Origin of the sequence: Tardiphaga sp. 42S5 (assembly GCF_034044155.1) — a bacterium.
Lineage (GTDB): Bacteria > Pseudomonadota > Alphaproteobacteria > Rhizobiales > Xanthobacteraceae > Tardiphaga > Tardiphaga robiniae.
The window spans coordinates 2,000,179-2,055,783 of record NZ_CP139027.1 but is presented as its reverse complement, the minus strand read 5'-3'; the positions used below and the strand labels follow the sequence as shown (position 1 = coordinate 2,055,783).

The 55,605-nt window shown below is 60.8% G+C and carries 56 protein-coding genes (1 of these 56 only partly in view); 33 read left to right on the top strand and 23 right to left on the bottom strand.

Annotation, left to right across the window (positions count from 1 at the left end):
* Both SFY93_RS09555 and SFY93_RS09550 read right to left on the bottom strand, forming a co-directional pair.
* On the bottom strand, nucleotides 1-3,133 hold the 5' portion of the coding sequence (locus SFY93_RS09555) for an efflux RND transporter permease subunit (RefSeq protein ID WP_320446904.1). It extends 20 nt beyond the left edge of the window; the window shows 3,133 of its 3,153 coding nt (coding positions 1-3,133); the start codon lies at nucleotides 3,131-3,133; the stop codon falls past the left edge of the window.
* A 5-nt stretch (nucleotides 3,134-3,138) separates the two neighbouring features.
* Entirely contained in the window at nucleotides 3,139-4,347 is a 1,209-nt protein-coding gene (locus tag SFY93_RS09550; RefSeq protein ID WP_320446903.1) for an efflux RND transporter periplasmic adaptor subunit, read from the bottom strand.
* 199 nt (nucleotides 4,348-4,546) lie between these two features.
* Here SFY93_RS09550 and SFY93_RS09545 point away from each other — a divergent pair, with 199 nt between their 5' ends.
* Both SFY93_RS09545 and SFY93_RS09540 read left to right on the top strand, forming a co-directional pair.
* Nucleotides 4,547-5,227: a TetR/AcrR family transcriptional regulator gene (locus SFY93_RS09545; RefSeq protein ID WP_320446902.1), complete on the top strand. Its 681-nt coding sequence runs from the start codon at nucleotides 4,547-4,549 to the stop codon at nucleotides 5,225-5,227.
* A gap of 95 nt (nucleotides 5,228-5,322) precedes the next feature.
* On the top strand, nucleotides 5,323-5,745 hold the full coding sequence (locus tag SFY93_RS09540; RefSeq protein ID WP_320446901.1) for a hypothetical protein: 423 nt from the start codon (nucleotides 5,323-5,325) through the stop codon (nucleotides 5,743-5,745).
* A gap of 10 nt (nucleotides 5,746-5,755) precedes the next feature.
* Here the strand turns inward: SFY93_RS09540 and SFY93_RS09535 are convergent, their stop codons facing one another.
* Entirely contained in the window at nucleotides 5,756-6,967 is a 1,212-nt protein-coding gene (locus SFY93_RS09535) for a glycosyltransferase (protein WP_320446900.1), read from the bottom strand.
* Between the two features lie 264 nt (nucleotides 6,968-7,231).
* Between SFY93_RS09535 and SFY93_RS09530 the strand changes: the two genes are divergently transcribed.
* The 9 genes from SFY93_RS09530 to SFY93_RS09490 all read left to right on the top strand — a co-directional run bounded on the left by SFY93_RS09530 (nucleotide 7,232) and on the right by SFY93_RS09490 (nucleotide 16,899).
* Nucleotides 7,232-8,170, top strand: coding sequence for a LysR family transcriptional regulator (locus tag SFY93_RS09530; protein WP_320446899.1), 939 nt, complete (start codon nucleotides 7,232-7,234; stop codon nucleotides 8,168-8,170).
* Nucleotides 8,171-8,274: 104 nt separating this feature from the next.
* Nucleotides 8,275-9,165, top strand: coding sequence for a shikimate dehydrogenase (locus tag SFY93_RS09525; RefSeq protein WP_320446898.1), 891 nt, complete (start codon nucleotides 8,275-8,277; stop codon nucleotides 9,163-9,165).
* Nucleotides 9,166-9,225: 60 nt separating this feature from the next.
* On the top strand, nucleotides 9,226-10,368 hold the full coding sequence (locus SFY93_RS09520; RefSeq protein WP_089262041.1) for an ABC transporter substrate-binding protein: 1,143 nt from the start codon (nucleotides 9,226-9,228) through the stop codon (nucleotides 10,366-10,368).
* Nucleotides 10,369-10,564: 196 nt separating this feature from the next.
* The gene (locus tag SFY93_RS09515) at nucleotides 10,565-11,503 is read left to right on the top strand and encodes an IS110 family RNA-guided transposase (protein WP_320444434.1); all 939 of its coding nucleotides are present in this window, start codon (nucleotides 10,565-10,567) and stop codon (nucleotides 11,501-11,503) included.
* A 181-nt stretch (nucleotides 11,504-11,684) separates the two neighbouring features.
* Nucleotides 11,685-12,560, top strand: a complete 876-nt coding sequence (locus SFY93_RS09510) for a branched-chain amino acid ABC transporter permease (RefSeq protein ID WP_093759434.1) — start codon at nucleotides 11,685-11,687, stop codon at nucleotides 12,558-12,560.
* Nucleotides 12,557-13,552, top strand: a complete 996-nt coding sequence (locus tag SFY93_RS09505; protein WP_089262043.1) for a branched-chain amino acid ABC transporter permease — start codon at nucleotides 12,557-12,559, stop codon at nucleotides 13,550-13,552. The genes SFY93_RS09510 and SFY93_RS09505 overlap by 4 nt, the downstream gene beginning before the upstream one ends.
* Nucleotides 13,549-14,292, top strand: a complete 744-nt coding sequence (locus tag SFY93_RS09500) for an ABC transporter ATP-binding protein (RefSeq protein WP_089262045.1) — start codon at nucleotides 13,549-13,551, stop codon at nucleotides 14,290-14,292. The genes SFY93_RS09505 and SFY93_RS09500 overlap by 4 nt, the downstream gene beginning before the upstream one ends.
* 10 nt (nucleotides 14,293-14,302) lie before the next feature.
* Complete coding sequence (locus SFY93_RS09495) at nucleotides 14,303-15,043, top strand: ABC transporter ATP-binding protein (RefSeq protein ID WP_089262047.1); 741 nt, start codon at nucleotides 14,303-14,305, stop codon at nucleotides 15,041-15,043.
* Nucleotides 15,040-16,899, top strand: coding sequence for a bifunctional sugar phosphate isomerase/epimerase/4-hydroxyphenylpyruvate dioxygenase family protein (locus tag SFY93_RS09490; RefSeq protein ID WP_320446897.1), 1,860 nt, complete (start codon nucleotides 15,040-15,042; stop codon nucleotides 16,897-16,899). Before SFY93_RS09495 ends, SFY93_RS09490 begins: the two co-directional genes overlap by 4 nt.
* 15 nt (nucleotides 16,900-16,914) lie before the next feature.
* On the opposite strand, the gene SFY93_RS09485 is transcribed toward SFY93_RS09490, so the two are convergent.
* The 3 genes from SFY93_RS09485 to mnmA are packed head-to-tail and all read right to left on the bottom strand — an operon-like array spanning nucleotide 16,915 to nucleotide 19,180.
* On the bottom strand, nucleotides 16,915-17,277 hold the full coding sequence (locus SFY93_RS09485; protein ID WP_320446896.1) for a hypothetical protein: 363 nt from the start codon (nucleotides 17,275-17,277) through the stop codon (nucleotides 16,915-16,917).
* Between the two features lie 50 nt (nucleotides 17,278-17,327).
* Nucleotides 17,328-17,966: a class I SAM-dependent methyltransferase gene (locus tag SFY93_RS09480; protein WP_089262053.1), complete on the bottom strand. Its 639-nt coding sequence runs from the start codon at nucleotides 17,964-17,966 to the stop codon at nucleotides 17,328-17,330.
* Between the two features lie 17 nt (nucleotides 17,967-17,983).
* Nucleotides 17,984-19,180, bottom strand: coding sequence for a tRNA 2-thiouridine(34) synthase MnmA (mnmA, locus tag SFY93_RS09475; protein WP_320447734.1), 1,197 nt, complete (start codon nucleotides 19,178-19,180; stop codon nucleotides 17,984-17,986).
* Between the two features lie 319 nt (nucleotides 19,181-19,499).
* On the opposite strand from mnmA, the gene SFY93_RS09470 reads away from it, so the two are divergent.
* The 8 genes from SFY93_RS09470 (at nucleotide 19,500) to SFY93_RS09435 (ending at nucleotide 27,470) form a co-directional block, all read left to right on the top strand.
* Nucleotides 19,500-21,023, top strand: a complete 1,524-nt coding sequence (locus tag SFY93_RS09470) for a flagellar hook-length control protein FliK (RefSeq protein ID WP_320446895.1) — start codon at nucleotides 19,500-19,502, stop codon at nucleotides 21,021-21,023.
* 10 nt (nucleotides 21,024-21,033) lie between these two features.
* Complete coding sequence (locus SFY93_RS09465) at nucleotides 21,034-21,741, top strand: flagellar hook assembly protein FlgD (RefSeq protein WP_320446894.1); 708 nt, start codon at nucleotides 21,034-21,036, stop codon at nucleotides 21,739-21,741.
* A gap of 146 nt (nucleotides 21,742-21,887) precedes the next feature.
* Nucleotides 21,888-22,163, top strand: coding sequence for a CtrA inhibitor SciP (locus tag SFY93_RS09460; protein WP_002714638.1), 276 nt, complete (start codon nucleotides 21,888-21,890; stop codon nucleotides 22,161-22,163).
* A 171-nt stretch (nucleotides 22,164-22,334) separates the two neighbouring features.
* Nucleotides 22,335-23,948, top strand: a complete 1,614-nt coding sequence (gene fliF / locus SFY93_RS09455; RefSeq protein WP_089263612.1) for a flagellar basal-body MS-ring/collar protein FliF — start codon at nucleotides 22,335-22,337, stop codon at nucleotides 23,946-23,948.
* A gap of 5 nt (nucleotides 23,949-23,953) precedes the next feature.
* Complete coding sequence (gene fliG / locus SFY93_RS09450) at nucleotides 23,954-25,045, top strand: flagellar motor switch protein FliG (RefSeq protein WP_089262059.1); 1,092 nt, start codon at nucleotides 23,954-23,956, stop codon at nucleotides 25,043-25,045.
* Nucleotides 25,045-25,665, top strand: coding sequence for a FliH/SctL family protein (locus tag SFY93_RS09445; protein ID WP_320446893.1), 621 nt, complete (start codon nucleotides 25,045-25,047; stop codon nucleotides 25,663-25,665). The genes fliG and SFY93_RS09445 overlap by 1 nt, the downstream gene beginning before the upstream one ends.
* A 21-nt stretch (nucleotides 25,666-25,686) precedes the next feature.
* On the top strand, nucleotides 25,687-26,031 hold the full coding sequence (gene fliN / locus SFY93_RS09440; protein ID WP_320446892.1) for a flagellar motor switch protein FliN: 345 nt from the start codon (nucleotides 25,687-25,689) through the stop codon (nucleotides 26,029-26,031).
* A gap of 53 nt (nucleotides 26,032-26,084) precedes the next feature.
* On the top strand, nucleotides 26,085-27,470 hold the full coding sequence (locus tag SFY93_RS09435) for a sigma-54-dependent transcriptional regulator FlbD (RefSeq protein WP_320446891.1): 1,386 nt from the start codon (nucleotides 26,085-26,087) through the stop codon (nucleotides 27,468-27,470).
* On the opposite strand, the gene SFY93_RS09430 is transcribed toward SFY93_RS09435, so the two are convergent.
* Together SFY93_RS09430 and SFY93_RS09425 are read right to left on the bottom strand one after the other, a co-directional pair.
* Nucleotides 27,471-27,653 carry a hypothetical protein gene (locus tag SFY93_RS09430; RefSeq protein WP_320446890.1) on the bottom strand — a complete coding sequence of 61 codons (183 nt, stop codon included), beginning with the start codon at nucleotides 27,651-27,653 and terminating at the stop codon, nucleotides 27,471-27,473.
* A complete protein-coding gene (locus SFY93_RS09425) occupies nucleotides 27,650-28,036 on the bottom strand; it encodes a DUF4345 domain-containing protein (RefSeq protein WP_320446889.1) in 387 nt (128 codons plus the stop codon). Before SFY93_RS09425 ends, SFY93_RS09430 begins: the two co-directional genes overlap by 4 nt.
* A gap of 174 nt (nucleotides 28,037-28,210) precedes the next feature.
* Between SFY93_RS09425 and SFY93_RS09420 the strand changes: the two genes are divergently transcribed.
* Nucleotides 28,211-29,320, top strand: coding sequence for an ATP-dependent DNA helicase (locus tag SFY93_RS09420; protein WP_093759443.1), 1,110 nt, complete (start codon nucleotides 28,211-28,213; stop codon nucleotides 29,318-29,320).
* A 118-nt stretch (nucleotides 29,321-29,438) separates the two neighbouring features.
* Complete coding sequence (locus SFY93_RS09415; RefSeq protein ID WP_320446888.1) at nucleotides 29,439-29,831, top strand: BA14K family protein; 393 nt, start codon at nucleotides 29,439-29,441, stop codon at nucleotides 29,829-29,831.
* Nucleotides 29,832-29,899: 68 nt separating this feature from the next.
* Here SFY93_RS09415 and SFY93_RS09410 read toward each other — a convergent pair whose 3' ends face one another.
* Nucleotides 29,900-30,316 (bottom strand): hypothetical protein, encoded by a 417-nt coding sequence (locus tag SFY93_RS09410; RefSeq protein WP_320446887.1) that lies wholly within the window; start codon nucleotides 30,314-30,316, stop codon nucleotides 29,900-29,902.
* A gap of 28 nt (nucleotides 30,317-30,344) precedes the next feature.
* Nucleotides 30,345-31,676: an RNA-directed DNA polymerase gene (locus SFY93_RS09405; protein WP_320446886.1), complete on the bottom strand. Its 1,332-nt coding sequence runs from the start codon at nucleotides 31,674-31,676 to the stop codon at nucleotides 30,345-30,347.
* A gap of 315 nt (nucleotides 31,677-31,991) precedes the next feature.
* On the opposite strand from SFY93_RS09405, the gene msrA reads away from it, so the two are divergent.
* The 4 genes from msrA to SFY93_RS09385 all read left to right on the top strand — a co-directional run bounded on the left by msrA (nucleotide 31,992) and on the right by SFY93_RS09385 (nucleotide 34,225).
* Entirely contained in the window at nucleotides 31,992-32,708 is a 717-nt protein-coding gene (msrA, locus tag SFY93_RS09400; RefSeq protein ID WP_089262069.1) for a peptide-methionine (S)-S-oxide reductase MsrA, read from the top strand.
* A gap of 41 nt (nucleotides 32,709-32,749) precedes the next feature.
* Nucleotides 32,750-33,163, top strand: coding sequence for a peptide-methionine (R)-S-oxide reductase MsrB (gene msrB, locus SFY93_RS09395; protein ID WP_320446885.1), 414 nt, complete (start codon nucleotides 32,750-32,752; stop codon nucleotides 33,161-33,163).
* A 150-nt stretch (nucleotides 33,164-33,313) separates the two neighbouring features.
* A complete protein-coding gene (locus SFY93_RS09390; RefSeq protein WP_139285870.1) occupies nucleotides 33,314-33,694 on the top strand; it encodes a hypothetical protein in 381 nt (126 codons plus the stop codon).
* Between the two features lie 246 nt (nucleotides 33,695-33,940).
* Nucleotides 33,941-34,225 (top strand): hypothetical protein, encoded by a 285-nt coding sequence (locus SFY93_RS09385; protein ID WP_068733430.1) that lies wholly within the window; start codon nucleotides 33,941-33,943, stop codon nucleotides 34,223-34,225.
* Between the two features lie 38 nt (nucleotides 34,226-34,263).
* Here SFY93_RS09385 and SFY93_RS09380 read toward each other — a convergent pair whose 3' ends face one another.
* The 3 genes from SFY93_RS09380 to SFY93_RS09370 form a co-directional block, all read right to left on the bottom strand.
* On the bottom strand, nucleotides 34,264-34,782 hold the full coding sequence (locus SFY93_RS09380) for a DUF4112 domain-containing protein (RefSeq protein ID WP_374725705.1): 519 nt from the start codon (nucleotides 34,780-34,782) through the stop codon (nucleotides 34,264-34,266).
* 89 nt (nucleotides 34,783-34,871) lie between these two features.
* On the bottom strand, nucleotides 34,872-36,101 hold the full coding sequence (locus SFY93_RS09375; RefSeq protein WP_320446884.1) for a GGDEF domain-containing protein: 1,230 nt from the start codon (nucleotides 36,099-36,101) through the stop codon (nucleotides 34,872-34,874).
* A 273-nt stretch (nucleotides 36,102-36,374) separates the two neighbouring features.
* Nucleotides 36,375-37,202 (bottom strand): lytic murein transglycosylase, encoded by an 828-nt coding sequence (locus SFY93_RS09370; protein WP_320446883.1) that lies wholly within the window; start codon nucleotides 37,200-37,202, stop codon nucleotides 36,375-36,377.
* Between the two features lie 912 nt (nucleotides 37,203-38,114).
* On the opposite strand from SFY93_RS09370, the gene SFY93_RS09365 reads away from it, so the two are divergent.
* Complete coding sequence (locus SFY93_RS09365; protein WP_068733419.1) at nucleotides 38,115-38,351, top strand: hypothetical protein; 237 nt, start codon at nucleotides 38,115-38,117, stop codon at nucleotides 38,349-38,351.
* Between the two features lie 393 nt (nucleotides 38,352-38,744).
* On the opposite strand, the gene SFY93_RS09360 is transcribed toward SFY93_RS09365, so the two are convergent.
* From SFY93_RS09360 to SFY93_RS09345, 4 genes are all read right to left on the bottom strand, one after another.
* Nucleotides 38,745-40,838 (bottom strand): AAA family ATPase, encoded by a 2,094-nt coding sequence (locus SFY93_RS09360; RefSeq protein ID WP_320446882.1) that lies wholly within the window; start codon nucleotides 40,836-40,838, stop codon nucleotides 38,745-38,747.
* A gap of 166 nt (nucleotides 40,839-41,004) precedes the next feature.
* Entirely contained in the window at nucleotides 41,005-41,415 is a 411-nt protein-coding gene (locus SFY93_RS09355) for a DUF4345 domain-containing protein (RefSeq protein ID WP_320446881.1), read from the bottom strand.
* A 325-nt stretch (nucleotides 41,416-41,740) separates the two neighbouring features.
* Nucleotides 41,741-42,088, bottom strand: a complete 348-nt coding sequence (locus SFY93_RS09350) for a hypothetical protein (protein ID WP_089262085.1) — start codon at nucleotides 42,086-42,088, stop codon at nucleotides 41,741-41,743.
* Nucleotides 42,085-43,020: a non-homologous end joining protein Ku gene (locus SFY93_RS09345; RefSeq protein WP_320446880.1), complete on the bottom strand. Its 936-nt coding sequence runs from the start codon at nucleotides 43,018-43,020 to the stop codon at nucleotides 42,085-42,087. Before SFY93_RS09345 ends, SFY93_RS09350 begins: the two co-directional genes overlap by 4 nt.
* Before the next feature lie 126 nt (nucleotides 43,021-43,146).
* On the opposite strand from SFY93_RS09345, the gene SFY93_RS09340 reads away from it, so the two are divergent.
* Nucleotides 43,147-43,305: a hypothetical protein gene (locus SFY93_RS09340; protein ID WP_320446879.1), complete on the top strand. Its 159-nt coding sequence runs from the start codon at nucleotides 43,147-43,149 to the stop codon at nucleotides 43,303-43,305.
* A 95-nt stretch (nucleotides 43,306-43,400) separates the two neighbouring features.
* On the opposite strand, the gene rpoD is transcribed toward SFY93_RS09340, so the two are convergent.
* Nucleotides 43,401-45,530, bottom strand: a complete 2,130-nt coding sequence (gene rpoD, locus SFY93_RS09335; RefSeq protein ID WP_089262093.1) for an RNA polymerase sigma factor RpoD — start codon at nucleotides 45,528-45,530, stop codon at nucleotides 43,401-43,403.
* 280 nt (nucleotides 45,531-45,810) lie between these two features.
* Nucleotides 45,811-47,829 carry a DNA primase gene (dnaG, locus tag SFY93_RS09330; RefSeq protein WP_320446878.1) on the bottom strand — a complete coding sequence of 673 codons (2,019 nt, stop codon included), beginning with the start codon at nucleotides 47,827-47,829 and terminating at the stop codon, nucleotides 45,811-45,813.
* Nucleotides 47,830-48,211: 382 nt separating this feature from the next.
* Between dnaG and SFY93_RS09325 the strand changes: the two genes are divergently transcribed.
* From SFY93_RS09325 to SFY93_RS09310, 4 genes are all read left to right on the top strand, one after another.
* Nucleotides 48,212-48,766, top strand: a complete 555-nt coding sequence (locus SFY93_RS09325; protein WP_320446877.1) for a chlorite dismutase family protein — start codon at nucleotides 48,212-48,214, stop codon at nucleotides 48,764-48,766.
* 41 nt (nucleotides 48,767-48,807) lie between these two features.
* Nucleotides 48,808-49,167 (top strand): BrnT family toxin, encoded by a 360-nt coding sequence (locus tag SFY93_RS09320; protein ID WP_320446876.1) that lies wholly within the window; start codon nucleotides 48,808-48,810, stop codon nucleotides 49,165-49,167.
* Nucleotides 49,136-49,456 carry a BrnA antitoxin family protein gene (locus tag SFY93_RS09315; RefSeq protein ID WP_320446875.1) on the top strand — a complete coding sequence of 107 codons (321 nt, stop codon included), beginning with the start codon at nucleotides 49,136-49,138 and terminating at the stop codon, nucleotides 49,454-49,456. Before SFY93_RS09320 ends, SFY93_RS09315 begins: the two co-directional genes overlap by 32 nt.
* Nucleotides 49,457-49,612: 156 nt before the next feature.
* A complete protein-coding gene (locus SFY93_RS09310; protein ID WP_320446874.1) occupies nucleotides 49,613-50,830 on the top strand; it encodes an MFS transporter in 1,218 nt (405 codons plus the stop codon).
* Here the strand turns inward: SFY93_RS09310 and SFY93_RS09305 are convergent.
* Together SFY93_RS09305 and SFY93_RS09300 are read right to left on the bottom strand one after the other, a co-directional pair.
* Nucleotides 50,827-51,222 (bottom strand): gamma-glutamylcyclotransferase family protein, encoded by a 396-nt coding sequence (locus SFY93_RS09305; protein ID WP_120288490.1) that lies wholly within the window; start codon nucleotides 51,220-51,222, stop codon nucleotides 50,827-50,829. The genes SFY93_RS09310 and SFY93_RS09305 overlap by 4 nt on opposite strands.
* Nucleotides 51,223-51,230: 8 nt before the next feature.
* Nucleotides 51,231-52,139, bottom strand: coding sequence for a transglutaminase family protein (locus SFY93_RS09300; RefSeq protein ID WP_320447733.1), 909 nt, complete (start codon nucleotides 52,137-52,139; stop codon nucleotides 51,231-51,233).
* 126 nt (nucleotides 52,140-52,265) lie between these two features.
* Here SFY93_RS09300 and SFY93_RS09295 point away from each other — a divergent pair, with 126 nt between their 5' ends.
* Nucleotides 52,266-53,069, top strand: a complete 804-nt coding sequence (locus SFY93_RS09295) for an N-formylglutamate amidohydrolase (protein ID WP_320446873.1) — start codon at nucleotides 52,266-52,268, stop codon at nucleotides 53,067-53,069.
* A gap of 47 nt (nucleotides 53,070-53,116) precedes the next feature.
* Here the strand turns inward: SFY93_RS09295 and SFY93_RS09290 are convergent, their stop codons facing one another.
* Together SFY93_RS09290 and SFY93_RS09285 are read right to left on the bottom strand one after the other, a co-directional pair.
* On the bottom strand, nucleotides 53,117-54,091 hold the full coding sequence (locus tag SFY93_RS09290) for a DUF3592 domain-containing protein (RefSeq protein WP_320446872.1): 975 nt from the start codon (nucleotides 54,089-54,091) through the stop codon (nucleotides 53,117-53,119).
* Nucleotides 54,092-54,171: 80 nt separating this feature from the next.
* Nucleotides 54,172-54,789, bottom strand: coding sequence for a LysE family translocator (locus SFY93_RS09285; protein WP_320446871.1), 618 nt, complete (start codon nucleotides 54,787-54,789; stop codon nucleotides 54,172-54,174).
* A gap of 217 nt (nucleotides 54,790-55,006) precedes the next feature.
* On the opposite strand from SFY93_RS09285, the gene SFY93_RS09280 reads away from it, so the two are divergent.
* On the top strand, nucleotides 55,007-55,528 hold the full coding sequence (locus SFY93_RS09280; RefSeq protein ID WP_414717094.1) for an SRPBCC family protein: 522 nt from the start codon (nucleotides 55,007-55,009) through the stop codon (nucleotides 55,526-55,528).
* The last annotated feature ends 77 nt before the right edge of the window (nucleotides 55,529-55,605 follow it).

Genomic DNA, 55,605 nt, shown 5'->3' with positions numbered 1-55,605 from the left:
CTGCATGCTCGTGCGCCTGGCCCTTCCCGTCCTTCTTGCGGCCCGGAAACAGGCGCTGCACCAGCACATACAGAACCGGCACGAAGAAGACGCCGAGAACCGTCGCGGTGACCATGCCGCCGGCGACGCCGATACCGATGGCGTTCTGGCTGGCCGAACCTGCACCCGTCGCCATCGCCAGCGGCAACACGCCGAGAACGAAGGCTAGCGAGGTCATCAGGATCGGGCGCAGACGCTGTCGGGCCGCGTGCAGCGTCGCCTCGACCAGCGACTTGCCCGCCGTCTGTTGCTCGATGGCAAACTCCACGATCAAAATCGCGTTCTTCGCGGACAGACCTATCGTGGTGAGCAGGCCGACCTGAAAGTAGACGTCATTGGCCTGGCTGAACATCGTGGCTGCTGCCAGCGCGCCAAGAATACCGATCGGCACGGAGAGCATCACGGCGAACGGAATCGACCAGCTCTCGTAGAGAGCCGCGAGGCAGAGGAACACGATCAGAACCGAAATCGCATAAAGATAAAGCGTCTGGCTGCCGGTCAGCCGCTCCTGAAACGACAGTCCGGTCCATTCATGCGTATAGCCGGCCGGCAGTTTCTTCACCTGCTCATCGACCGCTGTCATCGCGGTGCCCGAACTGGTGCCGGGTGCCGCCTGTCCCTGGATCTGCACGGCCGCCACGCCATTGTAACGCTCGAGGCGCGGCGAGCCGTAGCTCCATCTCTCGCTCGCGAAAGCTGTGAACGGCACCATCGAGCCCGACCCGTTGCGCACATACCATCTTCCGATATCGGTCGTCCCCATCCGGAACGGCGCGTCGCCCTGCACGTAGACCTGTTTCACGCGACCGCGGTCGATGAAGTCGTTGACATAAGAGCCGCCCCACGCCGCCGACAGCGTCGTGTTGAGGTCGGTCAGGTTGATGCCAAGCGCCGTGGCTTTCGGCTGATCGATATCGAGATTGAATTGCGGCGTATCATCCTGTCCGTTCGGCCGCGACTGCGCGACACGCTTGTCGCCTGCGAGCTGTCCGAGCAACTGGTTACGGGTCTTCAGCAGTTCCTCGTGGCCGGCACCGCCGGAGTCCTGCAGATAGAAGTCGAATCCGCTGGCGTTGCCGAAGCCCGGCAGCGACGGCGGCAACACGGTGAAGGCCATCGCATCACGAATCTTCGAGAAGACTGCCATCGCGCGTCCGGCGATGGCCTGTGCCGACTTCGCGTGATCCGCACGTTCCGCAAACGGCTTCAGGCTGATGAATGCGAGGCCCACATTCTGGCCTTGCCCAGCGAAGCTGAAGCCGCGCACCGCAAACACGCCCTGCACCGTATCCTTCTCATTCTCCATGAACTGGTGCTCGACCTGCTTGATCACGTCGAGTGTGCGGCCGGCGGTGGCGCCCACCGGCAGCTGGATCAGCGAGATGAGCGTACCTTGGTCTTCGTCGGGAAGGAACGAGCTCGGCAACCGGACGAATAGCAGCACCATGCCGGCGACAACGGCGACGAAAGCGATCAAGGCAGCGGCGGGCCGCCGTACCACAGCGCCCGTGGTCTTTTCATAGCCACTCGCAGTGCGGTCGAAAGTGCGATTGAACCAGCCGAAGAAACCGCGCTTCTGACCATGACTCTTCTCGGTCTTTTTCAGAATCGTCGCGCACAACGCCGGCGTCAGGATCATCGCCACCAGCACCGATAGCACCATGGCCGACACGATGGTGAGTGCGAATTGCCGATAGATGATGCCGACAGAGCCGCTGAAAAAGGCCATCGGAATGAACACCGCTGACAGCACGACACCGATGCCGACCAGTGCACCGGTGATCTCGTGCATCGACTTCTCGGTCGCCTCGCGCGGCGACAGGCCCTCTTCCTCCATCACGCGCTCGACGTTCTCCACAACGACGATGGCGTCGTCGACGAGAAGGCCGATTGCCAACACCATCGCGAACATGGTCAGCGTGTTGATGGAATATCCGGCAATCGACAGTACGCCGAAGGTGCCGAGCAGAACCACCGGCACGGCAATAGTCGGGATGATGGTCGCCCGCCAGCTCTGCAGGAATACAAACATCACGATAAAGACCAGCACGATCGCCTCGAACAGCGTGTGCACGACCTTCTCGATCGACAATTTCACGAATGGCGTCGTGTCATAGGGATAGATCACCTTCAACCCCGGCGGCATGTTCACCGTGAGCTGATTGATGCGTGCCTTGACGCCTTCCGACGTCGCCACCGCATTGGCTCCAGTTGCCAGACTGATGCCCATGCCGGCCGCCGGCTTGCCATTGTAGCGCGCGACGGCGTCATAGCTCTTGGAGCCGAGTTCGACCCGGGCGACGTCCTTGATGCGGACCGTCTGGCCCGACGTGCTGGTACGCAGGATGACGTCATTGAATTGTTCGATGGTCTGCAGACGGCTCTGTGATGTGATCGTCGCATTGAGCTGCTGGCCATCCACTGCAGGGAGACCGCCGAGTTGGCCTGCTGTCACCTGAGTATTTTGCGCCTGAATGGCGGCCGTCACATCACCCGGCATCAGATTGTATTTCGCGAGCTTGTCAGCATCGAGCCAGATCCGCATCGCATATTCAGCACCGAACAACTGCACCTGACCAACGCCAGAGACGCGGCTGATCGGTTCGTTGATCGAACTCGCCACATAATCCGCGATGTCGCTTGCGGTCATGCTGCCGTCCTCGGAGACGAAGCCGAGAACCATCAGGAAGCTCGACGACGACTTCACCACGCGCAGGCCCTGCTGCTGCACCACCTGCGGCAGAAGCGGCATCGCAAGCTGCAGCTTGTTCTGCACCTGCACCTGCGCGATGTCGGGATTGGCCTCATTGCTGAAGGTGATCGATATCTGCACGGTGCCGGTGGAGGTCGAGTAGGACGACATATATTGCAGATAGTCGACACCGGTCATGTTCTGCTCGATGACCTTGGTCACCGAATTCTCCGCCGTTTGCGCATTGGCGCCTGGATAGGTCGCGGAGATCGTGATCACCGTCGGTGCGATCTGCGGATACTGGGCGATCGGCAGCCCGAGAATGGCCAGCAGACCGCCGAACATGATCAGAATCGCAAGAACCCAGGCGAAGATCGGGCGTTTGATGAAGAAATGCGACATACCCGTTATTCCTTGCGGGCTGCCGGCACAGCGTCGGCACCTGCATCAGCCTGCTTGCCGGGATTGACGGTCAGGCCCGTGGCGGGATCGACGGTCACCTCGACGGTCTTGGCATGGGCGCCCGGTTTGACCTTCTGCAATCCGTCGATGATCACGCGATCGCCCGATGCAGCGCCGCGTTCGACGAGCCAGCTATTGCTGATCGCTTGGGCGACCTCGATGATGCGCTGCTCGACCTTGCCGTCCTTGTCGACGAACATGGCGGTCGCTTGCCCGAGCGGATTACGCGACACCGCACGCTGCGGGATCATGATCGCGGTGGGATCGACACCGGCCACGACGCGCGCACGCACATACATGCCAGGCAAGAGTGCCCGGTTTGGATTTGCGAAGATGGCGCGGGTGCTGACCGAACCGGTCGACTCATTCACGCTGGAATCGGTGAAGCTGTATTTGCCTTTCTGATCGTAGGTCTTGCCGTTCTCCAGCAACAGCTCGATCTGGACATGACCGTCCGGCTGCTTCAACCGACCGCTCTGAAGCTGCGAGCGCAGCCGCTCCATTTCCGAGGTCGATTGATCGAGATCCACATAGATCGGATCGAGTTGCTGGATCGTGGTCAGGGCGCTGGCCTGGCTCGCGGTGACCAGGGCACCCGGCGTGATCGACGACTTTCCGATGCGGCCGGAGATCGAGGCGGTTACCTTCGTGCGATCCAGGGCGATTGCCGCGGTATCGCGATTGGCCTCGGCGGCCTTCAGATCGGCTTCTCCCTGCTTGAAGGTCGCCACTGCATCATCGACATCCTGCTGGCTGGCCGCATTGGTCTTGAGCAACTGTGTCTTGCGCTCGGCCTTCAGCCGCACGCTCACGAGATTGGCCTGCGCCTTCAGAACCGCAGCTTCCGCGCTTTCGAGCGCAGCCTGATATTGAACCGGGTCGATCTCGTAGAGAAGATCGCCGGCTTTCACTTCCGAGCCTTCGACAAAGTTTCGCTTCTGCAGGATTCCCGTAACCTGCGGCCGCACTTCCGAGACCTGATAGGCATTGACCCGGCCGGGAAGCACGGTGGAGACCGGCGCCTCCCGCGTCTTCAGAACCAGGACGCCAACTTCAGGTGCCGGCGGAGTCGCAGCTTCCTTCTTCGCTTCGCCACATCCCGTGAGCGCCAGCAGGCCAACCAGGGCGAAAGGGCGCACAAATCCAAGACTCATCATCAGTTCACCAATGCAAAACGGCGTCCGGCATCCGCGCAAATCGCGGACGACGTCGCCGTTGGAAACATGTGGAAACTCTTCGGTTTCCGTGCAGGAAACTTGGTAGTTTCCTTTCGGGAAGTCAAGCGCTATACTGCGGGGGAAGTCGCTGCTCAAGCGTTTGTGAGACGGCCTCGGTTAACAGGATCGATGCGCAATGGTTGCACCAGCAAGTGTGAGGAAGAATCGCGATGGCACTTTGTCGCAGGCAACGCGTCTGCCGCCGGCGGGTCCTGCCGCATCGAGCACTTCGGCTTCGCCATCCGACGAACGCACCGAGCATCTGCTCAGGGTAGCCAAAGCAACCTTCACGTTGAAGGGCTTCGCGGCGACCACCATGGATGACATCGCCGGTGCGGCCGGGATGTCGAAGAAAACGCTCTACAAGATGTTCGCCAGCAAGAGCGAGCTGTTCCGCGCCATGCTGCTGCGCAGCCTGCCGCAAGTCCGCTTTGGTCACGCGGAAGCCAAAGGCACGCCGATCGACCAGTTGAGGCTATCCCTGAAGCGAATTGTCGATATAGCGCTGGCGCCCGACGAGATCGCGCTGCATCGGCTGATCATCAGCGAGCGCCTGCTCTCCCCGGATATCGCCGGCATCTTCGCCGAGGTCATCTTCGAACTGGGCGCCCGGGACGTGGTAGAGGCCCTTAAGCGCGTGACACTCCGCTCCGAGCTGCGCGATCAGCCCATCAAGCAGGTCTCCGAAATGCTGCTCGGAATCGTGTTCGCCAATGATCACTTCAGGCTGATGGCGGATAACAGCTATCGCCTCAACCGGCGCATGCTCAACACGCGGATCGAGTTGGCGATCGCGATGTTCTGCAAGCCTGCCTGATCAGGTATCCGATTTCTTAACCGATTGATCACCATAATCGGCCAAGCTGCGCCATTGCGCGGCATACCGCCGCGCGCGCTTGGACCGGATACGGCATGTTCCAGATGTTCCTGCGGGCCCGTACCCAGAACTATCTTCGCAGCCTTGTCGGCGAGCGTGAGTTCAGGGCGCGTTCAGCTGAGCGCGATGCCGAAACTGATCGCGAACGGCTGGATTACGTCCTTTCGGCCCTCGATAGCGCACTCAGCAATGCCGAAGCCGAGCAGGCCGGCCTCACCCGCCGCGTTGACGATGTGCTGGCGCGCGCGGCTGTAACCTTCGGCAATGGGGACGATGAGTATCTGACGCGGGAGAAGCTCGACAGCGATCACCTGGACCTGTTCGAGACCGAAATTTCAAACGGCCAGCGCCGGTTGCGCGACCTTGCTGTCAGCATCTCGCACTTCAAGTTCCTGAAGACCGCCATGCTGTCGCGGTTTCCGGATTACAAAGGCCCTGCGTCGCGGGCGTCATCGTAACGGCAGATGCCTATTCGCTTCGGGCGGAATCCTTGGCATCGCTCCAACGCCGCTTGAAGCCCGCCGCATTCGGCGAACTGCCATCGCGATTGCGCCGCCGCTCACCGCTGAATGTCCGCATGTGGTCGTTCACAAATGACATCAGTTCGTTGCGGAAACGCTCAGCCGAGAATTTCTCGGCCTGCATCCGGCAGTCAGCACGCGAAAATGAGCTTTCATTCGCTACAAAGGCACGAACGCATTCCGCAATCGCCTTCGGCTCGTTGGAATCGAAAAACATGCCGGTGCGCAATTCGGGGGAGGCCGAGACCGTCTCGCGCGCGCCGCCGCGGCCGAACGCCAGAACCGGCGCACCCTCGGATTCCGCTTCGACAACGATGATCCCGAAGTCTTCCTCGGCGGCAAAGACGAAGGCACGCGCCGTCGCCATCAATTCGCGCAGCTTCTCATCACTGACGAAGCCGACAAACGTCACGTTCGGGCCGGCGATCGCCTTCAGCCGCTCCGCATCCGGCCCGTCGCCTGCAACGATCAGCTTCTGATCCGGCAGTTCGGCAAAGGCCTGGATCACGGCTTCGATCTTCTTGTAGGGCACCAGACGGCTTGCCGCGAGGAAGTGGTCCCCGACCGGCAGATCGGGCGGCAGCTTTGACATGGTCACCGGCGGATAGATGACCTTGGCGTCGCGGCCATAGACCTTCTTGATCCGCTTGGCGACGAAATTGGAGTTCGCCAGCATGGCGTCCGGACCGTGGGCCGTGCGCACGTCCCAGATCCGGATCCGGTGCAGCAGCGCCCGTGCCAACGCGCTCTTGATGCCAGCGGTGTAGCCGCTTTCATTCAGATAAGCGTGCTGCAAGTCCCACGCATAACGCATGGGCGAATGCACATAGGATACGTGAAGCTGGTTCGGGCCGGTGATCACGCCCTTGGCCACCGCATAGCTGCTGGAAATAACCAGGTCGTAACCTGACAGATCGAACTGCTCGATCGCGATCGGCATGAGTGGCAAGTATGACCGATGACGTTTGCGGATGAACGGCATCTTCTGCAGGAAGCTGGTACGCGCCTTCTTGAAGCCAATCTTGGCGCGATCTTCCGGCGTCAGCACATCGAACAGCGTGAACACATCCGCTTCCGGATAGCACTGCAATATCTCGCGCAACACCTGCTCGGCACCGCCCAGCGTATAGAGCCAATCGTGGACGACAGCGACGCGCATAGGACCTCAACGGCGGAAACGACGAATGTGGGCTGACCTGAAAATAGACCAATGCGCCCCTTCTACAATCCACTCCTACAACTTGCGTTAATTCGATTGCGAACTGTCGGTAAAAATTGAATCAATTCAGATGTGTTCTGATAATCTCCGGGGAAGATGTTACCCGGTTCGCAGGACGCGGTCGGCACCATGTCCATCCAGGGCAGACGAGCGCGCATTCTGGCGCACCATCCGCGCCGTTCAGCATAACGAGAGTTTTTGCGCATGATGACGTTACGCCAGGTTGAAGTGATCCGCGCCGTCATGGTGACGGGCACCATTGGCGGCGCTGCCAAACTCCTGAATGTGTCCGCGCCCGGCATCAGCCGCCTGGTCAAATACACCGAGAAGTCGCTTGGCATCCGCTTCTTCCAGCGCCAGAATGGACGCTACTTCCCGACGCCTGAAGCGCAGAATATTTTCGAGCAGATCAACGGTGTCTACAAGAAAGTCGACGATCTCACCGAGATCATCTCGAAGATCGGCCACGGAACACTGTCGGAACTGCGCATCGGATCAGTTCCCAGTATCTCGCAGGTGATGGTGCCACGCGCCATCGAGCAGGTGCGGCGGCGTTATCCCGGCCTGCGGATCGACATCAACATTCTCAAGCTTGAGGAGGCGATCGACTATCTGCTGCTCGGTCGCGGCGACTGCGTCGCCATGAGCTATCGGCTCGAACATCCCGGGCTCGACTTCATGCCGCTGGCATCCGGCGAATTATTCTGCATCGTGCCCGAGGGACACGAGCTCGCGGGTCGCAAGCAGGTATCGGCCAAGGAGATCATCCGGTACCCCCTCATCGGCATCGATCCCAATGATCCCTACGGTCGGATCATGGCTGAGATTTTCGCCCGCAATAAACTCAAATATGACATCACCATCCGGGCGAGATTTGGCACCACGGTCTGCGCCCTGGTGAAGGCAGGATTGGGCATCGCGGTCATCGACCAGTTCACGGTGGCCCATGGCGGCTACCCCGGCGTCGAGGTGATCCGCATCGTGGAACCCACCCGGTTCGATACCTACATCGCCGTGAAACGCGGCGCGCCGCTGTCACTGCATATCGAGCATTTCATCGACTGCCTGCGCACCGAGATGCGCGCAGTCGGCTCTCACAAAATTGCCGCTGCAAAGCCGGCCTCGCGCGTCCGTAAAAAATAACATCATGTTATGTTTGTTGTATAACAGGGTAATTGTGTTAGATCGCCGCCGCGCTATCTTCTGTCCTGTTTCTGATGATGATTGACAGTATTGGCCATCCGTTCATGACCTCTTCGACGCCCCATACCCCAGCGACGGGCCAGCGCTTCCTTACCGGCCTGCTTGGTGCGCCGATCGCGCATTCGGCGTCACCGGCGATGCACGAGCGGGCCGCCCAGGCGATGGGCGCGCACGGCTACTATCAGCTCATCGAAATCGCCGGTGCCGACCGCAACGAATTACGCATTATTCTCGACAGCGTCTGTCGCCTTGGCTTTGCCGGTATCAATGTGACTTTCCCCTATAAGGAAGCGGTGGTCGATCTGCTCGACGAGCTATCGCCCGGGGCTAAGGCCATCGGTGCCGTCAACACTGTCGTAGTGCGCGACGGCAGGCTGACTGGCCACAACACCGACACCACGGGGTTTGCCCGCGCAGCCAGACAACTGGTCGCCAATTCCAACCATGGCCCGGTCGCAGTCATCGGCACCGGCGGCGTCGGCAAGGCCATCGCCTTTGCATTGGCCGATCTTAGCGTTTCGGAGATCCGGATTTTCGATACGGACACGGCCAAGGCCCGGCATCTCGTGTCCCTGCTCCAGAACAGGCAAAGCATCCGTGTGGCGGACAGCGTCGATGACGCCGTTTGCGGTGCAGTCGGCATCGTCAACGGCACACCCATCGGCATGTTGCCCAACCGCGGCACGCCGGTGCCCGATGCGCTGCTGCATGCGGAAGCGTGGGTTGCGGATGCGGTGTATTCCCCGCTGTGGACGCCGCTGCTCAACGCGGCCAAGGCCAAAGGCGCGCCGGTCATGACCGGCCGCGATCTGGCGATCTACCAGGCCGCCGATGCCTTTGAGTTGTTTACAGGATTTGCGCCTTCACCGACTGAAATGGGAATTGCTTTCGACGCCGTCATGGTCAAAAGGTACCCGACACCAAACGCAGCCTGAATGAAGCGGCCGCTCATAAGGCCGCACCCACAAACACAACAATAGCAACAGGAGGATTCCATGAAGCCAGTGTTTTTGGCGAGCGCCCTGCTCGCGACTGTATTGACCGGTGCTGCCATCGCGCAGTCCGGAGCCCCTATTAAACTCGCCAATGTCGCCGAATTGTCCGGCGGCGGCGCCACCGTCGGCACCAACTGGAAGAACGGCATCGATCTCGCGATCGAAGAAATCAATTCCAAGGGCGGTGTACTCGGCCGCAAGCTGGAAGTGACCCATGCAGACTCGCAGTCCAACCCCGGTGTCGCCCGCGCCCAGGTTCAGAAGGCACTGGACGCCGAGCCTTATGTGCTGCTCGGGCCCGGCTATTCCGGTTCGGTGAAGGTCACCGCGCCGCTCGCCGCCGAAGCCGGCATCGCACAAATCATGGGCGGCGAAGCCGCTGAACTCACGACAACCGGCAACAAGTTTCTGTTCCGGACGTCGTTTGGCCAGCAGTCGTCCATGCCCAAGGTCGCCAAATACATCAATGACGAATTGAAGGCGAAGTCGGTCGCCATCGTTTGGGTTAACAATGACTTCGGCAAAGGCGGGCGCGATTCCATCAGCAAGGAATTCGCCAAGTACAATATCAAAGTCGCGGCCGATCTCTCCACCGAGGCCGGCCAGGCCGACTTCGCGGCCGATGTCAGCAAGATCAAGTCGGCAGCGCCGGATGCAGTCTTCGTTTACGTCAACGAAGAAGAGAGCGCGCGCATACTCAAGGAGTTGAAACGCCAGGGCATCACTGTGCCGCTGGTCGGCGAAACCACGCTGGTCGGACAGAAGGTCGTCGAACTCGCCGGCGACGCGGCCAATGGCGCGCGCGGCCATGTCGGCCTCACCACCGACGCGCCGGTCGAACTGATCAAGGCGTTCCGCGACAAGTTCGTGAAGAAGTACAACTACGTCCCAGACCATAACGGCCTCAAGGGCTGGCTCGCGATCTACATGATCAAGGCCACCACCGAGAAGATGGGCAAGGTCGATTCCAAGGGCTTCGCCGATGCCCTGCACGGCTTCACCATCACCGCCGCCAAGGAGCCGGGCATCCTGATGGACGCGACCTTCGACGCCAATGGCGACATCGATAGACAGGGTTTCCTCGTCGAGATCGTCGAGGGCAAGCAGGTCGTCAAGCAGGTGCTGCCAAAGCTCGGCAACTGAGGCCTCACGTACTTAACCTTGTAACTTGCCTCCCGCCGTTTCTGCTAAGCTATGCGGAGCGGTGGCAGGCGGGAGACCGAGTAACCTGAGGGACACCAAGCCCGTGGGAGAGCGCGGGTCCTTGCTTGCCGTTCCATCGAACCCGAACAGTCGCTTGGGCCGCTCAGCAAGCCCGGTTGCGCAAGGATGGGATCAGATGGACGCGATTTATGTTGGCATCGATGTGTCGAAGGATCGGTTGGACGTGGCGATGCGTCCGGGCGGTGAGAGTTTTGCGGTTGCCCGCAATGGTGCGGGGATCGATGATCTGATCGCGCGGCTGAAAGCGCGACCGCCACTGGTGGTGGCGATCGAGGCGACCGGCGGCTTCGAGACGGTGGTCGCCGCAGGATTGGCCGGCGCCGATCTGCCTGTGGTGGTGGTCAATCCGGCACAGGTGCGCGCCTTTGCCAACGCCCTCGGCAAGCGCGCCAAGACCGATCCGATCGATGCCATGGTGATCGCGCATTTTACCGAGGCGACCAAACCGCAACTGCGGCCGCTTCCCGATGCCACGACGCGGCTGCTAGCCGATCTGGTGGCGCGTCGGCGCCAGATCGTTGAGATGATGGCCGCGGAAGGCCAGCGTGCGCGGCGCGTCAGCAATCCGCGCCTGAAGAAGAGCATCGCCCGGCTCCACAAGGCACTGGAGAAGGAGTTGTCCGAACTGGACGACGACATCGGCGATCACGTGCGGGGATCGCCGGCCTGGGCCGAGAAAGAAGACTTGCTGGCGTCGGTGCCCGGCATCGGTCCGACCATCGCGCGCAGCCTGATTGCCGAACTGCCGGAGCTCGGCACACTCGATCGTCGTCAGATTGCGGCTCTCGCCGGTTTGGCGCCATGGACCCGGCAATCCGGCCAGTGGCGCGGCAAGAGCTTCATCGGCGGCGGCCGGGCCAATGTACGCCGCGTGTTGTTCATGGGAGCGATGGTGGCCGCCCGCTTCAATCCGCAGCTCAAACTGTTCCGCGACAAGCTCGTCGCCGCCGGCAAGCCCAAGCTCGTCGCTATCATCGCCGTCGCCCGCAAGCTGCTCACCATCCTCAACGCCATCCTGCGAGACAAGACCCCATGGCAGCATCAAAACGCTTGACCAAAAAGACAGTCGCTCTCCCCGCTTGCGGGGAGAGGTCGGAGCCAAGCGGAAGCGAGGCTTCGGGTGAGGGGGAGCGAGTGTTTTACTTGCAAGAACCCCTCACCCCAGCCTTCTCCCCGCAAGCGGGGCGAGGGAGCGCGCGGCCGGTGCTTTAGCTGCCGGCCATTTGGAGAACCACATGTCCAACCTTCTCGATCTCCTCATCGCAGGTCTTGCCACCGGGGCGATCTACGCGATCGTCGCCGTCGGCTTCACGCTGCTGTGGCAGACCTCACAGACCATCAATTTCGCGCAGGGCGAATTCGTCATGCTGCCGGCCTTCCTGATGCTGGCGGTGATGCATGCCGGCGCACCGTTCTGGCTGGCGATCCTGATTGGCATCGCGCTGTCGCTGCTGCTGCTGGGCCTCGGCTTCAAAATGTTGCTGGTCGATCCAATGCTGCGCCATGGCGTGCTGCCGCTGGCGATTGCGACCATGGCCCTGGCCATCGGCATCAAGGAAGCCGCCAAGCAATTCTGGAGTGCCGAAGCCTCACCATTTCCATCGATCATCCCGGGCGGTGACGTCACGATTTTCGGCCGCGTCGTCGCCCTGCAGAGCATCGGCGTGCTGGTGCTGGCGATTCTCGCCGTGCTCGGCCTGACAACGCTGCTGAACCGCACCTCCATCGGTCACCAGATGCAGGCTGCCGCGCAAAACCCGACCGTCGCGCGCATCATCGGCGTGCCCGTTGAACGCATGATCCTGCTGACCTTCCTGATCAACGCGTTTCTGGTCGCGCTGGCTTCACTCCTCATCACGCCGATCTATCTCGCTAAATTCTCCAACGGCGAAGTGCTTGGCCAGGCCGCATTCATCGCCGCCATTGTCGGCGGCTTCAACCAGGTCCGCGGCGCCATTGCCGGCGGCCTGCTGATCGGCGTCGTCGATAATCTCTCCGCCGCCTATGTCTCCACCCAGTATCGCGCCGCCGTGCCATTGGTTCTGCTGATCGCGATCATTCTGTTTCGGCCACAGGGCATGCTCGGCCGGCCCGAGGAGCGCACCGTATGACCGCGGCGAAGACCCTCAAGATCGGCTTCGGCATCGTTGTCATTGCCGCGCTGATCATCGTCCCGATGAATTTCAACCGCTACGGTCTGTTCATCCTGAGCCAGTGGGCGGTGATGACCATCGCCGCCATGGGGCTTAACCTCACGCTCGGCTATGCCGGGCAGGTTTCGCTGGCGCAGGGCGCCTTTGTCGGCATCGGCGCTTATACGGCTGCGATCATGACATCGAATGGTCTGCCGCTCATCGGAGCGCTCGGCGTTGCCATCGTGCTGTGCTTCGCCATCGGCTGGATTCTCGGTTACCCCGCGCTCCGCGTACAGCATCACTATCTGGCTTTTGTCACCCTCGCCTTTTCGACGCTCGCTTTTCTCGTGTTTCGGAACGAGGATTGGCTGACCAAGGGCATCTACGGCATCAGCAACATCCCTCGCCCGGAGATTTTCGGCTATCCGACGCGGCGGCCGTTGCCGTTCTATTATGTCTGTCTGGGATCGCTCGGTATCGTCTCACTGGCCGTCTGGTGGCTGATCCGTTCGCCCTGGGGCCGCGCTTTCATCGCGCTGCGCGAAAATCCCGTTCGTGCGCTCTCGCTCGGCATTGACACACGGCGCTATACGCTGATGGCCTTTGCGATCGGCTCCGCACTCGGCGGCGTGGCCGGCACGCTCTATGCGCCGCTGACCCAATATGTCGATCCTGTGCCGTTCCACCTGTCGCTGTCGCTCGATCTCTTGATGATGGTGATCGTCGGCGGCTCCGGTTTCTTCTTCGGGCCGTTCCTTGGCGCGATGATTGCTGTGCTGCTGCCTGAATGGCTGCGCTTCACGCAGGGTTACTATCTGATGCTCTATGCCATCGCGGTAATTTTGCTGCTGATCTACTCACCCACCGGCATTCTCGGCATTCTCGATCGCTATATCTCCGAACGCCGCACCAAGGCAGCGTCCGCATTGCGTGCGGTCGCCAAAGCGAAACTGGAAACGGCGCCATGACCGCGGTTCTCGAAGTCAGCAATATCCGTAAGAGCTTTGGCGGCATCACCGCCGTCAACGGCGTCTCGTTCGATGTGCAGGAAGGGGAAATCCTCGGCCTGATCGGTCCGAATGGCTGCGGCAAGTCTACTCTGTTCAACTGCATCCTCGGCCAGCTCACACCAAGCGCCGGCGAAGTGAAGGTCGACGGCAAGGTGGTCACCGGCATGCGGCCGTCAGAGCTGAACGGCCTCGGTGTCAGCCGCACGTTTCAATTGCTGCAGGTATTCCCGAAGCTGTCGGTGCGCGAAAACCTGATTCTTGCCGGTCAGGAACACCAAGGTAACATGCTGTCGCGCCTGCTCGGCCCATCCGATGCCGGACTGACCGAGGCGGCCAACCAGATGATCGGCTTCTTCAAGCTCGACCATCTCGCCGATGAGCCCGCGGGCGGCCTCTCTTATGGCCAGCAGAAACTGCTCGATGCCGCGATGGCCTTCATGGGCGGACCGCGCCTCGTGCTGCTCGACGAGCCTGCCGGCGGCGTCAACCTGACCATGCTCGCGGATCTCAAGGATCGCCTCGCGGCGATCAACCGGGAGAAGCGCGCCACTTTCGTTGTCATCGAGCACAACATGGAATTCGTGATGTCGCTCTGCACACGCGTGATGGTGATGGCCGAAGGCAAGGTTCTTGCGGTGGGGCGACCGGACGAAATCCGCGCCAATCCTGCCGTGATCGAAGCCTATCTGGGACATTGAGGATAGTGCCATGAGCGATGCAATCCTGGACGTTCAGAACCTTGTCGGCGGCTACGGCAAGATGACGATCTTGAATGGCACCACCTTCTCGGTGCCGGCTGGGTCGATCACCACCGTCATCGGGCCAAACGGCGCCGGCAAGTCCACGGTGTTCAAGGCGATCTTCGGTCTGCTGAAGCTGCGCGAAGGCAAAGTCGTATTCAAGGGCAAGGACGTCACCGGTCTCAGCCAGCGCGCACTGCTGACGGCCGGCATCTGCTATGTCCCGCAAGGCCGCAACATCTTCCCGGAACTCACGGTCCGTCACAATATCGAACTCGGTGCCGTCGCCGCCGGCCGCGACATCACCGATCTGCCGGCCCGTATCGAGGCCGCTCTCGACAAATTCCCCGTGCTCCGCACCAAGGCCAAGCAACAGGCGTCAACCTTGTCCGGCGGCGAGCAGAAGCAGCTCGAAATCGCCCGCGGCCTGCTGCTCAATCCGCAGCTGGTGCTGATCGATGAACCTTCCATCGGGCTGTCGCCGCTGATGGTGCTGCAGACCTTCAATATCCTGAAAGAGCTGCGCGACCGCGGCGTCTCGATCCTGATGATCGAGCAAAATGCGCGCTCGGCGCTGGAGATTTCCGACTTCGGCATCGTGCTCGAACTCGGCCAGACCCGCTTGATGGACAAGGCCGACCGTGTGCTCAACGATCCGCGCATCGGACAATTGTTCCTCGGCGGCGCCATGACGGAGACCGCGGCATGAACAAGCTCTCGATCGCTACCGTCTCGCTATCAGGCGCACTGGATGAGAAACTCCGCGCCATCGCTGCCGCCGGCTTCGACGAGGTCGAGATCTTTGAAGCGGACCTTCTATCCTTCAATGGAAGCCCCAGGGACGTCGGCCAGATGTGCCGCGACCTCGGCCTGACCATCTGCGCTTTCCAGCCGTTTCGCGACTTCGAGGGCATGCCGGAGCCACAGCGCAGCCGCAACTTCGCGCGCGCGGCGCGCAAGTTTGACCTGATGAAAGAGTTGCAGACGGGCTTGATGCTGATCTGCAGCAACATCTCGCCGGTCTCGCTCGGCGGTATCGACCGCGCAGCAGCGGATTTTCGCGAACTTGGGGACCTCGCCGCGCAGCATGGCATGCGTGTCGGCTTCGAAGCGCTCGCATGGGGCGCTCATGTCAACGACTATCGCGATGCCTGGGAGATCGTGCGCCGCGCCAATCACCCGTCGATCGGCGTCATCCTCGACAGCTTCCATGCGCTGGCCCCGGCATTTCCCGTCAGCGCCATCGCATCCATCCCGGCCGACAAGATCTTTCTGGTGCAGCTCGCCGACGCGCCGAAGCTGGGCCTCGATGTCTTGTCCTGGAGCCGGCATTTCCGCTGCTTCCCCGGTCAGGGCGACCTGCCTGTGGCCAAGTTCATGGAAGCCGTGCAAGCCACCGGCTATAGCGGCGCGTGGTCCCTCGAGATTTTCAACGACCAGTTCCGCGCAGGCTCTGCCGTTCGTACCGCCACTGACGGATTGCGCTCACTGATCCTGTTGCAGGATCAACTGGCAAAGACACCCGCCGACGCCCTGCAGCCGAAGACATCGACCCGCGGCGTCGGCTTCATCGAATTCGCCGTCAATGAGACCAAGGCGACTGACCTCGCAACGCTGCTCAGCCAACTTGGCTTTCACAAGACTGGCGCCCATCGCAGCAAGGACGTCGAACGTTGGTCCCAAGGCGCGATTGAGTTGGTGATCAATTCCGAGCCGGACGGTTTTGCGCATTCGCATTACGTGACGCATGGCCCCGGCGTGTGCGCCATCGCACTGGACGTCGGCAATACCAAGCAGGCCATGGCGCGCGCGGAAGCCTTGCAGGCGCGGACGTTCTATCAGCCGGTTGGACCGGGCGAACTGGAAATCCCGGCGATCCACGGCGTCGGCGGCAGTCTTCTCTATTTCCTGGAAGCGGCCGGCAAGAACTGGGACGTAGATTTCGAGCCGCTCAAGAGCGATACCGGTACGGATCATCTCTCCGTCGTCGATCACATCTCGCAATCGATGCCCTATGACGAGATGCTGTCATGGCTGTTGTTCTACACCGGCATTCTCGACCTGCAGCGCCTGCCACAAATGGAAATTCCCGACCCGGTCGGCCTTGTGCAAAGCCAGGCGCTGATATCAGCCAATCAGTCACTGCGCATCATCCTGAACGGATCATCCGCAACGCGCACGCTGTCGAACCGCTTCATCTCGGAGTTCTTCGGTTCCGGCGTGCAACATATCGCGTTCTTGTGCGACGATATCTTTGCAGCCGTGGCTGATATGCGCAAACGCGGTGCAAAATTCCTGCGCATTCCTGACAACTATTACGATGACGTGGAAGCTAAATATGGGCTCGACGCCGAGCTGATGGCTGCGCTGCGCGACAACCAGATCCTGTATGATCGCGAAGGCGACGGCGAATTCTTCCAGATCTACACGCCGAGCTTCGATGAGCGCTTCTTCTTCGAGATTGTCGAGCGCCGCAACTATCAGGGATTTGGTGCGGCTAACGCCGGTATCCGTCTCGCAGCTCAAACGCGTGACGCGCGGCCTGTGTCCGTGCCGCGCGCCTGACGAACTCGTTAAGGCTTACTTCGGCCGAACGCTTTGATCGCCACCGGGACTGCCGGGCGGGGGAATCACCGGCGTATTGCTGCTATCTGAATTCGGCGCGCGTGCCCGCATCGCGGGATCGACATTGCTCGGCGGGCACAGAACACCATCTGACTTCGCAAGTTTATCGCCCAACGGCTCCGGGCTCTGGCCGGTCGTCGTACCGCTTGGAGCAATCGTCCCCTGTGGGGTCGTTTGTGTGGGTGCACAATTGGCATTTGCGCGCTCGGCCGATGGCGGCGCGGTCCGTGCGGGAGGCGTCGGCGGCGCCTGCGCGAAGGCGGCGCTGGAACCGGCGATGACTAGACCTGCGATGACGAGCGACTGTTTGATCTGCATCCGGAGCCAACCGCGGGCGCGAACGGAGGTTCCGGTCCCGCGCTCCACAGTCAGGATTTAATGTAGCGGATCAGCGAAAAATGCCCCATCGGCGGCATCGGCCGCCGCTCGGCCAGTGTGATCCCGCCATGGACCGTTGCCCAGTCCACCAGCCGCTTCCACGGAAATTCCGGTCGCCAGCCGAGACGGCGCGCCAGCGGCGCAAAGGCCAGTTCGAAAATCTTGCGCGGACCGCTTTCAGCGCCGATGTGATTGACGAGAATGAGCTCGCCGCCTGGTTTCAACACGCGGATGAAATCGTCCAGCGTCGCTTCCGGATCGGGTACGGCTGTGATGACATATTGCGCCACGACGGCATCGAAATGATTGTCGGGGAATGCGAGATTCTTCGCATCCATAACCGCCAGCGTTTCGACATTGGTGAGATTGTGGGTGCGGACGCGCTCATGCGCCTTGCGCAGCATCGGCTCGGAAATATCGACGCCGCAAATCTTCGTGGTGCGGGCGTAATCGACCAGCGACAGACCCGTGCCGACGCCGACATCGAGGATGCGGCCGCCGATGCGATCGGCCTCGATAATCGTCGATTGCCGACCGCTATCGAACACCTTGCCAAAAACGAGATCGTAAATCGGCGCCCAGCGCCCGTAAGCCTTCGCGACCCCCGCGCGGTCGATATCGCCAGCCATGCCCCTACCCTGAACTCTTACACACGCATCGCTGCGACGGCGGGGACATTAGCATCGCGGGGGGAGGTGCTGACAGGGCTTTTCGCCGCAGCGCTCTTGATGAAGCCGCCGCCGAGCACGCGGGCCTGCCCGTCCGGCGCGTCGTAGAACACACAGGCCTGACCGGGCGATACGCCCTCTTCGCCGCCGACCAGTTCGATCTCGTAGCCGCCATTCACGGCACGCAACCAGGCCGGCTGCGGCGCACGCGTCGAGCGCACCTTGACGAACAGCTCGAGACCGTCGCCAACGGCGCTATCGAGCGTCCCGCCGCCGATCCAGTTAACGTCGCGCAGCACAATGCGGTGCATCCGCAAGGCCTCACGCGGGCCAACCACCACGCGACGGGTGATGGCATCGAGTTTGACGACATAGAGGGGCGCACTCGCTGCAATACCGAGGCCGCGGCGCTGGCCGATAGTGAAATGGACAATGCCGTCGTGGCGGCCGATGACATGGCCATCCATATCGACGATCTCGCCCGGTTCGAGCGCATTCGGCTTCAGACGCTCGATCACGTCGGTGTAGCGGCCGGACGGCACGAAGCAGATGTCCTGGCTGTCCTGCTTGTCGGCGACCGACAGATCGAACTGCCGAGCCAATTCGCGGGTCTGCGGCTTGCTCATGTCGCCGAGCGGAAAGCGGAGATAATCGAGCTGTTCCTGCGTGGTGGCGAACAGGAAATAGCTCTGGTCGCGATCGGCATCGGCAGCGCAGACCATGGCGCGCGAGCCGTCAGCAAGGCGGCGTGAGGCCACGTAATGCCCGGTCGCCAGCGCCTGCGCGCCGAGATCGCGCGCGGTCGCCAGCAGGTCGCGGAACTTGACCGAACGATTGCATTCGATGCACGGCACCGGCGTTTCGCCGGAAGCATAGCTCGCGGCGAAATTGTCGATGACCGACTCGCGGAACCGGCTTTCGTAATCCAGCACATAATGCGGGATCCCGATCCGCTCGGCGACGTCGCGGGCATCATGGATGTCACGGCCGGCGCAGCAGGCGCCCTTGCGATGGGTGGCGGCGCCGTGATCGTAGAGTTGTAGCGTAATACCGACGACGTCGTAGCCCTGCGACTTCAACAGCGCAGCCGTCGCCGAGGAGTCGACGCCGCCGGACATGGCGACCACGACCCTGGTGTCCTGCGGACGGCCTTCGAGATCGAGACTGTTGAGCATGGTTTCGGTCACTGATGCGACCGCGCTGGCTGCAAACCGTCGCGATCAGGAAAACGGAGCCAAATCCCGGAACTTAAGGTCGGTCCGACAATGGGTTGGGATATGGCACTTTAATATAGGCCGCCTTGCGCTCAATCAATCACGGCGCCTCGCCGGAAACGGCAATTCTTGCCGCCGGGCAGAAAAGATAATGCCGCGACGGTCCCCACGGAGGTTCCATCCGAATTACAACATACTGATTATATAGATATTTTTATAAAACGAGAGGTGGCCCGGTCCTTGCTGAAAGGAGGATAGAACTCTTCTGGAAAGGCCGCCCGTGGTTAGCGTCACGTCCGATATCGTCTCAAACGTCTCGTTTCAGAACGCACGATCGAATTCGTCCCACGACGATCAGCGGTCGGATGCCGACAGCTTCGGCTCGCTGGTCGACAGCAACACTGCCGCCAGCGTCGTGACCGATCGCGCCGCGGCCGCCCAGCCTGATCTGCCCGCACCCGCACGGCGCGACGACACGCGCTCCTCAAGCAATGACCGCACACGGCAGGCCGACGATCGCGCCGACAACGCGGCCGCCAATGCACGTGACCGCGACACCCAGGCAGCCGATGCCGCGCAGGACTCCCGCAAGGCGAAGAAGAGCGACCCGAGCGACACGAAGGCCGATTCCAAGGCCGACGCGAAGATGGGCGACAAGACCGACACCAAGGACGCCTCGTCCAAGGATACCGACAAGACCGCAACGACCGACACTGACGCAACGGCTTCAACCGAGAAGCCCGTCGCGATCGCCGCCGTCGCCGTCGCGATCCCCATACCTGCGGCCACGACCGATGTTGCAGTAGCTCCGACGGCGCCCGAAACCACTGGCGTTGCACAGCCTCTCGCCATCGCTGCAGCCGTTCTGAAAGCCCAGACGGCAGTGACCGAAGCTGCGACGGCTGACGTCGAAGCAGCGCCTGCAACGACGCCCCCGGAAGCCGAAGCGAATTTCGCAGCACTTATCGCATCCGCGACGCCCGCGGGCGGCAAAGCCGGCGCAAAGAAGACCGGCACAGCCGATGCAACAACGGCATCAACGGCTGAGGCTAAATCAGAAGACAAGACGAAAGCGACCACGACGACGTCCACGCAGCCAGTCGACGCGGCCGCAGCGGCAACAGTCGGCAAGGAAGCCAAGCCGGGCGACAAACCCGTAGAGGACGTAGCAACCGACCCGACCGCCGTTGCACCGGAAGCTGTAAAGCCCGCGGCTGGCGCTGCCCATGAGCGTCGTACCGAACACACCGCCCAGGCTGCAATACCGGATGTAGCTGCGCCGACCACCAATAGCTTGCAGCAGCAACCGTTGCCGACCGCACCGACGCCGATTGCAGCTGCGACCCCGCAATTGACCGCCACGGTCGCGACCAATGCGCCAGTGCCTTTGAACGGCGTCGCTGTCGAGATCGCCCAGAACGCCAAATCGGGCAAGAGTAGCTTCGACATCCGGCTCGACCCTGCTGAGCTTGGCCGTATCGATGTCCGCCTCGAAGTCGACAAGCACGGCAATGTCACCTCGCATCTCACCGTCGAGAAGCCGGAAACCCTGACCATGTTGCGCCAGGATGCACCGCAACTGCAGCGCGCACTCGAACAGGCCGGCCTCAAGACCAATGACAGCGGACTACAATTCAGCCTGCGCGATCAGTCGCAAGGCCAGCAACAAAACAGTGGCGAGAATTCGGGCCGCAACGCCCAGCGCCTTGTGATCCACGAAGACGAGTCCGTGCCTGCGATCGCTGCGGGCCGTGGTTATGGCCGCATGCTGGGATCCAGCAGCGGCGTCGACATCAGTATTTGAGGAGCGAACCATGGCAGTTGACGCAACGACTCCACCCCCTGTCGTATCCGGTACCACACCGGTATCGAACTCGAGCAGCAGCTCTGGCTCGACGACCACCGGCATTGCGGATAATTTCCAGACGTTCCTGACACTGCTGACGACGCAGCTGCAGAACCAGAACCCGCTCGATCCGCTCGATACCAACCAGTTCACACAGCAGCTGGTACAGTTCGCGGGCGTCGAACAGCAGCTCAAGTCGAACGATCAGCTGAAAGCTCTGGTCGATCTTGGCAAAGCTACGGAAGCGACGCAGGCGCTCATCTATGTCGGCAACAACGTCGCCGTCGATGGCAGCACGGCGCAATTCAAGACGTCGGCGACATGGAATCTGCTCGCCGACAAGGACTCGACAGCCACCGTCAACATTACGAATTCAGCTGGTAACGTTGTCTACACCGGCAAGTATACGTTGAAGTCCGGCAACGGCACTTTCGTATGGGACGGTAAAGGCAATGATGGCGTTCAGTATCCCGAAGGGGCCTATACGCTGACGGCAACGGGCAAGGACGACAACGGTCGCGACGTCGCCATCTCCACGGAAGTCCAGGGCGTTGTCGATTCCGTCGATCTGTCAGCGAGCCCCGCCCTGCTCTCGATCAATGGCACCAACTATACCGTCGACAAGATCAAGCGTGTGGTGCGTCCGACGACGCCGCCACCCACACAGACAACCTGACGCTGCGCCGCATCATCTCCTCGGGACGATTATTTCGAACCAAATCCAGTTCTATTCGCATTGGAGTTGTAGGCTTAGGCAAATTTTAAGTCGCTGGGCGTAGATTGTTGAAGTGAGTTCAGTGGTTGAGAGTTTGTGAGTACGCCATGACAGAACCCCATCGCCCGAGGGTCAAATACGTCATCGGGCCTGACGGCAGTCCGTTAACAATTGCGGATCTGCCCGCGCCCGGAACCAAACGGTGGGTCATCCGCCGTAAAGCCGAAGTTGTCGCCGCCGTCCGCGGTGGCCTTTTGTCTCTTGAGGAAGCCTGCAGCCGCTATACGCTGACAGTCGACGAATTTCTCTCCTGGCAGTTCTCGATCGACCAGCACGGTCTGGCAGGACTGCGGACCACCCGCATCCAGCAGTATCGTCAGTAAACGAATCGTTAATATCTCCAATTCGATGAAAACCGGCTCCCTCATGGGAAGCCGGTTTTCGTCATTTGGCCATATTTTTGCCACCCGTTAACCGCCGTTAACCATATCGAAACCATACCCCGGCAAAATTTGCCCAGTCGGTCTTTGAGGCCGAATCTCAGGGGCTGGTTCGTGCAGAGTCTTCTAAGTTTCCTTAAGGGTCTCGGCGCGGCGCGCCTGATGGCGATGGTCGCGGTCACGGCCGCACTCATCGGCTTCTTTGCTTTCGTCATCATGCGGGTCACCACGCCGCAGATGACCACCCTGTTCACGGACCTGAGCGTCGAGGACTCCTCGGCGATCATCAAGGACCTGGAACGCCAGGCTATCCCCTATGAGCTGAAGAACGACGGTGCCGCCATCATGGTGCCGAAGGACAAGGTGACCCGCCTGCGCATGAAGCTGGCCGAAGGCGGCCTGCCCAAGGGTGGCGGCGTCGGCTACGAGATTTTCGACAAGTCCGACGCTCTCGGCACAACAAGTTTTGTTCAGAATATCAACCACTTACGTGCTCTCGAAGGCGAATTGGCTCGAACTATCCGGGCGATCGACCGGGTGCAGTTTGCCCGCGTCCACCTCGTCCTGCCGGAACGCCCCCTGTTCTCCCGCGAAGCGCCTGAGCCTTCGGCCTCGATCGTCGTCCGCGTCCGCGGCGCCCTCGACCCACAGCAGGTTCGGGCGATCCGCCATGTTGTCGCCTCGGCCGTCAACGGCCTAAAGCCGGCCCGGGTTTCGATCGTCGACGAAGCGGGACAACTGCTCGCCGACGGCGCCGCCGACGCGACCATGGAGGGCGCCACCGGCGACGAGCGCCGCGCCGGCTTCGAGAAGCGGATGCGCAGCCAGGTCGAAGCGATCGTTTCCTCGGTGGTGGGCGCAGGCCGGGCCCGGGTCCAGCTCACAGCCGACTTCGACTACAACAAGGTCACGCAGACCTCCGACAAATTCGACCCTGAAGGCCGGGTCTTGCGCTCCAGCCAGAGCCGCGAAGAATCCTCCGCCGTCGGCGAGCGGGATGGCCAAGTCACCGTCAACAACGAACTGCCGGGAAATCAGGCGGCTGGCAACACGGGGACGGCGAAGGATCAAAGCAAGAAGTCGGAAGAAACCAACAATTACGAAATCTCCCGCGTCACCAAGACCGAAGTTACCGAAGCAGGCCGTGTCAATCGCATCTCGGTCGCGGTCCTGGTCGACGGCAGCTACAGCAAGAACGAGAAGGGCGAGCAGGTCTACGCCCAACGCCCCAAGGAAGAACTCGATCGCATCGCAGCGCTGGTCCGTTCGGCCATTGGCTTCGACCAGAAGCGCGGCGATCAGGTCGAGGTCGTCAACCTGAAATTCGCCGAGGGCCCAACTGTCGTTCCGACGCCGGAGCCGACCGGTTTGCTCGGCATGATGCAATTCACCAAGGATGACGTGATGCACGTCATCGAACTCGCGGTCATGATGCTGCTCGGTCTGGTCGTGATGTTCATGGTCATCCGCCCGCTGGTCCGCCGCGTCCTCGCCTCTGAGCCCGTGCCGGCGCTCCCCGCAGCCAACGCTCTCGTTCTTCCCGACGGTGTCGCCCTCAGCGCTGACGGACAGACCGTCATTCCCGCCAGCGGCCCCAACATGATCGACGTCGCCACCATCCAGGGTCAGGTCCACGCGCAATCCGTGCATCGCGTGGGCGAACTGGCCGATCGTAACCCCAACGAAACCGCAGCCATTGTTCGCGCATGGCTGCAGGAACCGGCGTGATCTGAATGGCATCCGTTCCGCAAACCACCGGCGATAACAGCAGCGACATCGCCAGCGTCGTAGCATCGCTCGCACAGCGCCAGGGTGGCCGTGCGCCCGCGAAACCGCTCAGCGGCCCGAAGCGTGCAGCCATCCTGATGCTGGCGCTGGGCGAACAGTATGGCGGCAAGGTGTGGGCGCAGCTCGACGACGACGAAGTGCGTGAGCTTTCACTTCACATGTCGTCGCTCGGAACCATCGAGCCGGAGACGGTCGAAGATCTGCTGCTCGAATTCGTATCGCGGATGTCCGCCTCCGGCGCCCTGATGGGCACTTTCGATGCCACCGAGCGTCTGCTGACCCAGTATCTGCCGTCCGAGCGCGTCAGCGGTATCATGGAAGAAATCCGCGGCCCCGCCGGCCGCAACATGTGGGAAAAACTCTCGAACGTGCAGGAAGAGGTTCTCGCGAACTACCTGAAGAACGAATATCCGCAGACCGTCGCTGTGGTGCTGTCGAAGCTGAAGCCGGAGCATGCGGCACGCGTGCTCGGCATCCTGCCCGAGGATCTTGCGCTCGACGTCATCAACCGCATGCTCAAGATGGAAGCGGTGCAGAAGGAAGTCATCGAGCGCGTCGAACAGACGCTGCGCGTCGAATTCATGTCGAACCTCTCGCAGACCCGTCGCCGCGACGCGCACGAAGTCATGGCAGAAATCTTCAACAATTTCGACCGCCAGACCGAGACGCGCTTCATCACCTCGCTGGAAGAAGACAATCGCGAGGCGGCCGAGCGCATCAAGGCGCTGATGTTTACCTTCGACGACCTCATCAAGCTGGATGCCGGCTCGGCACAGACCCTGATGCGCAGCATCGACAAGGACAAGCTGGGTATCGCATTGAAGAGCGCCAACGAGGAAGTTCGCGCCTTCTTCATGGGCAACATGTCGTCCCGCGCCGCCAAGATGTTGACCGACGATATGGCCGCACTCGGCCCGGTCCGCCTGCGCGACGTCGACGAGGCACAGGCGCTGCTGGTGAATTTGGCCAAGGATCTCGCGGCCAAGGGCGAAATCGTGCTGACCAAGAACCGCGCCGACGACGAGCTGGTGTATTGATGGCGGCTCCTGCAAAATTTCTGTTCGATATGGACTTCGCAGCGCCCGACAAGACGCGCGCGCCCCCGATCACGCCCGCCGAGATCGCGGAGAAGGTTGCCAACGCCGAGGCCCAGGCCTATCGCGCCGGCTTCGATGCGGCCCAGCGCGAAGCCAAGGCCGAAAGCGACCGTCGCGCCGCATTGGCGCTGGAACAGATCGGCGTTGCGATCTCCTCGATCTCGTCGCGCTTCGGGACCATCGAAGAAAAGATGGAAACCGAAGCTGTCGATGTCGCGGTATCGGTGGCACGCAAACTCTGCAGTGAATTGATCGCCGTCGAGCCGCTCACCGAAGTCATGGCTCTGGTCCACGACTGTTTCAAGAATCTGGTGTCGACGCCGCATCTCGTGGTGCGCATCAACGACCAGCTCTACGACGAAGCACGCGAACGCATCGAGAAACAGGCCAAACAAAGCGGCTTCGCCGGCCGCCTCGTCATTCTCGCCGAGCCGGACATCGAAAATGGCGACTGCAAAATCGAATGGGCGGATGGCGGCGTCGTGCTGGAGCGCGCAACCATCGACGCCAAGATCAACGAACTCGTCGGACGCTACATGGCGTCGCGCAATCAGGCCTGACAGGGCTGTGAGGACTAGAACATGAGCGATCCCCAAGTGCCGCTTCCCGATCTCAATGCCACCGATCCCGGCCCGATGGGGGACGTTGGCTATGCTGACGAAGAACAGGTCACGCGTATTGCCGCCGATCTCGAAGCGGTCTTCGACGTTCCAGTCCAGGTCTCGGCGGTGCTCGGCCGTTCCAAGATGGGTGTGGGCGAATTGCTGAAGCTCGGGCCCGGCACCGTACTCGAACTCGACCGCCGCGTCGGCGAAGCGATCGACATCTACGTGAACAACCGCCTCGTGGCACGCGGCGAAGTCGTGTTGGTCGAGGAAAAGCTCGGTGTCACTATGACCGAAATCATCAAGGCCGAACGCGGCTAGTACCGGATCAACGGCGCCTCAATGGCGCGACCAGGATATAACAGGAGATCACCATGCGGCTTCTCATCGTTGGTACCCTCAAGGGCCAACTCACCACCGCCACCAAGATCGCCATGGATAACGGCGCCTCCGTGGTTCATGCCGAAGGCCATGATCAGGCGATGGGCGTGTTGCGCGGCGGCAAGGGCGCAGACCTGCTGCTGGTGGATGTCGCCCTCGACATCCGCGACCTCGTGATGCGGCTGGAAGCTGAACACATTCATGTGCCGATCGTCGCCTGCGGCATCACCACCGATGCCCGCGCCGCGGTCGCTGCGATCCATGCCGGCGCCAAAGAATACATCCCGCTGCCGCCGGATCCGGAACTGATCGCCGCCGTTCTCGCCGCCGTCGCCAATGACAGCCGCGACCTGATCTATCGCGACGAGATGATGGGCAAGGTGGTCAAGCTGGCGCAGCAGATCGCCGGCTCCGACGCCTCTGTGATGGTCACCGGCGAATCCGGCACCGGCAAGGAAGTGCTGGCGCGTTACGTCCACACCCGCTCGAACCGCGCCAAGAAGCCCTTCATCAGTATCAACTGCGCCGCGATCCCCGAGCATCTCCTGGAGTCCGAACTGTTCGGCCATGAGAAGGGCGCCTTCACCGGCGCCATCGCACGCCGCATCGGCAAATTCGAGGAAGCCACCGGCGGTACGCTGCTGCTCGACGAAATCTCGGAAATGGACGTCCGGCTGCAGTCGAAGCTGCTACGCGCCATTCAGGAGCGCGTCATCGACCGCGTCGGCGGCACCAAGCCGGTGCCGGTGGACATTCGCATCATCGCGACGTCGAACCGCAATCTCTCCGACGCCGTGCGCGAAGGCACCTTTCGCGAGGATCTGCTGTTTCGTCTCAACGTCGTGAACCTGAAGATCCCGCCGCTGCGCGATCGGCCGGCCGATATTCTCGAACTGGCGCAGCATTTCGCCAAGAAATATGCCGACGCCAATGGCGTGCCGGTGCGCCCGATCTCCGCCGAGGCGCGCCGCGTACTCACCGCCAATCGCTGGCAGGGCAACGTCCGTGAACTCGAAAACACGATCCACCGTTCGGTGCTGATGGCCAACGGCGACGAGATCGGCGCGGATGCCATCCTGACCCCGGATGGCGATCGTCTCGACCTCGCCAAGACCCCGCCTGCCGTCGCGCATGCAACTATGGCCGCCGAAACGGTCACCCGCGCGCTGGTCGGCCGCACCGTAGCCGACGTCGAGCGCGATCTGATCCTGGAGACGCTGAAGCACTGCCTCGGCAACCGCACCCATGCGGCCAACATTCTTGGCATCTCGATCCGCACGCTGCGCAACAAGCTGAACGAATATGCCGATGGCGGTCTGCCGATCACCCCGGCTGGAGCAGGCGCCGGCGACTATCGCGCGGCCATGGGTGCGATGTAATCACGCGAAGAACGACAACGACGTGCCCTGCGAATAGCTCGGCGCGTCCTGCTTGCGAAAAATCTTGATCGGATCACCCGGCGTCAGCTCCTGCCGGGTGAACATCGCATAGGCGTAGAGCGCGAGATAACCGATCGAAATCGCGCCGATCACATAGACGATCCCAATGCCGATCCGCTTCATGCGACCGCGCCTCGTCGGACCAGATGGTGATGCCATAGCCAGATCAGCGGCACGACCACGAGTTCACCGATCAGGCTGATCAGCAATCCCACGGTCGGAAAGCCGTGACTGAGCACCGCCAGCAGACGCGCAGCCGCACCAAACACGAGAATAAAGGTCACGATCGAAATCCGCTCAAAGCGTTTTTCGATCTGTGGGATCGCCGACCAGTAGATCAGCCCGACCGCCACCAGCACGCCCTTGATGAAGCGCACATAGCCTTCCATCGTCACGCCCAGCCTGACACCCGACAGGCTGGTGCCGAACAGCACGCCGGTCAGGCCGAACAGGATGGCCACGAGGCCGACAATCGCCAGTGCGGTCTGAAGCAGTCTGCGTTCCAAAATGGGCTCCCTGGGCTCAAGCAGCCTAATAACTGCGTCATGGAACGACAATGAGCAACCGGCCACGTTGGCGCACACGACTTGGAGGTCTCCGGCTTGCGTCAGACGCCTGAATGGTTAGCTTTCCCCGCTGAGTCGCGGCAAAATGGCTGCGCACCGCTTTCCAGAGACGCAATGCCGACCTTTACCCCGCATCAGGATGCCGCGCTGAAAGCCGTCGACGACTGGCTGAAGGCGAAGCCAGGCCGCAACGGCACACCGCAGGTGTTCCGGCTGTTCGGCTTTGCCGGCACCGGCAAGACCACATTGGCGCGGCACGTCGCCGACAATGTGGACGGCGAGGTGAAATTCGCAGCCTTCACCGGCAAGGCTGCGCTGGTGATGCGCAACAAGGGTTGCGACGGCGCCTCCACGATTCACTCGCTGATCTATCGCGCCCGCGAGAGCGGCGAGGAACAGCCGAATTTCGAATTGTGGGATGACGCGCCAGCCTCGAAGGCCAAGCTGATCGTGATCGACGAATGTTCGATGGTCGACGCCGAGCTTGGCCGCGACCTGCTGTCGTTCGATTGCCCGCTGCTGGTGCTGGGCGACCCCGCCCAGTTGCCGCCGATCCAGGGCGGTGGCTTCTTCACCGAGACCGAACCCGACGTGATGCTAACGGAAGTGCATCGCCAGGCCGAGCACGATCCGATCGTGCGGATGTCGATGGATGTGCGCGAGGGTCGCTCGCTGCAGCCCGGGCAATACGGCCTCAGCGAAATCGTCTCGCGCAAGGCGCTCGATCCGGACCGTGTGATGGCTGCCGATCAGGTGTTGGTCGGCCGCAACAATACGCGGCGCGCCTATAATATGCGCGTGCGTCAGAAACTCGGCATCGAGGACCTGTTGCCGGTGGCCAATGACAAGCTGGTCTGCCTGCGCAACAACCGCAAGAAAGTGCTGTTCAATGGCGGCCTGTGGCGCGTGAAGGCACGCGCGGCATCGAAATCGCAGATCATCACCATGCGGATTTCCCCCGACGAGGACTTCGGCGGCAAGGTCACCAAGGTGTCGGTGCGCGCGGACTGTTTCTCGGGCGGCGTTGAGACGCTGCCATGGGAGCAGCGCAAGCCCTATGACGAATTCGACTACGGCTATGTGCTGACCGTGCACAAAAGCCAGGGCTCGCAATGGGACGACGTTGTTCTGTTCGACGAGAGCTTTGCATTTCAGGAGAGCCGCGCCCGCTGGCTCTACACCGGCATCACCCGTGCCGCGAAGCGCTTGAGCATTGTGGTGTAACGCGCGCGCCTTGCAATCAATCACATGCGTTGATCTGACGCATCTCGGTCGACTATCATCGCGGAACCATGCGACCACCCAAGCGTTTCGGCCACTTACGCATAAGAAGGAGTTCGATATGCATCCCGCGAAAATCCTGACGATGGCCACGATGATCGGCGCAAGCGCGCTGGCGTTTTCGGCGCCGGCGACATCAGCGCCGCTGATCAGTCAGCCCGGCCTCGCCAGCGCCGTTCCCTCGGCCACCGAGAACGTGCAGTATTATCGCCGTTACGGTTATGGCCCGCGCTATGGCTACGGTCCGGGTTATGGCTATCGCCGCGGACCCAGCGCTGGCGCCGTGATCGGCGGCCTCGCAGCGGGCGCGATCATCGGCGGCGCCATTGCCGCCAGCCAGGCCAACGCAGCCGCCCAGCAGAACGCAGCCTATTGCTCGCAGCGTTATCGCTCCTATGATCCGGCGTCAGGCACCTATCTGAACAACGACGGCAATCGTTATCCCTGCCCATAAGCGGATTGCCGCATCATTGAACGAAGAGCCGTGGGACCCATGTTCCGCGGCTTTTTCGCCTATAAAAACTAACGAGATATATCACCGCTAGAAAATATTCTCACAAGCTCGGAAAGCATCTCTATCGCCGAGCGTCCTGAGATTTCAATACAAAGTTCCTCAATTGTACTTGAAAAATAAGTCCCAATTCTGGGATTGAACAATCCAACCCGTTCAATTTTTCGCTTTTTCTCCGCAAAATTGAGGGCAGAATAGACAAGCAACTGCCGCAAATCTACTGACCTTATATTCCGATCGCCAGCTTTTATCTCAAATAGCTGACCATCGAAGTAAACATCTCCTTCGCAGCTATCGATAATACCACACCCAGAAAATTGTGGCTTTGTCTCTATAGGTCGCCCCTCACCAAGGATTCGGAAGAACGACCTGAAACGGCGCAACTGTTCGTTCACGTCGTCCATCTCAACTGGATTTGGATCAGACAAACTACCCGGCTCTCCACCTTCCAAACGTTCAATTAGCGATCGCGCGCTTGAAATGCACTCGCGCTGTCGCACCAAGCAACTCCTCTAGCTCAGGCCCTTGAGACTCTGCGACCAACCTAATTGCGTAGGCAAGATTTAACTCCCCCTGAACAACATGCGATTTTTCTCTGATAAGATTTGCTACACTCAGTACAACAGTACGCTGTGTGTCCTCTTTCAAATGCGGGTACAGAGATTTGGCCACCATGAGAACATTTGAGTAAATTGGATAGAGTAGATCAGCGTTTGAAATGAGCGAATTCACCGCATCGTCGCGCTGATCATCATCAATAAATCGAATTGCTGATATTATTTTACGGGATAGGCTTATGTGGATTCGACTCTTCGTCAACTCCGCCTTGAGTATTGAGATAACATCGTATTTTTGAATCTCAAGTTTTAGCGCTTCATAGTCGCTTCCAGCAGTCGGAGAGTAGGGGTCGAATTTTATCGAAAAACTGAGAAGACTTTGCCGCTTGATGACTGGCTGGGCGTCGCCGTGATCGAGCGATTCCGCTTCGCTTGCCAACGGACTCGTTGCGATAAACTCGCTCCCGGACATAATTCGTGTTTTGGCCTTCTGAAGTTGGAGGCCTTGATTGCTTAGGAGTTTCTCTGAAAGGAATAGAAAATTTTTAAATGCTCCTTCGTAGTTATCCGCAAACAAATGATAGTCATCTGCAAAACGGCAAAACTTTATCCCTTCTGATTTCAAGAGCCTGTCTACTTGATTAAGAAGAAGCTCTGACAGAATTCGCGACGCAGGGCCACCAACGGGTATACCGAAGGAGTAAGTGTCAGAGAAATTCGAAAGGAACTCCATAATCTTGTGAGGTTGATCCCCTTTAAGATTGAGCTGCTTTAGCGCATTCTCCAATCGATGATGATTGAGGCGTGGATAAAACTCGGAGATATCGCAAATGACTACGAATTTGCTCTCCGCAGCAACCTTGAGCGAGTGCTTCATAAACTCTCGCCAATTATAATCGTTATCAAAGAGTGAGGCTTCAGTCGCATCCCAACTCAATCGATACAAAAATATATTCCTATCGCCACTTGGAAGCCGAGCCTTCTCAATCTCGTCAGAGATCGAGAGAACTATTCCTAGAAAATAGGCATTCCATAAGGGATCAATCTGAGTGGCCCATCGAAAGCCTGTGTAACTAATCGGCGCAAGGGCATTGTGATTCGTCGGAGGGAATTTGGTTAAATGGTCGGAAAATCCCTTGTCCATCTCGACTAATAAATCGATCAGGTCAGCCTTTTTATCGAAGAAGATCAGGTTCTCTATGGGGGAACGGGAAGATATCCGTGTCGCCATGCTTTATGATATTTTGGATAGCCCTTTCGAAGTAAGTCCGCATAAGGCAATCCGATCAGCTTGAGCGACTTCCACTCGCTTTAGTTGTTTCAGATAATCTAGGATATTGCTAGTCGCGCTGTATTGGCTGCGAGCGACTGAAACGCCGTCGATAAACTTGCCCTGAGGCATTTCACGAACTCGTGTGCGGCATCGCGTAACAACCTGCATCCGCTTCCGTATCTCCGATGTGCCGACCGGAAATGCCGATTGCGAACCCAGCGCCCCGGTCTAGACTGCCGATATCCGGCCATCGATCATCCAAGAGGACCTGCTATGCGCCGCTCCCTGTTCAGCCGCCTCTCGCTCTGTGCCTTTGCCGGCGCATTGGCGATTTCAACCGCCATCGTGGCCCCCACTTTTGCTGCCGAAGAGGCTGTCATCATTCCCGCCCCCGCAGCGGACACCCCGGCCGCGACCGGCATTCAGACTGCTGTCATCGCGGGTGGGTGCTTCTGGGGCGTCCAGGGCGTATTCCAGCACACGGCAGGCGTCGTCAACGCTGTGTCCGGCTATGCCGGCGGCTCGAAGAGCTCCGCCAATTACACAGCGGTGAGCACCGGCTCCACCGGACATGCCGAAGCGGTTGAGATCAAATACGATCCGCAAAAGATCAGCTACGGCAAGATCCTGCAGATCTATTTCTCGGTGGCGCATGACCCGACCCAGCTGAATCGCCAGGGCCCGGATTCGGGCACGCAATATCGGTCGGAAATTTTCGCAACGACGCCGGAGCAGAAGAAAGTAGCGGAAGCCTATATCGCCCAGCTCAACGCTGCGAAGGTCTACAAGAAGCCGATCGTCACCAAGCTCGGCATGCTCGAAGCCTTCTATCCGGCGGAAGCTTATCATCAGGACTACCTGACGCTGCACCCGAACCAGCCCTATATTGCCTATAACGATATTCCGAAGGTCGAGAACCTGAAGAAGATCTTTGCCCAGAACTATATCGAGAAGCCGACGCTGGTGAGCGCGTCGAAGGTCACAAACTGATCTGAGCGCTCGCAGCCACGGCCGATCGGGAAGGAGAAAGAATGACCGATACGAAGACGACACCCGGCAAGGTCGAAAAGAGCGAAGCCGAATGGCGCCGCGAACTGACCCCGATGCAGTATGCGGTACTGCGCGAAAAGGCGACGGAGCGACCGTTCACCGGCGAGTACGAACATGACCATACGCCGGGCACCTTCGTCTGCGCCGGCTGCGGCCAGACGCTATTCGAGTCCCACGCCAAGTTCGATTCCGGCTGCGGCTGGCCGAGCTTCACGCAGCCCTCACGAGAAAGTCATATCGACGAAGAACGCGATGTGACCCACGGCATGATCCGCACGGAAGTGCTGTGCTCCAAGTGCAATGGTCATCTCGGACATGTGTTCGACGACGGCCCCGGACCCACGGGATTGCGCTATTGCATCAACTCTGCGGCCTTGAAACTTCAGCCTAAATAAATACGTATCTCGTATCGAACTGTTTCAGTGCCCCGCGCGACTCATCGAAGTCTCGCGGGGCATTTCTGTCCCGACCTTTGCTCACTGCCTGTTACTTGAACATGCCTCAGCGGCATGCACGTTCGCGAAGAAGAATAAGAAAGTACCAAGATGTCTACCCGTTCAAACCGTTTGTTGCTCGGCATTGCCCTTGCGGGTCTCATTCTCGAAAGCTTGGTGTCCCACCCCGCACTGGCGACCGACAAGGTGTCGCTGTTCAAGGTGATCACGGCCAAGGACGAGATCATCATCGGCATTAACGATGACCAGCTCTCCACTTTCGAAGCCAAAAACGCCGGCGGTGTCGCCAAGCATCTGGTCCAGAAGGGTACGCTGACGGCCTGGCAGTACGCCGTGCGCAAGGCTGAGGCCGGGGCGCTGGAGCAGGCGCCTTTGCGGCAGGTGGGGCTTATGTCGACTGAGGCGCTGCGGGTCGAGCCCTATACCACCCCCCTGAAAATCGTGCCGCTGCCGGACGTGACCGGACAATAGGCAAATATTGCGCCGCGCGCGCCGCTGCCCATGCCTTAAGCGCGCGCTAAGCTCTTTAAATCACAAAGCTATTACGGCAATACCGTCTGCGCACGGCGATTCATCATGCTGTATCGCGGGTGTCGCAATCGGCCAAAACGTGCTTATATTGGGGTCTGTCCTGAAATGATGTTCCGCGCGCCGCCGGATCGGCTGCATTGCGAATGAAGCGTCGTTTCGTTGCGTATTCAGATGAGGTCCCCGACCATGGCAGCTTTCAGCTACAACACCGCAGCCGAACTCTTCCCCGCCGCGATCCGCAAGAAAAAGCGTGCCGGTTTCGCCTATCGTCGTTTCGATACGGCCGCCGCCGCCGTCCAGTTCGCGATCGAGGAGCTGCCGGCTGACTCGCTGAACGGCGCCTATCTGCAGGTCGAGGAAGCGCGTTTCGACCAGAGCGGCATTCGCTCGCTCTATGAGAGCCAGGACTTCCCGCTCGAGCGCCGCGTGCGCGCCGAAGAGCCTGCGACCGACGACGCCGACGCAGCTTGAGCTTTACGAATTGAGACGATCGCAGCCCGGACCCTGAACTAGAGTCTGGGCTGTTTTTCGAGCCACTTGCGCAGCATTCTGACGTTGCGGACATTGGCCCGGAACATCACGTCGAACGCATCGCCGATAAACGGCACGATGCCGACAGCACCGTCGACAGCAACATTGCCCAGCATCCGCGCCGTGAGATGCCACGGCGCACCGAGCGCCCGCGCCTCGCGCACCACCCATAACGAGATCGCCGTGGTGATGATGTCGCCCACGATCGGAATCAAGCCGATCAGGCCATCGATGCCGTAGCGGATCTTGGTGCCCGGCACGATGAAGGCGACGTCGAGCAGTTTCGCCAGCGCATCCAGCCGCGCCAGCCGTTGCTCGCGCGTGAGATTGGCAAACGGATTGGCGCCCGCTCCGAAGTCGAACCGAAAGCCCTGCACATCCGGCCGAAGTTGCTCGGGCCGAACCTCAAAACCATCCTGATCGATGATCGGACCATGCGCGGACGCCGCCTTGCGCGGGCGGCCGGCGTCGTAAGTGGTTGATTGACCTGTGCTCATCATGGCCATGACATGGGGGACACACGCAGACTCTGCAAGCGGCATCGCGTCGCGCCCTGCCAGGCGCGATCGCTGAGGTTCCCGGACGATCAGGCGAGCTTGCGGGCGCGGGCGATCTCTTCGTCCATGTCGATATCCGGCACCATCGACGGCGCTTCGAGATCGCATAGGGCGAAGCGGTTCTTGCCGTCGTTCTTGGCGGCATAGAGCGCCTGGTCGGCAGCCGCGATCAGTCGCTCCGGATACTGCCCGACCTGCGGGTGCCACTGCGCCACGCCGATGGATGCCGCAATCGGAATCTCGCCGGGCGCACAGCCCGCGGCGTCGATACGGCACACATCCAGAATACGGCGCGCGATGTTTGCCGCTTCATGCAGCGTCGTCGCCGGCAGGATGATGCTGAACTCGTCGCCGCCGGAACGCGCGAGCAGATCGCCGGGGCGGAGTTTGCTCTGGGTCATCAGCGTGAAGTGGCGCAGGCAATCGTCGCCGGCGGCATGGCCGTGGCCGTCATTGATTTCCTTGAAGCCGTCGAGATCGATCGCCAGCAGCGCAAACGGCTTTTGCGTGCGGCGCGCCAGCGCGCATTCCTCGGTGAGACGCTGCACGAGGTGACGACGGTTGGCGACGCCGGTGAGATCGTCGACCAGCGCAAGCTCGGCGACTTCGCCGCGCAGGCGGTCGATGGCCATCAGGAGGAATCCGAAATTCCACGACATCGCCAGAAACACCAGCACCAGCACCATCATGGCCTGGAGATTGTTGAAATTGGCGAAGGTCATGCCGCCGCCGATCTGCGTCAGCGCCGCCGCCGAGCGCACCGCATGCACCACGACAAGCGCGATGGCGAGCCAGCCGGCGAGACGGGCGCCGGCATTGCCGCCGCCATCCTTGCGCGACAACAGCAGCGGCACGGTCATGGCAACGGTGATCGACTGGCCGCCGGAATAGATCAGCACGCGCATCGCCATGTTATCGTGCCACAGCGTGAACAGCAGCAGTCCGGCCATGCTGGCGCCGACGATCGCCACTTGCGGGCGCCATCCGGCCGGGCGGCCATAGAACTGGTTCATGCCGATGGTGGCGAGACTGGTCGCAAATAGCAGAAGACCGCCGCCGAGCACGATGGGGATCAGCGGATCGACATCGGTGCCGCGCAGCACCGAGACGGCGGTGCCAAATGCTGCGGTGAGCGCGGCTGCGGTCCAGTAACGCGCCGCATGCAGATTGGGATAGCTGGTGGCCACATAGGCCCAGACCACGCCGAGGGCGAGGAAATTGACGGTAAACACCGTGAACAGCGTGCCGACGTTCAACATCGGCGGCACCCGCCACGTTGTGCGTCGCGCTTCTGCGCGCTGCTGTCGATCCCCGCCATCACTCTCACCACTCGTTCCCAGCAGGTGGTAAAATGCGTCGGCGACGCTTAACGGAATCTGACTCGCGGCGGATAATCCCCAGTGTGGTTTTGAAAGAGTGAAAGGGAATGAGTTAATCCGACTTTCACCATCGGGGTTCCCCAAGTTCGCCCGGCGGTCGCGCGGCTTAACACAAGTTTAAAACCGCGCCCTCTCCCCCTATCGTCCCGTGGCCTATCGCCCCGCCGCCAGGCGATCGGCGAAATAGCCGATGGTCTTGCGATAGATCGTGGCCCTGTTCCACTCGCGCATCGCCTCGAAATTCGCCGTGCCCTCGCCGTAGGGTTGGCCGCCCTTGAAGCCCGCGGTCTTCAAGAGGTTCGCGGTCGAGGCCAGCACGTCCGGCACCGAATGGCGCAGATCCACATGGCCGTTGCCGTCGAAATCGACGCCGTATTTGATGTAGCTCGACGGCAGGAATTGCGTCTGGCCGAGTTCGCCGGCATAGGCGCCGACCAGGTCGCGCTGCGGCAGGTCGCCGCGCTGCAGGATCTTCAGCGCCGCGATCAGCTCGCCCTGAAACAGTTCGGTGCGGCGGCAGTCATGCGCCATGGTGGAGAGCGTGCGGATCACCGGCATCTTGCCGATGTCGCCCTTGCCGAAATCCGACTCGAGGCCCCAGATCGCCACCACGATTTCAGGCGGCACGCCGAAGCGTTGCTCGATGCGCGACAGCAGCGAGGCGTGACGCTGCATCATCTGCAAGCCCATGGAGATGCGGCCCTGGCCGACGCGGGTCGAGACATATTGCTCGAAGCTCTTGTTGAAGGTGCCGCGCTGGCGGCGATCGAAGGACAGCACCGCGGGGTCCTGCGTGACGCCGGCAAAGGCCTGCGAGATCACGCCCTGCGACACGCCGGCGGCGGCCGCCTCCTGCGACATCTGCGCAATGAAGCCCTGGAAATCGCCGCCGCATTTGGCGGCCTGCGAGGGTGTGGCCGTCAGCGCAACCGAGGCAAAGGAAACAGCGGCAATGGCAATGGCGGAGATACGATTGATCATGAAAAACCTGTTGGGTTGGCGATACCGGAGTGTGGCATGACCGGTGTGTCCGAACAACGGCGCGCCTTGTTCTCGTCATTCCGGGGCGCGCGCGACGCCGAAGGCGGCAAGCGTGAACCCGGAATCCCGACATGGCCTAGCGCTATCTGAGCCTCCCATGTCGGGATTCCGGGCTCGCGTCCGGCAAGCGCCGGCCGCGCCCCGGAATGACGTGCGTGGGATCTTCAGACATGCGTCATCGCCCCCATTGTTTGCGGCGCGGGGGCGCCGTCGTCTCTTGCATTCCCGCCCTCTTGCGAGAGGGCGTGCGGAACGCCGGGTGCCCGTTGCACCCTTGGGCCTGATGCGAATGCGGTCTTCCGCAATTGAGAGTGCATCAGGACTTTCGGAGGCGCCGAGCGAGTGCCCGACGTTCCGCCTGCGGTGTTTTTTCGGTTGCTTGCACATCTGCCATGGCGAACGGTCCCATCACCAAAATTAATGTCCCAGGGCGGAGGGACAGGGTAGCCGCAAAGCACTTGGCCGAACGCGTTTTGACTTGGTCGTCCGTCACACTGTCCAGAGAGTCTTTCCATCCCAAGGTCGGCCGTCTCCTTGCCAGTGGCAGTGCTGGCGCAGATCCGTCCTGCCCGAAGACAGACGTTCCCCCATGAACCGCGTGACGCCGCATCTCCGGCGTCCACCGCATCCCACCCCGCGAACGTGACGATCGCGATCGCCCCTCTCGGTGGGGCAGGACGCGGGGGATAATAATCCTTACTCCTGAAACGTCAAGAACAAATCATGAACTTTTGATCGCGGGCCGGGCGGCGCACCGCGCCGGTAACCACTGCCCGCTTTTGCCCACAGATGCATGCACGCTTTGCGCGCTAAGGCTTTGACTTCGCCTGCGCCATCCCCCACTTAACCGCCATGGCCAAGAAACCCGGTACCAATCCCAAAGGCGAATTCGCCTTCTTCAACGTCTTCTATGAAGACGGCTCGCAGCGCTCCAACCGCCGCGTGCCCTCCGAATTGCTGGGGGGACTCGACGGCGATGAGCCGGCCAAGGCCGCCATCGCCGAGCAGGACCGCGAGATCGCCGAGAAGTCCGGCCGTCCGGCGCTGGAGATCAAGAGCGTCGAGCGCGTGGGCGCGAAGAAGAAGTAGGCGCTGTTCAATCGAACATCATAAAACGAAAAGCGATAGGCAAAGCCTGCCGCTTTTTTTACGCTAAACGACGTTAGCGAGAGTGGCCGAACTGCCGATGGCAGCCCTCAAATTTCCGACCAACTAACGCTCAAACCAAAGCCGCTCCGGCCTCCCGAGTGCGACTGGCTGGCCGGGTGGGGTAGTGCCACAAACTCCCCCGTCCGGAATCCCGATATGTTTTCACTCAATCAGGATTCCGACTCGCGACCTCAGCTTCCCTGAGATCACGCCAGGAATTACTACGCCAGTAGCTCGGACTGAGCGCCTGCGAGATCCGGGGTCGATTATCCGCGTCGATAAATCCCGGATGCCGCTGCGCTCATCCGGGCTACCGCTGCTCTATTCGCCATTCTATGCTGCGTTGAGGAGCCTACTACACTCATCGACAACATATTCAGGAACACCCTCAAATTTATGAGGGTTCAGCTGCATCACATACTCGTTTTCAATGTGGTACGACTCATTGATAAACTTCGTTATGACGTCGTCCTCATGCTTTCCTCTAATAATGCGGAACAGCTGAATTTTCTCATAGCCTACTTCGGTCGCAAAGAACTTCGCTTTCATAGCGCTATCATCGCTTACCACATTCAACAGAGTATCGTAATCGAACTCTGCGATACGTTTCTTAATCTCCGCTACCGCTTGGGATTTCTCGGCCCCTGTCATATCGCGGTTTTCGGCCGCCGACTGAATGGTTGGCGTCGTCCGCTTTTTGAATAAACTGGCAAGAAGATTATACTCCAACCCCATATTGTCCATTATCTCAAAGAAGCGCCGCAAATATATTGACTTGATCAGTGTATCGCCCGGAGCTGACAATATTTCTGTACAGATTTTCGCGAACGTATGGATGTCGTTGGGCTTGATCTGCACCTCGGTCACGAGACCACCCTTAGATGATAGGAAAGTCGCGGAGGGATTAGATCCTTCAAACACTTTCGCGGTACTCTTAATCACATCAATGGCCGGCTCAATATCGTGAGTGAGCATGAGTGTAGTCCGATCTCGCAGGCTGGCCTTGCCCCTGAATAGTTCATACAGGATTGCGAATTTTTTGTTTTTGTCGAATGACGATATAGGGTCATCGAGAATGACAATGTCAGGGCTTTCGCTCAGAACTTGATGCATAAAGAGCACTAGTGCGAACGCATTCTTTTCGCCGTAGCTCAGATGTTTCGACGCAGAGTCGATATGGCCAGCCAGATCCTTGTGCAGGAGCTTCATTTTATACGAGTCTGGTTCAGGGATAATGACTACAGAATATTTGTATCCAGCCGACTTCAAGAAGCTATTGATGCTGTCTTGATTCTCTTCAATCGCCTTCTTGATCCTAGCTTTATGTCTATTGATGCTGCCCTTCAGGGTACCCACTTGTTTGATGAGCTCTTCAAGTTGCGCATTAATCGGGTCAGTTACTTTTCGGGTTTCAACTGAGTCCAGTTTCTCGGTCATGCCGAGATCGATCTTCAACAGCCGAATCTTATCGGCGATCTCATCAACATCTCGCAAAGAAAAGAATGAGATTGTTCGAAGCCCTTCGAGCATAGCAATAAGCGCTTCAATATCGGTCTTGAGGCCGCTCAGAAAACTTTTCTCTGGCGCCGTCAGTTCGAGCTTGGCCTTAGTAATCTTCTCAAGGTTTTCTTGGCCTTTGGGACTGAAATACTTCCCAAGACGTTCGATCACAGCCTTAAGAGTGTTGAGGTGCGCAATCGCGTTTGCATCATACTCTTTTGCAACAGCAAGCGGGATGTCCTTTTGTGGCCCATCCGGCAAGACTGTTGAGCAATATGGACACGTATCCCCAAGTTTCAGGAATTCATTGCCCTTGATCTGCCATCCAATCCACTTCGATGGATCTTGGCTTTTGATGAACGATTCAAAAGGTTTGAGAGCTTCCGGTATATTTTCGATTTTGTTGCCTGAGCCATAAGCCTTCAGCAGCTTACTCGATTTCGCAATTGAGCCATCCGCGTTGGTTTTTCCGAAAGCGTCGCGGAGCTCTTTCAGGTCTTTCGTCGTCTGTTCTATTTCCACGTCATCCGAGAATGCTTTTTTGATGCCCGCAAACAGAGCTTCAATCTCAAGCATCGTTTTGTCGTACTCTGCAGTTTTAATGAAGATATCAAAACTGTTCTTGACAACTTCATCCTGTTGAAACGCAAATTGATTGACATACCCTTCGTCGAACACGAGAGCCGATGCTATCCCATCGATACCGCTCACTTTTGGTTGGCCTGCCCCAGCCTTGCCCCGGCCTTTGAAAGGCGCTAGCGACTCAAGACTTCCATCATCACGGGCTTGGCTTACTATTGCTCTAGCAATAGTACTCTTGCCTAGCCCATTGGGGCCGTACTTTATGTTCAAGCTACCTTTCTTAATAAGAATATCAGCGCAATCTATGCTGTTGCAGTTTTCAATTTTTATCTGATAGTCGACCATGAAACCCTCTTACTTGCGTTGACTTACTGTTCTGAGGCGCACACACGAGCGTCATAAAGGCAATAGGCTTTGAACGTTTTCGATCGGCTTAGGAAGCAAACGTGGGATAGCGCAGGTGCGCTGCACTTCGGTCCGGATCTGTAGCTGCATCCACGCGAAATTGTCCTCACCCCGCCCCACCCGCCATCTGCCTGTTCGTCATCGCCTGCGCCGCGATGATGATCCACGGGAGCACCAGCTCCGGCACGAGATAGGTGATCCACAATGCATGCGGCTCGGGCAGGCCGACCTTTGATATCGACAGCACGCGGCCGAGGCCGCCGACGAACACCGTCGCCGCCATCAGGAAGATCAGCGTGTTGTGCTCGCGAATGGTCGATGCCGCCCACAGGCCCATGACGCCCGACATCAGATAGATGCCGCCCATGAAGCGATGCACGTTGTCGAGCCGCGGCGCCGTCTCGGGCTGGCCCAGATACATCTGCAGCGAGCCACCGAAGATGGCGATGGCGCCAACCAGAAACAGGCAGACCTGGGCAACGCGCTGGCTGAGCAGCATCGGCGCGAGTGACGTCATGGCAATGTCCTCGGGTGAAAATGTGCAACGGCAATGCCCGACGCTAGCGCCGGAACGGGTGCAATCAAAGGGTGTGACGGAGTTATCAACGTGGGTGGCGGCGTGTGTGGCGCCCCCTCTCCCGCTCCCGCGCACAGCGAGTGCGACCCGAAAGGTGGTGATTGAGGCTGCGTTGGTGACGGCCCCTCACCCGACCGGCTCCGCCGGTCGACCTCTCCCCGCATGGCGGGGAGAGGTTAAGAGCGCGCACGATAAAAAAGGCGGACCTTGCGGTCCGCCTTTTTATTCGGGCATCCTCTCGTAGGAGAAGTACTTCAGGCCCTCGTCACGCCAGCCTAAGCGTGAGCTGCTGCTCGCGGCCGGCGTGGCGCTGGACGAAGTCGTCGAGCGACGAGGTGACGTCCTCGTAATTGCGATCGGCGCGGCGGCGGATCTCGCGGGCGACGTCTTCCGACACGTCGTCGGCCCAGCGTTCGGCCGTGTTGAAGGCGATCACGCGCTGCGGATCGTTGTACTGGCCGGACATCAGGTCGGCGATGACGGTTTCGAGATCGGTCGCCGCGACATCGGCCTCGCGCCAGGCGCAGCCGGCGCGGTCGAAACAATCCAGCACGAGATAGACGGTCTGCTCGCCGGCATCCGGCACCAGCGACGGGGTCCAGGCCCGCGTCATCCCGCCCTCCTGCCCTTGGTCACCCCTTTGGCCACCGGCCGCACCGCCTTCTTCGCCGGCGCGGGCTCCTTCTTGCCGGTGATCGGCAGCAGCATTTCCTTCTGGCCGGTGGCGCGTTTCGGGGGCTTCTTCGCCTTCGGCGTCGGCGCGGCGCCGCCGCCCTTGAGGCTCTGCTGCAGGGCGGTCATCAGATCGACCACATTGGTGCCGGGCCGCGCCTTGCCATGCGGCTTGATGGCGACGCCGCTGCGCTTCTGGTTGACGAGATCGACCAGCGCGGACTCGTAGCGATCCTCGAATTTGCCGGGCTCGAATTCGGCGGCCTTCTGCTCCACGATATGCCGCGCCAGATCGAGCATGTCCTTGGTGACCTTGACCTCCTGGATGTCGTCGAAATACTCCGCCTCGTCGCGCACCTCATAGGGATAGCGCAGCAGCGTGCCCATCAGCCCGTTCTTCAGCGGCTCCAGCGCGATGATGTGCTCGCGATTGGTGAGCACGAGCCGGCCGATGGCCACCTTGCCCATGTCGCGAATGGTCTCGCGGATCACCGCATAGGCGTCGTGGCCGATCTTGCCGTCGGGCACGAGGTAATAGGGACGGATGGCGTAGCGCGGGTCGATATCCGCCTTCGGCACGAATTCGTCGATCTCGATGGTCCGGGTGGAGTCCAGCGCAATGTTGTCGAGTTCGTCTTTCGACACCTCGACATAGGTATCGGTATCGACCTTGAAGCCCTTCATGATGTCGTCCGCCGCCACCTCCTCGCCGGTATCCGCATCGACTTTCAGATATTTGATGCGATGGCCGGTGTTGCGGTTGATCTGGTTGAAGCTGATCTTCTCGGAATCCGACGTGGCGGGATACAGCGCGACCGGACAGCTCACGAGGGACAGGCGCAAAAAGCCCTTCCAATTGGCACGCGGGGCCATGGCAATACTCCAACTCACACGACGCGACACAATCCCGACTCAAGCGGGACCCGCCCGATTTGTTCCCGGCGCCGGAACCAGTTCGGCAGGCCGGGGTTTGCCCGGCAGTTCACCGGGAGAGCGATGATGAGCAACGAGATACCGAAGGACAAGCCGCACGAGGGCGCGGGCGCGTCGAACAAGCAGACCGACCAGCCGTGGAAGGGCGTTCCCGAAAAGGAGCAGTTCGACCCCAAGCGCAAAAAGCCCGACCTGGAGAAGTGGAAAGATACCAATACCCATTGAGGCGGCACAGACTGGCCGTACGGCACGCAAGGCCGTGCGGATACGAAAATGCCCGGCGCGAGGCCGGGCATTTTGTAAGTCAAAACTGACTTGTATTAGTTGTCGAGGAACGAGCGCAGCTTGCGCGACCGCGACGGGTGCTTCAGCTTGCGCAGCGCCTTGGCTTCGATCTGGCGGATACGTTCGCGCGTCACCGAGAACTGCTGGCCGACTTCTTCCAGCGTGTGGTCGGTGTTCATGCCGATGCCGAAGCGCATGCGCAGCACGCGCTCTTCGCGCGGGGTGAGCGAGGCCAAAACGCGCGTGGTGGTTTCGCGCAGGTTGCTCTGGATCGCCGCATCGATGGGGAGGATCGCGTTCTTGTCCTCGATGAAATCGCCGAGATGCGAGTCTTCCTCGTCACCCACGGGGGTTTCGAGCGACAGCGGCTCCTTGGCGATCTTCAGAACCTTGCGCACCTTCTCCAGCGGCATGCCGAGCTTTTCGGCGAGCTCTTCCGGGGTCGGCTCGCGGCCGATCTCGTTGAGCATCTGACGCGAGGTACGCACGATCTTGTTGATCGTCTCGATCATGTGCACGGGAATGCGGATGGTGCGGGCCTGGTCGGCGATCGAACGCGTGATCGCCTGCCGGATCCACCAGGTCGCATAGGTCGAGAACTTGTAGCCGCGGCGATATTCGAACTTATCGACGGCCTTCATCAGGCCGATATTGCCTTCCTGGATGAGATCCAGGAACTGCAGGCCGCGGTTCGTATACTTCTTGGCGATCGAGATCACGAGACGGAGGTTGGCTTCCACCATCTCCTTCTTGGCCTGGCGGGCTTCGCGCTCGCCCTTCTGCACGCCGTGCACGATCTTGCGGAATTCGCCGATCTCAAGACCCGTGAGCGCCGCGAGCTGCTGGATTTCGCCGCGCAGTTCCTTGATGCGGTCCTTCTCGATGGCGACGAAGTTCTTCCAGCCCTTGGCCGAGAGTTTCGAGACGCGGTTGAGCCAGCGCGGATCGAGCTCCGAGCCCTGATAGTTGCGCAGGAAGTCCTCGCGCGCGACGCCGTGGCTGTCGCCGAGGCGCAGCAGGCGGCCTTCGAACGAGACGAGACGCTTGTTAATGTCGTAGAGCTGCTCGACGAGTGAATCGATACGCGCCTGGTTGAGGCGCAGCGACTTCACCTCGACGATGATCTCGTCCTTGAGCTTCTTGTACTTGCGCTCCTGCGACGGCGACAGCGAGGGGCCCTGCGAGGCGCTCTCGAGCTGGTTCGCAATGTCCTGTTCCTGCAGCTTGCGCAGCTTCTTGTAGCTGTCGGCGATCTTGTCGAAGGTCTCGACCACCTTCGGCTTCAGCTCGGCCTCGATGGCGGCGAGCGACATCTGGTTCTCGAACTCGTCGTCGTCCATGTCGCCGTCAGCAGCGCCTTCCGACGTGCTTTCGCCGGCGGGAGCCGCAGCAGGCGCCGAACGCGGCGGCGCCGGACGGAACGGGGTGGCGGACGGCGGGGCAGCAGGCGGAGCCGCCACGGCTTCGGCGCCTTCGGCCACAGCTTCGCCATCGCCGGTGGGCGGTGCGATCAGCGCCGGGTTCATGTTGTTCTTGGCGTCGGGGCCAGCGTAAGTCGCTTCGAGATCGATGATGTCGCGAAGGAAGATCTTTCCTTCGTTGAGTTCATCGCGCCAGATGATGATGGCCTGGAAGGTCAGCGGGCTTTCGCAGAGGCCTGCGATCATCGCCTCGCGGCCGGCCTCGATGCGCTTCGCAATCGCGATTTCGCCTTCGCGCGACAGCAGCTCGACGGTGCCCATCTCGCGCAGATACATGCGGACGGGATCGTCGGTGCGCTCGCCGGGCTCCGACTTCTTGACTTCGGTGACGGCCTTCTGCGTGACTTCGACGAGTTCGTTGTCGGTATCGTCGTCCTCGTCCTTGCTCTCTTCCTCGCCGTCGCTGTCTTCGTTTTCGGAAACGTTGATGCCCATGTCGGAGAGCATCGACATGATGTCTTCGATCTGTTCAGGAGAGGTGGTATCAGATGGCAAGACGTCGTTGAGCTGATCGAAGGTCACGAAGCCGCGCTTCTTGGCCTGCTTGATCATCTTCTTGACGGCAGCGTCGGACAGGTCGAGCAAAGGTGACGGCGCGTCTGCGGAGTCCTTCTCCGGCGTGTCAGCTGCCTTGTCGTCTTTTTCCTTGTCCTTGGTCTGCAGCGTCTTTGCCTTGGTGGCCATTCAATGCTCCTGAAACGCGCTCACGCCGGGGGCGTCACCGCCCCGCTATCAATCCAGGGGGCGCAAGCGCCCCGATCCAATCATCGTCACCGCTTGACGCACAAAGGGCGGCGCATATCCATCGCCACCCCCGACGTCGTCTTCGCGGTTTTCACTACTTAAGCCCAGACCCTTAACGTGGAGAGCCTTAAGCCCGGATTAACCCTGTTTTTGCAGCCAAACCATGGGTTTGGCGAGTCTTTTCGCGGTTTGCCCGGGCACCATCCGCAGCAAAGTTGTCTTACGAACTGCGCTGGAACCGCCCCGAGGATTCTCCGAACCCCTCGATCAGCGCCTCGATCCCGTCGACCTCAGCCAACCGGGCCTTCACATCGCGCAACCAGCCGTAGTTCGTTTCGCTCGCTTCTGCGCCCAGAGCAAGCTCCGCGTCTTTAAGCTCCCTAAGTAATGAGTGCCACTGGCGATGCAAGGCAACGAGCTGCGTCCAGGTGGAAAGAACATCCTCGCGGGCCGCACCAGGCCGCGCCGCCCACACCGCCTGAGTGGTAACTGCCTGCTCAACATGCTGTAATTGCTCAGAATATCCGGCTTTAACCAGATCTGAACGCATTTGTTCACTTTGCTCGGCCTCATCGCCGTGATGATGCTCATGGGCAAAGGCCGCGATGATCCCGGCACGCAGCCGGTGCATCTCGGGATGGGCGAGTTCCAGCGCCGCCACCTCCTCCAGCCGGTCATGCAGCAGCCAGGGATGGTTGATCAGCGACTGCACGATCAGCGCCTCGCGCCTCGAAATGGCGCTGCGCTGGCCGCGCATGATCGACGAGGTCGCAAGCTGTGGACTGACCACCTGATAGGGCCCGCGCTGGATGGTCTGGGGCCCGGCACTGGCCCCGCCGCGCCCGCCGCCACTGATTCGCCCGGCCGGACCGGGGGTGAACGGGCGCGGAGAACGGGCGAAACCGCCGCCTCCGCCGCCCTGCTGGAAGCCGCCGCGGCCACCGTTGTTACCGCCGTAGTTTCGCGGACCGGTGCCGAAGGCGCGCTGCAGCCGCTCGGTCATGTCCTGGCGGTAGTATTTCTTCACCACATCGTCGCGGATGCCGTTCGACAATTCGTTGATGCGCGCCTCCAGCGCCGCACGGCGCTCCGGCGTCGCGAAGGTGCCGCCGGCGATCTCGCGCGCCCAGATCAGATCCGACAGCGTGCCCGCCGCCGCCATCACGTCCTCGATGGCCGCGCGGCCGCCGGAGCGCGCGAGGTCGTCGGGGTCCTGCCCTTCAGGCAGCAGCGCAAAACGAAGACTCTTGCCGGGCTTGAGATGCGGCAGCGCCAGTTCGGCCGCGCGCCATGCCGCCTTCTGGCCGGCCTTGTCGCCGTCGAAACACAGGATGGGCTCGTCAGCCATCTTCCACAGCAGTTGAAGCTGGTTCTCGGTCAGCGCCGTGCCGAGCGGCGCGACCGCACCGGGAAAGCCGACGCCGACCATGGCGATGACGTCGACATAGCCTTCGACCACCACCAAAGGCGCGCCGTCATGCGCGGCCTTGCGCGCCATCGGCAGGTTGTAGAGATTGTCGCCCTTGTGAAACAGCGGTGTTTCCGGCGAGTTCAGATATTTCGCCGGCGCATCCTTCTTCAGCGCGCGGCCACCAAAGGCGATGATACGTCCGCGCACGTCGGAAATCGGAAACATCACGCGATCGCGAAAGCGATCATAGGGCACCGGGATGTCTTCGCCGCCGATCAGCAATCCGGCCTCGACCATGTCGGACACGGGCACGCCGGCGGCGCCAAGATATTCCTTCAGTGCGAAACGATCTTCGGATGCAAAGCCCATGCGGAACTGGAGTTGCACCGCGGGCGTGATACCGCGATCGGCGAGATAGCCGCGCGCGCGTGCGCCTTCGCGCCCCACCAGCGTCTCCGCGAAGAATTTTGCTGCGAGATCCATGACGTCATAAAGCGTCTTGCGGCGCTGCTCGTGGCGCGCCGCGTCCGGCGTCGCCGCCGGCAGCGCCACACCCGCCATCTGCGCCAGCCGCTCCACCGCCTCGACGAAACTGGCGCCGTCGGTCTCCATCACGAAATTGATGATGTCGCCATGCTTGCCTGATGAGAAGTCGTGATAAAATCCCTTCTCGTCATTGACGAAAAACGACGGCGACTTCTCCTGCTGGAACGGCGACAGCCCCTTCCACTCCCGCCCTGCCTTCTTCAGCTTGACGCGCTTGCTCACGACTTCCGAAACCGGAAGCCGGGCACGCAGATCGTCGAGGAATTGGGGCGTGAAGCGCATGGGGCAGTTATCGTGCGATCGGGTTAGGTAAGTGTTGCGGGCTCGGATGTGAGCCTTTTGGGCTTTAGCCCATGAGCCTTGGCCCAGCCGACCATGGATATAGGTTTTCCGGGAGCAGATTTGAACCTGCGGTTCTTGCGCCCGCTATTCACAGGCGAAAATAAAGCTCGTCATTCCGGGGCGCGCGCGCATTTTTTGCGCGGGCGAACCCGGAATCCCGTTGTGTTCATCGCGACTGGACACCGGGAAGCGAGCGACGATGAACATCTCGGGATAATTGGAATGGCTGAGGTTCGCGTGCGGCTGTCGCCGCGCGCGCCCCGGAATGACGAGTTTGTGTCAATTTGCTTGAACTCACCCCGGTTCCACGCTCTCATATTCCATGTTCACGACATTCCGCGGCGGAAATACCGGTGCATGGCAGGTGATCTCGATCTCGCCCGTCAAGGGCGAGACGCTCAAACCCGTTGCGGCGCTGTCCATCACCCATGCCGACGCCATCTCGCTGCCGCTGCTGCCGTCGCAGACATCCTGGCGCCTCGCCGGCGTCGCCAGCCATGTCCGCTATGTCGAACGCACCGAGAAGATCGCGCTGGTTGCGGCACAGGCCGGGCTCGGCCGACCTGAGGCAACCCATGGCGCGCTGATCCCCATCAGGAAGAACGCAGCGTGGTGGGACATGACCCAGAACGAGCGCCGCCGCATCTTCGAAGACAAATCCCGCCACATCGCCGACAGCCTGAAATACCTGCCCGCCATCGCCCGCCAGCTCTACCATTCGCGCGATCTCGGCGAGCCCTTCGATTTCCTCACCTGGTTCGAATATGCGCCGGAGCACGCGCAGGAATTCGAGGATCTCGTCGGCGGCCTGCGCGAGACGGAAGAGTGGAGCTATGTGGAACGCGAGGTCGATGTGCGGGTGGTGAAGGCGGCTTGACCAGCCGCATATACAATCGTATATACAACGACACTTAACTCTTGCGTAGCAAACTCCCCGTCCAGCACCCTATAGTTGCTGGCGTTGATCGGGGCTTTGCGATGACAGAGAACCTTGCGCATTTGTTCGTCGGCATTTCCGAGTTCGGCTGGAATCCGGCCAAGCGCGAAAGCAATCTGATCGATCACAAGATCGACTTTGCTCACGTTCGACAAATCTTTGATGGCTACATTTTCGTCCGGAGATCGGATCGTCATGGCGAAATCAGGTACCAAATCTTCGGCTATCTCGAAGGGCGAGAAGTCGCCATCGCGTGCACGATCCGCGACACATTCTGCCACATCATCTCGGCGCGCCGCGCGCGAAAAGATGAGCGAAGAAAATATTACGATCGTCTCTAGATACGAACCTATTCGAGGCAGGACCGATTGGGCCGCACTCGACGCACTGACCGACGAACAGATCGAAGAAGCGGTTCGCAATGATCCCGACGCCGTGCCTCTCGACATCGACTGGTCGGATGGCGTCGTCGTCATGCCCGCCAGGAAGAGAGCCATCTCCATCCGCATCGACGAAGACGTGCTGGATTTCTTCAAGAGCGAGGGCGATGGCTATCAGGGCCGAATGAACGCGGTGCTGCGGTCTTACATGCTGCAAAAAGCCAAGCCGAAGACCAAGAAACGGGCATAGCTCTCCCGTCATTCCCCGCCGCTCCATAGGAGCGGCTGAGGGCGGGACCAGCGCCGAACATCCAACCTGCATGGCTCCCATTCAAGACGCCGTACTTCTGGCATGGCATCACATGCGCCATATGTCGCTTGACCTTCCGCCCGCCTGAAAGCCTCCATGTCCTCATCGTCCGAACATCTCGCCCGCGACCCCGGTCCCGGCGGCTGGCTGATTTTTTCCTTTGCCGTCGCCTGCGGCGTCACCGTCGCCAATATCTATTACGCGCAACCGCTGGTGGGGCCGATCAGCGAGAGCTTCGGGCTCGACCTGTCGTCGGCCGGCATCATGCTGACCATGGTGATGTTCGGCTATGTGCTGGGCCTGCTGTTCCTGGTGCCGCTCGGCGATCTCGTCGAGAACAAGCGGCTGATCCTGATCACGCTGGGCAGCCTGATCGTGAGCCTGCTGATCGCCGCAGCCGCCCCCACTGCAGCGATCTTCATCGCCTCGACCTTGCTGCTCGGCGTCGCTGCCGTCGGCACCCAGATGATCCTGCCCGTGGTGGCGCATCTGGCGCCGGAGCAACAGCGCGGGCAGATCGTCGGCACCGTGATGAGCGGGCTGTTGTTCGGCATCCTGCTGTCGCGGCCGCTGGCCACCATGGTGGCGGGCTCGTTCGGCTGGCGCGCCGTGTTCGTGATGTCCGCGGTGCTGATGTGCGGCGTATTCGCATTAATGATGATCGCGCTGCCGCGCCGGCAGCCGAAACATGAGTTGACCTATGCGACGCTGATCCATTCGCTGTGGAACCTGATGCTGACCACGCGGGTGCTGCAACAGCGCTCGGCCTATCAATGCCTGCTTTACGGATCTTTCAGCCTGTTCTGGACGGCGATGCCGCTGGTGCTGGACCAGCCGCCGTTCTCGTTCGGCCATATCGCCATGTCGGCCTTCCTGCTGTCCGGCGCCGGCGGCGCGTTGGTAGCGCCGCTCGCCGGACGCCTCGCCGATCGCGGCCGCGGCGATCTCGTGACCGTCACCGCAATGCTGCTGGTGCTGGTGAGCTTTGTGCTGACCTGGATCGGCGGCCACACCGGCGGCGCGACCGCCGTGACGCTGTTCGTGATCGCGGGCATCCTGATCGATGCCGGCACGCAGGGTAATGTCGTTGCCGGACAACGCGCCATCTATGCCCTCGCCGGCCATATCCGCAGCCGGCTCAACGCGCTGTTTCTCGCCTGCGCGTTTTTCGGCGGCGCGATCGGTTCGGGCTTCAGTGGATTTGCCGTGGCATCAGGCGGCACGTCGATGATCGCGCTGATCGGCATCGGTGCATCGCTGATTGCGCTGGCTTTGTTCGGGCTGGAAGTGGCGAGCCGGAAGAAGGTTGCCTAAGGCGCCAGGAAGCGGCCCGACATGATGCGCTTCGTTTCATCGACCGGCTTGTTGTAGATATAGGTCCAGGCTTCGCTCACGCTGCCATCGGCGAGCGTCACAGCAATCCGCTCACGCAGATACAGATTCGGCTGCGGATGGCCCGGGCCGACGCTCTCATAGTCGTCGAGCGCGGCCATCAGTTCATCCACATTCCGCAGCCGGAACAGCTCTCCAAACACGACATCATTGGCCTCGTCGGAATGCAGCAGGCCGGGATAATGCGCGACCATGTACAGCCTGCCGCGGCAGGAGGCTTCACCAAGGAAATCGGCACCGGACGAGAGCAGCTTCGACATCGGGTGATCGAAGCCGCGCATCAGCGTGCCATAGACGAAAACGCGATCGGGCATGATCTAAGTCAGACTTTCTCGGCCAGCGCCGCGGCGACATCGTCGCCCGCGGACACCACATTGATACTCACATCCATGCCGAGAAATGCATCGGCCGAGCCCATATAGGTGCCGTGCAGCGGCACCGCCTGGCGCGGATCGCGCGCCACCGCGACGCGAATGAGATCCTTGCTGCCGATGATGCCATTGGTCGGGTCGAATTCGATCCAGCCTGCGGCCGGCAGATAGACCTGCACCCAGGCATGGGTCGAGCCGCCGCCCACATAATTGTGCTCGCGATCGCCATGGATGAACAGATAGCCCGACACGAAACGCGCGGCGATGCCGAGCCGGCGCAGCGCCTCGATCATGAACAGCGCGAAATCGCGGCAGGTGCCGGATTTGGTCTGCAGCGTATCGAGCGGATGCTGGGTGCCGTGCTCGTAGCGCTTGCGATAGGCGAACTGCTTGCGGATGCCGAGCGTCATGCCGGTCAGAATATTGACGCTCGGCGTGCGGCCCTGCGGATCGAGAAATCCGCGCGCCCATGCGGCGAGTTCGCCATCGGGATCGCCATATTGCGGCCGGATGAATTCCTGCAGATCGGGCAGCTCCTCGGCGTCATAGAGGAACGGATAGAAATAGGCCTTGTCATCAGCGGTCAGCGCGAACTCATCCGATGGCAGATGTTCGATGGTCGCGGTGGATACGAAGGTGAGTTTGCGCGCGTGCTCATCGAAAGTGGCGATCGCCACTGAATTGCCGAACACGTCATGGATCCAGCGCAGCGACGCCGGCTCGGGCGTGATCTCGAGCTTGCCATTGAGCATGCGCAGATCATGGCCATCGCGCGGCCGCAGCATGATCCGGTGTTCGCCGAATGCGACGGGATGCGCGTAGCGATATTCGGTCTTGTGATGAATCGTGAGCAGGGGCATCAATGGTTCGTTCATGCGTGATTTGTCCCGTGTAATTTATACGGAAGCCTGCAGAATCACAGGCCGGGATGCCGCATCGTTAGGCAATATCGGGAAAAAGCCTTGGACAGAATCTTGGACAGAGCCTTGGATAGCAATCAAGACACATCCCTACGTCTCGGCCCCCAGGAGGTTCCGCCCGTTCTGGAACTCAATACCGCCGGCACATCCCCTTTTCTCCTGACCTGCGATCATTACGGCCGGCTGATTCCCGACATGCTCGGCGATCTCGGCCTGCCCGAGAGCGAGCTCGTCCGCCACATCGCCTGGGATGTCGGCATCGCCGGCGTGGCCGAGCAGATGGCTCGGGCGCTCGATGCGCATCTCGTGGCCCAGCGCTATTCGCGGCTCGTCATCGACTGCAACCGCCCGCCGGACGCCGTGAGCGCGATTCCGCTGATCAGCGAGGCGACCACCGTGCCCGGCAATGACGGTCTCACGTCCGATGCGAAGGCGCGCCGGCGCGAGCTGATCTTCGATCCGTATCACCGGCGCATCGACGAGGTGATCGATGCCAGGCAGGCAAAGGGCCAGCCGACAGTGCTGGTGTCGCTGCACAGTTTCACGCCTGTCTATGCCGGCATTCCCCGCCCCTGGCATATCGGCACGCTCTATCAGCACGACAGCAAACTGCCACCGTTGCTGCTGCAGCTGTTGCGCGCCGAAGCCGATCTGGTGGTGGGCGACAACGAACCCTATGCGGTCTCCGACGCGACCGACTACACAATTCCCGTGCATGGCGAAAAACGCGGACTAATGAATACGGGCATCGAGATCCGGCAGGATCTGATCACCGACCCAAGCGGCCAGACCGAATGGGCGGAGCGGCTGACGCGTATTTTTACGGAGATCGAGGCGACGCTGATCACGCCGCGCGCATCGCATCTCTAGCTTTGATGCCGGCGTAGCTGCCAATGCATCTGCGCGGCATGCGGTGCCTAGCCGTGCGTCCCGATGAAATAAGCCACCACCACAAATCCCGCTGCGACCGCCCAGAGGAAATAGGCCGCGCCGCTACCGGGGCTCAGCGTCGAGTCAGACGGGTTGTCCGGATTGACGAAGACCTTCACGGCGTCACCGTTCTTGTAGTCCATTCCGAACAGCCGCAGCTGCCATTTCGGCGGGTTCGGGTTGCTCGTGCTCAAGCTCCCGGCGGACCCGATATAGGCGACGTGCTTGAAACGATAGTTGTACTGCACGTTCCGGGTCTGCATCACCGGCCCGCTGCGACCGGTGTCGCTGTCCCGACTCACATAGGTCTCGGGCGCGCCCAGTTTGACGATGCCGGGCACCACTGGCCACTTCTTCGCCAAAGATCCTTGCCGATGCAGCGCCAGGCCGAACAAGGCAACGAGGAAGCCGAACCCGCAAAGCGCCGTCACGATCGGCGATCGTTTCGGATCGGCAAGATGGTCTGCGATGAATTCGTTGATGCGGGCGCCGCCAAAGATGCCGCCGACCACAATCACCAGCATGAGAACTGCAGCGATGCCGAGGCAGCCGCCGATGCCCTTCGGCATCTCGCGGTCGAGCACGGCATCGCGCGGGTGCCGCGGGTTGTAATAGACCATCACCGCGGTGCCGACCGGATAGCGCGCGATAGTTTCCGCGACTTCGAAATTGCCGCGATCCTCGCCGATGCTGACGCGGTTGTTGGTGAGCTTCTGTCCGCTCACGGTGTATTCGTAGACGATGTTCGCAAAATTGCGCTTTTCGGTGCGCTTGCGCTCCTCGCGCGTGTCGTCGAGCACCTTGACGTCTCGCACTTCGGACGTCGAGACGATCACCTTGCCGAATGTGGACGGCCAGTCGCTGGCAGCGCGGACCTGCAGATATTTGTAGCCGGCGGCGACCAGAATCAGGCCGAACGGCGCCAGCAGCATCGCATAGACGAACCAGGGAATGTCGGGCACGGCGAAACCTCATGGCACGGCGCGGCGCGCCCCGAGGTTTGACGTGACGATGCGGCGAAAGGTTCAGCGCGATAAGAGATTTAGCGCGCTCGGGTCAGCGCCAGCCAGACTCCGCCGCCGATCATGAGGCCACCGGAGACGCGCGACAGCAAACGCGTCCGCCGCGCCGAGAAGAATTGTCGCGCACGGCCCGCCGCCACGGCATAGACCATGTCCGTCAGCGCCGCCGTCACCATGAAGGTCGCACCGAGGATGCCGACCTGAAGGAAATGGTTCTTCTCCATGTCGACGAATTGCGGAATGAAGGCGCCGAAGAACACCAGCACTTTCGGATTGCTGAGCAGCACCATCATGCCCTGCAGGAAAAAGCCGCCACGCGGCGGCGCCGGCGGCGTATCCGCATCGATGCCCTCGACCGGCGCACGAACCATCTTGATGCCGAGCCACACCAGATAGGCAGCGCCCGCGAAACGCACCCAGTCGAACCAATAGCCCATGGTGGCCATCATGGTGGCGAGCCCAAAGGCGACGATGCCGATGACCACGGCGAGCCCGGCCTGCGTACCCCCGATCGTGATCATCGCCGCGCGTGTGCCGTAGCGCAGGCCGTTGGCGATCACCAGCGTGACGTTCGGACCGGGCAGCAGCGCCAGTGCGACGCAGGCGGCGACAAAGGCGAGATAGACTTGCAGGGACATCGGCGCGCTCCTATTCCGATTTTATCTACGTCATGGCCGGGCTTGTCCCGGCCATCCACGCCTTCACTGCAGGCTAAGACGTGGATGCCCGGCACAAGGCCGGGCATGACGACGGTGTGTTGTCTTAACACTAGCACTCGTATTGCTCGCAGCAAAACACACTTGCCCGGCAGGGCGCCATCTGGTTGCCTGTCACTGCATGCATGGAGCAACCGCCATGATCGATATCAACAGGTTCCGGCCCGCGATCGTCTACACGATCTATATCGCGTCAACGCCGGAGAAGGTCTGGCAGGCGCTGACCTCGGCGGAGTTCAGCCGGCAGTATTTCTCCGGCTTCGCGGTGCAGCTCGAGGGAAACGTCGGCGGCGCGTTCAAGGTGCTCGCGCCCGATGGATCGTTGCATGTTTCGGGCGAGGTGATCGAACACGATCCGCCGCGCAAGCTCACCATCACATGGGACGTGAACTGGCCCGGACTTGTCGAAGCGCTCGGCTCGACACTCGTCACCTATGATCTCATGCCGTCAGGCGAGACGGTGAAGCTGACGATGACGCAGGCGCATGACCGCGTGTTGAGCGACGACATTCTCTCGGGCGGACGCGCAGGCTGGCCCGCAATCCTTTCGAGCCTGAAGAGTCTGCTGGAAACCGGCAAGGTCCCCGCGCTCCAGATGGAGCCGCCGCTGAAGCTGCTGGCGGCGCTGAAGGAGATGGGAATCAAGGTACCGGGGGTGTGAGCGGCACGCGCTGTCGCTCCCTCCCCCCTAGCGAAGCTTCGCTTCGCACGGCTTGCGGGGAGAGAGGTGGGGTGAGG

Excerpts from the sequence above, each read along its gene's own strand:
- SFY93_RS09530 (WP_320446899.1), top strand. The coding sequence starts at position 7,232 with ATGATGACGTTACGCCAGGTTGAAGTGATCCGCGCCGTCATGGTGACG.
- msrB (WP_320446885.1), top strand. The coding sequence starts at position 32,750 with ATGACCGATACGAAGACGACACCCGGCAAGGTCGAAAAGAGCGAAGCC.
- SFY93_RS09490 (WP_320446897.1), top strand. The coding sequence starts at position 15,040 with ATGAACAAGCTCTCGATCGCTACCGTCTCGCTATCAGGCGCACTGGAT.
- SFY93_RS09550 (WP_320446903.1), bottom strand. The coding sequence starts at position 4,347 with ATGAGTCTTGGATTTGTGCGCCCTTTCGCCCTGGTTGGCCTGCTGGCG.
- fliG (WP_089262059.1), top strand. The coding sequence starts at position 23,954 with ATGGCATCCGTTCCGCAAACCACCGGCGATAACAGCAGCGACATCGCC.
- SFY93_RS09540 (WP_320446901.1), top strand. The coding sequence starts at position 5,323 with ATGTTCCAGATGTTCCTGCGGGCCCGTACCCAGAACTATCTTCGCAGC.
- SFY93_RS09350 (WP_089262085.1), bottom strand. The coding sequence starts at position 42,088 with ATGACGCGGGCCTGGACCCCGTCGCTGGTGCCGGATGCCGGCGAGCAG.
- SFY93_RS09520 (WP_089262041.1), top strand. The coding sequence starts at position 9,226 with ATGAAGCCAGTGTTTTTGGCGAGCGCCCTGCTCGCGACTGTATTGACC.
- SFY93_RS09370 (WP_320446883.1), bottom strand. The coding sequence starts at position 37,202 with ATGATCAATCGTATCTCCGCCATTGCCATTGCCGCTGTTTCCTTTGCC.
- rpoD (WP_089262093.1), bottom strand. The coding sequence starts at position 45,530 with ATGGCCACCAAGGCAAAGACGCTGCAGACCAAGGACAAGGAAAAAGAC.
- SFY93_RS09535 (WP_320446900.1), bottom strand. The coding sequence starts at position 6,967 with ATGCGCGTCGCTGTCGTCCACGATTGGCTCTATACGCTGGGCGGTGCC.
- fliN (WP_320446892.1), top strand. The coding sequence starts at position 25,687 with ATGAGCGATCCCCAAGTGCCGCTTCCCGATCTCAATGCCACCGATCCC.
- SFY93_RS09285 (WP_320446871.1), bottom strand. The coding sequence starts at position 54,789 with ATGTCCCTGCAAGTCTATCTCGCCTTTGTCGCCGCCTGCGTCGCACTG.
- SFY93_RS09300 (WP_320447733.1), bottom strand. The coding sequence starts at position 52,139 with ATGCCCCTGCTCACGATTCATCACAAGACCGAATATCGCTACGCGCAT.
- SFY93_RS09430 (WP_320446890.1), bottom strand. The coding sequence starts at position 27,653 with ATGAAGCGGATCGGCATTGGGATCGTCTATGTGATCGGCGCGATTTCG.
- SFY93_RS09445 (WP_320446893.1), top strand. The coding sequence starts at position 25,045 with ATGGCGGCTCCTGCAAAATTTCTGTTCGATATGGACTTCGCAGCGCCC.
- SFY93_RS09345 (WP_320446880.1), bottom strand. The coding sequence starts at position 43,020 with ATGGCCCCGCGTGCCAATTGGAAGGGCTTTTTGCGCCTGTCCCTCGTG.
- SFY93_RS09355 (WP_320446881.1), bottom strand. The coding sequence starts at position 41,415 with ATGACGTCACTCGCGCCGATGCTGCTCAGCCAGCGCGTTGCCCAGGTC.
- SFY93_RS09405 (WP_320446886.1), bottom strand. The coding sequence starts at position 31,676 with ATGGCGACACGGATATCTTCCCGTTCCCCCATAGAGAACCTGATCTTC.
- SFY93_RS09305 (WP_120288490.1), bottom strand. The coding sequence starts at position 51,222 with ATGCCCGATCGCGTTTTCGTCTATGGCACGCTGATGCGCGGCTTCGAT.
- SFY93_RS09525 (WP_320446898.1), top strand. The coding sequence starts at position 8,275 with ATGACCTCTTCGACGCCCCATACCCCAGCGACGGGCCAGCGCTTCCTT.
- SFY93_RS09515 (WP_320444434.1), top strand. The coding sequence starts at position 10,565 with ATGGACGCGATTTATGTTGGCATCGATGTGTCGAAGGATCGGTTGGAC.
- SFY93_RS09500 (WP_089262045.1), top strand. The coding sequence starts at position 13,549 with ATGACCGCGGTTCTCGAAGTCAGCAATATCCGTAAGAGCTTTGGCGGC.
- SFY93_RS09505 (WP_089262043.1), top strand. The coding sequence starts at position 12,557 with ATGACCGCGGCGAAGACCCTCAAGATCGGCTTCGGCATCGTTGTCATT.
- SFY93_RS09460 (WP_002714638.1), top strand. The coding sequence starts at position 21,888 with ATGACAGAACCCCATCGCCCGAGGGTCAAATACGTCATCGGGCCTGAC.
- SFY93_RS09280 (WP_414717094.1), top strand. The coding sequence starts at position 55,007 with ATGATCGATATCAACAGGTTCCGGCCCGCGATCGTCTACACGATCTAT.
- SFY93_RS09385 (WP_068733430.1), top strand. The coding sequence starts at position 33,941 with ATGGCAGCTTTCAGCTACAACACCGCAGCCGAACTCTTCCCCGCCGCG.
- SFY93_RS09380 (WP_374725705.1), bottom strand. The coding sequence starts at position 34,782 with ATGAGCACAGGTCAATCAACCACTTACGACGCCGGCCGCCCGCGCAAG.
- SFY93_RS09365 (WP_068733419.1), top strand. The coding sequence starts at position 38,115 with ATGGCCAAGAAACCCGGTACCAATCCCAAAGGCGAATTCGCCTTCTTC.
- SFY93_RS09480 (WP_089262053.1), bottom strand. The coding sequence starts at position 17,966 with ATGGCTGGCGATATCGACCGCGCGGGGGTCGCGAAGGCTTACGGGCGC.
- SFY93_RS09310 (WP_320446874.1), top strand. The coding sequence starts at position 49,613 with ATGTCCTCATCGTCCGAACATCTCGCCCGCGACCCCGGTCCCGGCGGC.
- SFY93_RS09485 (WP_320446896.1), bottom strand. The coding sequence starts at position 17,277 with ATGCAGATCAAACAGTCGCTCGTCATCGCAGGTCTAGTCATCGCCGGT.
- dnaG (WP_320446878.1), bottom strand. The coding sequence starts at position 47,829 with ATGCGCTTCACGCCCCAATTCCTCGACGATCTGCGTGCCCGGCTTCCG.
- SFY93_RS09420 (WP_093759443.1), top strand. The coding sequence starts at position 28,211 with ATGCCGACCTTTACCCCGCATCAGGATGCCGCGCTGAAAGCCGTCGAC.
- SFY93_RS09340 (WP_320446879.1), top strand. The coding sequence starts at position 43,147 with ATGAGCAACGAGATACCGAAGGACAAGCCGCACGAGGGCGCGGGCGCG.
- SFY93_RS09415 (WP_320446888.1), top strand. The coding sequence starts at position 29,439 with ATGCATCCCGCGAAAATCCTGACGATGGCCACGATGATCGGCGCAAGC.
- SFY93_RS09360 (WP_320446882.1), bottom strand. The coding sequence starts at position 40,838 with ATGGTCGACTATCAGATAAAAATTGAAAACTGCAACAGCATAGATTGC.
- msrA (WP_089262069.1), top strand. The coding sequence starts at position 31,992 with ATGCGCCGCTCCCTGTTCAGCCGCCTCTCGCTCTGTGCCTTTGCCGGC.
- SFY93_RS09465 (WP_320446894.1), top strand. The coding sequence starts at position 21,034 with ATGGCAGTTGACGCAACGACTCCACCCCCTGTCGTATCCGGTACCACA.
- SFY93_RS09435 (WP_320446891.1), top strand. The coding sequence starts at position 26,085 with ATGCGGCTTCTCATCGTTGGTACCCTCAAGGGCCAACTCACCACCGCC.
- SFY93_RS09315 (WP_320446875.1), top strand. The coding sequence starts at position 49,136 with ATGAGCGAAGAAAATATTACGATCGTCTCTAGATACGAACCTATTCGA.
- SFY93_RS09510 (WP_093759434.1), top strand. The coding sequence starts at position 11,685 with ATGTCCAACCTTCTCGATCTCCTCATCGCAGGTCTTGCCACCGGGGCG.
- SFY93_RS09375 (WP_320446884.1), bottom strand. The coding sequence starts at position 36,101 with ATGTTGAACGTCGGCACGCTGTTCACGGTGTTTACCGTCAATTTCCTC.
- SFY93_RS09495 (WP_089262047.1), top strand. The coding sequence starts at position 14,303 with ATGAGCGATGCAATCCTGGACGTTCAGAACCTTGTCGGCGGCTACGGC.
- SFY93_RS09325 (WP_320446877.1), top strand. The coding sequence starts at position 48,212 with ATGTTCACGACATTCCGCGGCGGAAATACCGGTGCATGGCAGGTGATC.
- mnmA (WP_320447734.1), bottom strand. The coding sequence starts at position 19,180 with ATGCTCAACAGTCTCGATCTCGAAGGCCGTCCGCAGGACACCAGGGTC.
- SFY93_RS09545 (WP_320446902.1), top strand. The coding sequence starts at position 4,547 with ATGGTTGCACCAGCAAGTGTGAGGAAGAATCGCGATGGCACTTTGTCG.
- SFY93_RS09390 (WP_139285870.1), top strand. The coding sequence starts at position 33,314 with ATGTCTACCCGTTCAAACCGTTTGTTGCTCGGCATTGCCCTTGCGGGT.